At 36.2% G+C, this 57,671-nt stretch carries 57 protein-coding genes (2 of these 57 running past the window's edge); 45 read left to right on the top strand and 12 right to left on the bottom strand.

Going from position 1 to position 57,671, the window contains the following annotated elements; genetic code table 11:
* The 3 genes in view from SPD45_RS03705 to hisC are tightly spaced (at most 21 nt apart) and all read left to right on the top strand, a layout consistent with a single transcriptional unit that may run on beyond the window.
* Nucleotides 1-421 carry the 3' portion of a YjiH family protein gene (locus SPD45_RS03705; RefSeq protein ID WP_336266330.1) on the top strand. Its footprint begins 890 nt before the window's first position, so only the last 421 of its 1,311 coding nucleotides appear in the window; its start codon lies off the left edge, out of view; the stop codon is at nt 419-421.
* Nucleotides 422-442: 21 nt separating this feature from the next.
* Nucleotides 443-1,201, top strand: a complete 759-nt coding sequence (locus SPD45_RS03700) for a creatininase family protein (protein ID WP_336266329.1) — start codon at nt 443-445, stop codon at nt 1,199-1,201.
* A 19-nt stretch (nt 1,202-1,220) separates the two neighbouring features.
* Nucleotides 1,221-2,303: a histidinol-phosphate transaminase gene (hisC, locus tag SPD45_RS03695; protein WP_336266328.1), complete on the top strand. Its 1,083-nt coding sequence runs from the start codon at nt 1,221-1,223 to the stop codon at nt 2,301-2,303.
* Nucleotides 2,304-2,357: 54 nt separating this feature from the next.
* Here hisC and SPD45_RS03690 read toward each other — a convergent pair whose 3' ends face one another.
* Nucleotides 2,358-3,251, bottom strand: a complete 894-nt coding sequence (locus SPD45_RS03690) for a LysR family transcriptional regulator (protein WP_336266327.1) — start codon at nt 3,249-3,251, stop codon at nt 2,358-2,360.
* A gap of 102 nt (nt 3,252-3,353) precedes the next feature.
* On the opposite strand from SPD45_RS03690, the gene SPD45_RS03685 reads away from it, so the two are divergent.
* The 14 genes from SPD45_RS03685 to brnQ all read left to right on the top strand — a co-directional run bounded on the left by SPD45_RS03685 (nt 3,354) and on the right by brnQ (nt 20,199).
* A complete protein-coding gene (locus SPD45_RS03685) occupies nt 3,354-3,815 on the top strand; it encodes a RidA family protein (protein WP_336266326.1) in 462 nt (153 codons plus the stop codon).
* Nucleotides 3,816-4,320: 505 nt separating this feature from the next.
* Nucleotides 4,321-5,247, top strand: coding sequence for a formimidoylglutamase (hutG, locus tag SPD45_RS03680; protein WP_336266324.1), 927 nt, complete (start codon nt 4,321-4,323; stop codon nt 5,245-5,247).
* A 15-nt stretch (nt 5,248-5,262) separates the two neighbouring features.
* Nucleotides 5,263-6,747: a histidine ammonia-lyase gene (gene hutH, locus SPD45_RS03675; RefSeq protein WP_336266323.1), complete on the top strand. Its 1,485-nt coding sequence runs from the start codon at nt 5,263-5,265 to the stop codon at nt 6,745-6,747.
* A gap of 18 nt (nt 6,748-6,765) precedes the next feature.
* Nucleotides 6,766-8,037 carry an imidazolonepropionase gene (gene hutI, locus SPD45_RS03670; protein ID WP_336266322.1) on the top strand — a complete coding sequence of 424 codons (1,272 nt, stop codon included), beginning with the start codon at nt 6,766-6,768 and terminating at the stop codon, nt 8,035-8,037.
* A gap of 31 nt (nt 8,038-8,068) precedes the next feature.
* A complete protein-coding gene (hutU, locus tag SPD45_RS03665; RefSeq protein WP_336266320.1) occupies nt 8,069-9,703 on the top strand; it encodes a urocanate hydratase in 1,635 nt (544 codons plus the stop codon).
* A 4-nt stretch (nt 9,704-9,707) separates the two neighbouring features.
* A complete protein-coding gene (locus tag SPD45_RS03660; RefSeq protein WP_336266319.1) occupies nt 9,708-11,237 on the top strand; it encodes a helix-turn-helix domain-containing protein in 1,530 nt (509 codons plus the stop codon).
* Between the two features lie 182 nt (nt 11,238-11,419).
* Nucleotides 11,420-13,090, top strand: coding sequence for a urocanate hydratase (gene hutU, locus SPD45_RS03655; RefSeq protein ID WP_336266318.1), 1,671 nt, complete (start codon nt 11,420-11,422; stop codon nt 13,088-13,090).
* A 166-nt stretch (nt 13,091-13,256) separates the two neighbouring features.
* On the top strand, nt 13,257-14,585 hold the full coding sequence (locus SPD45_RS03650; RefSeq protein WP_336266317.1) for a Na+/H+ antiporter family protein: 1,329 nt from the start codon (nt 13,257-13,259) through the stop codon (nt 14,583-14,585).
* Between the two features lie 292 nt (nt 14,586-14,877).
* A complete protein-coding gene (locus SPD45_RS03645) occupies nt 14,878-16,011 on the top strand; it encodes a thiolase C-terminal domain-containing protein (protein ID WP_336266316.1) in 1,134 nt (377 codons plus the stop codon).
* A gap of 1 nt (nt 16,012) precedes the next feature.
* The gene (locus SPD45_RS03640) at nt 16,013-16,318 is read left to right on the top strand and encodes a Zn-ribbon domain-containing OB-fold protein (protein WP_336266315.1); all 306 of its coding nucleotides are present in this window, start codon (nt 16,013-16,015) and stop codon (nt 16,316-16,318) included.
* A 24-nt stretch (nt 16,319-16,342) separates the two neighbouring features.
* On the top strand, nt 16,343-17,299 hold the full coding sequence (locus SPD45_RS03635; protein WP_336266391.1) for a bile acid:sodium symporter family protein: 957 nt from the start codon (nt 16,343-16,345) through the stop codon (nt 17,297-17,299).
* 132 nt (nt 17,300-17,431) lie between these two features.
* Nucleotides 17,432-17,884: a DUF1307 domain-containing protein gene (locus SPD45_RS03630; protein WP_336266313.1), complete on the top strand. Its 453-nt coding sequence runs from the start codon at nt 17,432-17,434 to the stop codon at nt 17,882-17,884.
* Nucleotides 17,885-18,021: 137 nt separating this feature from the next.
* Nucleotides 18,022-18,504, top strand: a complete 483-nt coding sequence (locus tag SPD45_RS03625) for a DUF1307 domain-containing protein (protein WP_336266312.1) — start codon at nt 18,022-18,024, stop codon at nt 18,502-18,504.
* Between the two features lie 387 nt (nt 18,505-18,891).
* Nucleotides 18,892-20,199, top strand: a complete 1,308-nt coding sequence (gene brnQ / locus SPD45_RS03620; protein WP_336266310.1) for a branched-chain amino acid transport system II carrier protein — start codon at nt 18,892-18,894, stop codon at nt 20,197-20,199.
* Nucleotides 20,200-20,235: 36 nt separating this feature from the next.
* On the opposite strand, the gene serC is transcribed toward brnQ, so the two are convergent.
* Nucleotides 20,236-21,333, bottom strand: coding sequence for a 3-phosphoserine/phosphohydroxythreonine transaminase (gene serC / locus SPD45_RS03615; protein ID WP_336266309.1), 1,098 nt, complete (start codon nt 21,331-21,333; stop codon nt 20,236-20,238).
* A 153-nt stretch (nt 21,334-21,486) separates the two neighbouring features.
* Between serC and SPD45_RS03610 the strand changes: the two genes are divergently transcribed.
* The 8 genes from SPD45_RS03610 to SPD45_RS03575 all read left to right on the top strand — a co-directional run bounded on the left by SPD45_RS03610 (nt 21,487) and on the right by SPD45_RS03575 (nt 27,969).
* Nucleotides 21,487-22,143 (top strand): LiaF transmembrane domain-containing protein, encoded by a 657-nt coding sequence (locus SPD45_RS03610; protein ID WP_336266307.1) that lies wholly within the window; start codon nt 21,487-21,489, stop codon nt 22,141-22,143.
* A gap of 15 nt (nt 22,144-22,158) precedes the next feature.
* Entirely contained in the window at nt 22,159-22,605 is a 447-nt protein-coding gene (locus SPD45_RS03605) for an ASCH domain-containing protein (protein WP_336266305.1), read from the top strand.
* A gap of 19 nt (nt 22,606-22,624) precedes the next feature.
* Nucleotides 22,625-23,056 (top strand): YrvL family regulatory protein, encoded by a 432-nt coding sequence (locus SPD45_RS03600; RefSeq protein WP_336266304.1) that lies wholly within the window; start codon nt 22,625-22,627, stop codon nt 23,054-23,056.
* Nucleotides 23,057-23,122: 66 nt separating this feature from the next.
* On the top strand, nt 23,123-24,283 hold the full coding sequence (locus SPD45_RS03595; RefSeq protein WP_336266303.1) for an MFS transporter: 1,161 nt from the start codon (nt 23,123-23,125) through the stop codon (nt 24,281-24,283).
* Between the two features lie 105 nt (nt 24,284-24,388).
* Entirely contained in the window at nt 24,389-25,072 is a 684-nt protein-coding gene (locus tag SPD45_RS03590) for a PspA/IM30 family protein (RefSeq protein ID WP_336266301.1), read from the top strand.
* Between the two features lie 66 nt (nt 25,073-25,138).
* Nucleotides 25,139-26,170: a TFIIB-type zinc ribbon-containing protein gene (locus tag SPD45_RS03585; protein WP_336266300.1), complete on the top strand. Its 1,032-nt coding sequence runs from the start codon at nt 25,139-25,141 to the stop codon at nt 26,168-26,170.
* Nucleotides 26,170-26,949 carry a TPM domain-containing protein gene (locus tag SPD45_RS03580; protein ID WP_336266298.1) on the top strand — a complete coding sequence of 260 codons (780 nt, stop codon included), beginning with the start codon at nt 26,170-26,172 and terminating at the stop codon, nt 26,947-26,949. The genes SPD45_RS03585 and SPD45_RS03580 overlap by 1 nt, the downstream gene beginning before the upstream one ends.
* Nucleotides 26,950-26,967: 18 nt before the next feature.
* On the top strand, nt 26,968-27,969 hold the full coding sequence (locus SPD45_RS03575; protein ID WP_336266297.1) for an SPFH domain-containing protein: 1,002 nt from the start codon (nt 26,968-26,970) through the stop codon (nt 27,967-27,969).
* A gap of 653 nt (nt 27,970-28,622) precedes the next feature.
* Here SPD45_RS03575 and SPD45_RS03570 read toward each other — a convergent pair.
* The gene (locus tag SPD45_RS03570; protein ID WP_336266296.1) at nt 28,623-30,284 is read right to left on the bottom strand and encodes an ABC1 kinase family protein; all 1,662 of its coding nucleotides are present in this window, start codon (nt 30,282-30,284) and stop codon (nt 28,623-28,625) included.
* 132 nt (nt 30,285-30,416) lie between these two features.
* Here SPD45_RS03570 and SPD45_RS03565 point away from each other — a divergent pair, with 132 nt between their 5' ends.
* A complete protein-coding gene (locus tag SPD45_RS03565) occupies nt 30,417-30,845 on the top strand; it encodes a MaoC family dehydratase (protein ID WP_336266295.1) in 429 nt (142 codons plus the stop codon).
* 104 nt (nt 30,846-30,949) lie between these two features.
* On the opposite strand, the gene SPD45_RS03560 is transcribed toward SPD45_RS03565, so the two are convergent.
* From SPD45_RS03560 to pepF, 4 genes are all read right to left on the bottom strand, one after another.
* A complete protein-coding gene (locus SPD45_RS03560) occupies nt 30,950-32,215 on the bottom strand; it encodes an NAD(P)/FAD-dependent oxidoreductase (protein WP_336266389.1) in 1,266 nt (421 codons plus the stop codon).
* 17 nt (nt 32,216-32,232) lie between these two features.
* Nucleotides 32,233-32,985, bottom strand: coding sequence for an ABC transporter permease (locus SPD45_RS03555; RefSeq protein ID WP_336266294.1), 753 nt, complete (start codon nt 32,983-32,985; stop codon nt 32,233-32,235).
* On the bottom strand, nt 32,982-33,701 hold the full coding sequence (locus tag SPD45_RS03550; RefSeq protein WP_336266293.1) for an ABC transporter ATP-binding protein: 720 nt from the start codon (nt 33,699-33,701) through the stop codon (nt 32,982-32,984). Before SPD45_RS03550 ends, SPD45_RS03555 begins: the two co-directional genes overlap by 4 nt.
* A 175-nt stretch (nt 33,702-33,876) precedes the next feature.
* Nucleotides 33,877-35,682, bottom strand: coding sequence for an oligoendopeptidase F (gene pepF / locus SPD45_RS03545; RefSeq protein WP_336266292.1), 1,806 nt, complete (start codon nt 35,680-35,682; stop codon nt 33,877-33,879).
* A gap of 216 nt (nt 35,683-35,898) precedes the next feature.
* On the opposite strand from pepF, the gene SPD45_RS03540 reads away from it, so the two are divergent.
* From SPD45_RS03540 to nhaC, 8 genes are all read left to right on the top strand, one after another.
* On the top strand, nt 35,899-36,483 hold the full coding sequence (locus SPD45_RS03540; protein WP_336266291.1) for a nitroreductase family protein: 585 nt from the start codon (nt 35,899-35,901) through the stop codon (nt 36,481-36,483).
* Nucleotides 36,484-36,610: 127 nt separating this feature from the next.
* Nucleotides 36,611-37,252, top strand: a complete 642-nt coding sequence (locus SPD45_RS03535) for a GntR family transcriptional regulator (RefSeq protein WP_336266290.1) — start codon at nt 36,611-36,613, stop codon at nt 37,250-37,252.
* Nucleotides 37,253-37,471: 219 nt separating this feature from the next.
* Nucleotides 37,472-37,870 carry a thioesterase family protein gene (locus SPD45_RS03530; RefSeq protein WP_336266289.1) on the top strand — a complete coding sequence of 133 codons (399 nt, stop codon included), beginning with the start codon at nt 37,472-37,474 and terminating at the stop codon, nt 37,868-37,870.
* Between the two features lie 12 nt (nt 37,871-37,882).
* The gene (locus tag SPD45_RS03525) at nt 37,883-39,022 is read left to right on the top strand and encodes a Glu/Leu/Phe/Val family dehydrogenase (protein WP_442961981.1); all 1,140 of its coding nucleotides are present in this window, start codon (nt 37,883-37,885) and stop codon (nt 39,020-39,022) included.
* Nucleotides 39,023-39,042: 20 nt separating this feature from the next.
* Complete coding sequence (gene pdhA, locus SPD45_RS03520) at nt 39,043-40,101, top strand: pyruvate dehydrogenase (acetyl-transferring) E1 component subunit alpha (protein WP_336266287.1); 1,059 nt, start codon at nt 39,043-39,045, stop codon at nt 40,099-40,101.
* Nucleotides 40,101-41,117 carry an alpha-ketoacid dehydrogenase subunit beta gene (locus tag SPD45_RS03515; protein ID WP_336266286.1) on the top strand — a complete coding sequence of 339 codons (1,017 nt, stop codon included), beginning with the start codon at nt 40,101-40,103 and terminating at the stop codon, nt 41,115-41,117. Before pdhA ends, SPD45_RS03515 begins: the two co-directional genes overlap by 1 nt.
* Before the next feature lie 24 nt (nt 41,118-41,141).
* Nucleotides 41,142-42,359 (top strand): dihydrolipoamide acetyltransferase family protein, encoded by a 1,218-nt coding sequence (locus SPD45_RS03510; RefSeq protein ID WP_336266388.1) that lies wholly within the window; start codon nt 41,142-41,144, stop codon nt 42,357-42,359.
* 194 nt (nt 42,360-42,553) lie between these two features.
* Nucleotides 42,554-43,999 (top strand): Na+/H+ antiporter NhaC, encoded by a 1,446-nt coding sequence (nhaC, locus tag SPD45_RS03505; RefSeq protein ID WP_336266285.1) that lies wholly within the window; start codon nt 42,554-42,556, stop codon nt 43,997-43,999.
* Between the two features lie 299 nt (nt 44,000-44,298).
* On the opposite strand, the gene SPD45_RS03500 is transcribed toward nhaC, so the two are convergent.
* Complete coding sequence (locus tag SPD45_RS03500) at nt 44,299-44,565, bottom strand: phosphocarrier protein HPr (protein ID WP_336266284.1); 267 nt, start codon at nt 44,563-44,565, stop codon at nt 44,299-44,301.
* Nucleotides 44,566-44,678: 113 nt separating this feature from the next.
* On the opposite strand from SPD45_RS03500, the gene SPD45_RS03495 reads away from it, so the two are divergent.
* The 4 genes from SPD45_RS03495 (at nt 44,679) to SPD45_RS03480 (ending at nt 47,301) form a co-directional block, all read left to right on the top strand.
* The gene (locus SPD45_RS03495; protein ID WP_336266283.1) at nt 44,679-45,317 is read left to right on the top strand and encodes a phosphatase PAP2 family protein; all 639 of its coding nucleotides are present in this window, start codon (nt 44,679-44,681) and stop codon (nt 45,315-45,317) included.
* Between the two features lie 63 nt (nt 45,318-45,380).
* Nucleotides 45,381-46,739: an FAD-binding oxidoreductase gene (locus SPD45_RS03490; RefSeq protein WP_336266282.1), complete on the top strand. Its 1,359-nt coding sequence runs from the start codon at nt 45,381-45,383 to the stop codon at nt 46,737-46,739.
* 144 nt (nt 46,740-46,883) lie between these two features.
* A complete protein-coding gene (locus tag SPD45_RS03485) occupies nt 46,884-47,078 on the top strand; it encodes a hypothetical protein (RefSeq protein ID WP_336266281.1) in 195 nt (64 codons plus the stop codon).
* A gap of 22 nt (nt 47,079-47,100) precedes the next feature.
* The gene (locus SPD45_RS03480) at nt 47,101-47,301 is read left to right on the top strand and encodes a hypothetical protein (RefSeq protein WP_336266280.1); all 201 of its coding nucleotides are present in this window, start codon (nt 47,101-47,103) and stop codon (nt 47,299-47,301) included.
* Between the two features lie 22 nt (nt 47,302-47,323).
* Here the strand turns inward: SPD45_RS03480 and SPD45_RS03475 are convergent, their stop codons facing one another.
* From SPD45_RS03475 to uraA, 4 genes are all read right to left on the bottom strand, one after another.
* Nucleotides 47,324-47,950 (bottom strand): RraA family protein, encoded by a 627-nt coding sequence (locus SPD45_RS03475; protein ID WP_336266278.1) that lies wholly within the window; start codon nt 47,948-47,950, stop codon nt 47,324-47,326.
* A gap of 119 nt (nt 47,951-48,069) precedes the next feature.
* Nucleotides 48,070-49,221, bottom strand: a complete 1,152-nt coding sequence (gene trpB, locus SPD45_RS03470; RefSeq protein WP_336266277.1) for a tryptophan synthase subunit beta — start codon at nt 49,219-49,221, stop codon at nt 48,070-48,072.
* 326 nt (nt 49,222-49,547) lie between these two features.
* Nucleotides 49,548-49,778: a hypothetical protein gene (locus SPD45_RS03465; RefSeq protein ID WP_336266276.1), complete on the bottom strand. Its 231-nt coding sequence runs from the start codon at nt 49,776-49,778 to the stop codon at nt 49,548-49,550.
* 335 nt (nt 49,779-50,113) lie between these two features.
* Entirely contained in the window at nt 50,114-51,400 is a 1,287-nt protein-coding gene (gene uraA, locus SPD45_RS03460; RefSeq protein WP_336266275.1) for a uracil permease, read from the bottom strand.
* Nucleotides 51,401-51,659: 259 nt separating this feature from the next.
* Here uraA and SPD45_RS03455 point away from each other — a divergent pair, with 259 nt between their 5' ends.
* From SPD45_RS03455 to gpmI, 7 genes are all read left to right on the top strand, one after another.
* Nucleotides 51,660-52,307 carry an NUDIX hydrolase gene (locus SPD45_RS03455; protein WP_336266274.1) on the top strand — a complete coding sequence of 216 codons (648 nt, stop codon included), beginning with the start codon at nt 51,660-51,662 and terminating at the stop codon, nt 52,305-52,307.
* Nucleotides 52,304-52,552: a glutaredoxin family protein gene (locus SPD45_RS03450; RefSeq protein ID WP_336266273.1), complete on the top strand. Its 249-nt coding sequence runs from the start codon at nt 52,304-52,306 to the stop codon at nt 52,550-52,552. Before SPD45_RS03455 ends, SPD45_RS03450 begins: the two co-directional genes overlap by 4 nt.
* Before the next feature lie 143 nt (nt 52,553-52,695).
* Nucleotides 52,696-53,718: a sugar-binding transcriptional regulator gene (locus SPD45_RS03445; protein ID WP_336266272.1), complete on the top strand. Its 1,023-nt coding sequence runs from the start codon at nt 52,696-52,698 to the stop codon at nt 53,716-53,718.
* 24 nt (nt 53,719-53,742) lie between these two features.
* Entirely contained in the window at nt 53,743-54,750 is a 1,008-nt protein-coding gene (gene gap / locus SPD45_RS03440; protein WP_336266270.1) for a type I glyceraldehyde-3-phosphate dehydrogenase, read from the top strand.
* 262 nt (nt 54,751-55,012) lie between these two features.
* Nucleotides 55,013-56,194: a phosphoglycerate kinase gene (locus SPD45_RS03435; RefSeq protein WP_336266268.1), complete on the top strand. Its 1,182-nt coding sequence runs from the start codon at nt 55,013-55,015 to the stop codon at nt 56,192-56,194.
* 18 nt (nt 56,195-56,212) lie between these two features.
* Nucleotides 56,213-56,971 (top strand): triose-phosphate isomerase, encoded by a 759-nt coding sequence (gene tpiA / locus SPD45_RS03430; protein ID WP_336266267.1) that lies wholly within the window; start codon nt 56,213-56,215, stop codon nt 56,969-56,971.
* A protein-coding gene (gene gpmI / locus SPD45_RS03425) for a 2,3-bisphosphoglycerate-independent phosphoglycerate mutase (protein ID WP_336266266.1) crosses the window boundary here: on the top strand, nt 56,968-57,671 show its 5' end (the start). Its footprint extends 829 nt past the window's final position; only the first 704 of its 1,533 coding nucleotides appear in the window; its start codon is at nt 56,968-56,970; the stop codon falls past the right edge of the window. The genes tpiA and gpmI overlap by 4 nt, the downstream gene beginning before the upstream one ends.

Genomic DNA, 57,671 nt, shown 5'->3' with positions numbered 1-57,671 from the left:
TTGGATTAACTTTAAAGATGGGTTTGAAATGACGATGGCAATTTTACCATCGATTATGTCAATTGGATTATTAGGGCTTGTTTTATCTGAATATACACCATTATTTGATATTATTGGCTATATTTTCTATCCATTTACATGGTTAATGCAAGTACCTGAGCCATTGTTGGCAGCGAAAGCGTCAGCGATTGAAATTGCAGAAATGTTTTTACCATCATTACTTGTAGTGGATGCACCATTAATTACGAAATTCGTAACTGCGGTTGTATCTGTATCGGCAATTCTGTTTTTCTCTGCGCTCATTCCTTGTATTTTAGCGACAGAAATTCCTGTAAGTATTCCGAAGTTAATCGTGATTTGGATTGAGCGTACGATTTTAACCATTATTATCGTTACACCAATTGCATATTTATTACTCTAATTTGAAATTGAGGTGTCTATGTTGAAAAAGTGGGAAACGATGACACGAGAACAATTGAAGAGTGCAGCAGATGCGGGAAGTGTTGTAGTCGTCACGATAGGTGCGATGGAGCAACATGGCCCGCATCTTCCTGTACATACGGATAATGTCATTATGACGACGATAGGGGAAGCAAGTGTAACAAAAGCATCAGCCCACATACCAGTTGTGTTAGGGCCCCATATTCCGTTTGGTTATTCGCCGCATCACTTTTTATATGCTGGTGCAATTTCCTTGTCTGTGGAAACATTGCTACAATTATTAAAGGACGTTGTCGAAAGTGTCATAAAAAGTGGTTTTAAGAAGATTTTCTTATTAAATAGTCATGGTGGGAATGGAGAAATTATTCGAATAGCGATGAAAGATTTACATGAACAATATTCGACACATTATATTGGTGCTGCGTCATATTGGGAAGTAGCACAAGATACTTTAACAGTTTTTAAAGAAAAAAATGACGTGTTTGATGTTGGACACGCTGGACAATTTGAAACATCGATTATGATGGCAGTAGAGGAACAATATGTTGACTTATCGAAACTGCAAAAAGGTGATCCAAATCGTCAGGAGGTTGCACTTGAATTTCCAGCATATGTTTTGTTAACCCCTAATAATATATGGGAAACGATGGATGGTTTTTCTGATGACCCTACATTAGCAACGAAACAATTTGGGGAACGAATTATTCAAATTGTTTCTGATGAAGTAAGTAATATTTTACAATTATTTTATGAGCGTTAATATGAAAGAGGTGTTTTAAATGGAATGGAGAAAAGAAGTGGAACAAATTGCCGCATATGTTCCAGGTAAATCGATCGAAGAGGTAAAACAACAATATAACTTAGAGGAAGTGCATCGTCTTGCTTCGAATGAGAATCCTTTAGGACCTTCCGAAAAAGCACAACGTGCAATGCAAAAAGCAGTGCTTGAAACACATTTGTATCCTGATACGTCTGCAAGTGCATTAAGAGAAGTATTAGCAGAAACTTATCACGTAAATACGGATGAAATTATAACGGGAAATGGTGCGGATAATGTTATATCCATCGTTGTTAGTGCTTATGTTAATGAGGGGGATGAAGTGCTCTATTGCACACCGACTTTTCCGGCTTACCGTTCTTCGACATTATTGATGGGCGGTGTTCCAGTGGAAGTTCCATTACGTGATGATTTTACGTTTGATTTACATGAAATGAAAGAAAAGATTACTAAGAAAACGAAATTAATATTTATTTGTAATCCAAATAATCCAACAGGAACAATCGTTGATCATGAGGAAATTGAAGCATTTATTCGCGATGTGCCAAAAGATGTATTAGTAGTTTTAGATGAAGCGTATATCGAATATGTAGATGTAGAAGGATATAAGACTGGAATTGATTTATTCAAAGAAGGATATAATGTCTTAACGATTCGTACATTTTCTAAGTTTTATAGTTTAGCAGGTTTACGTGTTGGTTATGCAATAGGAACGAAAAAAGTATTAGAACCAATGCTTCGTTTACGTGAACCATTTGCATTAAATCGTGTAGCAATAGCCGGTGCAGTCGAAAGTATAAAAGATGTGGCATTTGGTGAAAAACATATGAAGATGAATCGTGAAGAAAAGTTATTTGTAACAGAGCAATTAGCAGCATTAGGGTGTAAGGTTTACCCATCACATACGAATTTTATCTTCGTTGATATGAAACAAGATGGTGTTGTACTTTTTGAAAAGCTTTTAGAAAAAGGATTCATTATTCGTCCATGTGCAGGTTGGGGATTACAAAATTATGTTCGTATTTCTATCGGTACACATGAACAAAACAAACAATTCATTGATTCATTAAAGGACATTTTATAAAAAAATACGAACGATCTGGCCTTTAGGTGAGTGGCCAATCGTTCGTGTTTTTCTTTAACCGTTATTTTCGTAAAAGAAGTTTTTCGTTATATCAATAAACTGCTCGATGACAGGTGGTAAATAACGCCCTTTTAAAAAGGCGATATAGACAGTGCGGGATAAACGGTCATTGTCAAAATGTTTAATTTGAGATGAGTCAATATGGAAGGAACGGATGTAATTTTCAGGTACGATTGTCACACCGATTCCTTCCTCTACTAATGAGTATGCTGTTTCAAAACGTTCGATTTCAAACTTAATATTCGGGGTAATACCGAGTTCGAGAAATTCGTTTAAAATATCGTCTCTCGTTTGAAATCCTTCTTTGCAAATAATAAATTGCTCATTTTTAATATCTTGGAAACAAATCGTTTCTTTTTGTTGTAACGAATGATTTTTCGGCAAGAGGGCGACGAGATTTTCTTTATATATTGGAATTGATTTTATTTCATCTGATTTGAATCGTTGGTTAGTAATGGCTAAATGGATTTTATAATTTTGTAATGCCTGCTCTACTTTTTTTAGTCCAAGTACTTCAAGTAATTTGATTCGTACGTCAGGTAATCTTTCGTTATATGTTGCAATTACTTTAGGTAGCCAAAATTTGACAGATTCAATGAGGCCGATTTGAATTTCCAATGGTCCATTATCTTTTAAACGAAGGATTTCATTTTCAACATAATGAAAATGTTGAATAAGTTTCTTAGATTCCTTATACACAATCTCTCCTTCTTTCGTCAGTTGAAAATTACGTGTACTTCGTTCAATTAATTTTAAGTTGACACTCGTTTCTAGTTTTTTAATAGCTGAACTTAAAGAAGGTTGGGATATATGTAAATGTTGTGCGGCTTTCGTAAATGTGCCTTGGTCGACTAAAGTTGTGAAATAATGTAATAATCGATAATCCATCATGTATCACCTTGTCTTTTTTGTTTGATTTGTAGCTTAATTATAGCATATATTTATAAATGGAAGAGAATATATAGTTTATACAGAAAGGAAAATGAAAATATGAATATATATGATCGTTTAGATGAATTGAATCTAACATTACCGAAAGCACCAGAACCTGCTGGGTTATATATTACGAGCCAAACGACTGGTAATTTATTGTATACGTCAGGACAAGATTGCCGAGCTGAAAATGGTGAGTTTCCTTTTACAGGGAAAGTGGGAGTAGATTTATCGGTTGAGGAAGGGTATGAAGCGGCACGGTTAACAGCGCTAAATTGTTTATCTGTCATTGAAAAGGAATTAGGAGATTTAAATCGTGTGAAAAAAATCGTTAAATTGTTATGTTTCGTAAACTCAAAAGATGATTTTATAGAACAACCTTCCGTGATGAACGGGGCATCTCAATTATTGATAGATGTGTTTGGAGATGTAGGTAAACATGCACGTACAGCAGTATCGGCACCATCATTACCATTTAATATTCCACTAGAAATTGAAATGATCGTTGAATTTGAATAAGTAATCCATAGTGTTTTATTGTAGTTCGAAGTATTAGACTTATGAGACGGCGAACTAGAGTGAATAAAGTGAAAAGGGAATTCCAGTAGAAATTAATTTACTGAAATTCCCTTTTGTCTTTCATTGTTTTTTCCTATCGTCTTCAGTTATTCTAATTTAGCTCTATAAGAGGATAAAGTGAATCTTTCCTTTACATTCATTATGGAGTCAAATCTAACTAATTATCTACTTATAATTTTGGTCATCAGTTGTGTATATACAGTGCTGCGGATGACGATACATCATTGTTTTAACATGTACTATATTATTCGACGGTGTAAGGCTACTTTAATTTTTCGTTATTTTATTACACTACAAAAAGAGAAAATATGTGCTTTTTGTACACAATTCAACTGAGGAAAATTATCATTTATAATGAAAAGCTATAAATATATAGAAAATACGTATTGGAGATTATAAATAACTTGAATTAATATATAAGTAACAGTATTGTAGATTGGGGATGATGTCCTTGGTTTTTGAATGGACTGGAAGGGAAGATTTAAATGCAAAAGGTAAGCGATTTCATCAAGTCGTTCAAAATATAAAAATAGAAGATTTAAAAAAAACGTCAGAACAATCATTTAGTTTTGTCGGTTTCGAATGCCAAGAAGGAGTGCGTAGAAATAAAGGAAGATTAGGTGCAAAAGAAGGACCAAATGCGATTCGCTCTATGCTTGCTAGTATTCCATACCACGTAGAAAAAGAAAATCTTTTTGATATTGGAAATGTTCGCTGTGACGATGAGAATTTAGAAGATGCACAAAAGAGATTGGGAGAAAGTGTTGCTGGAATTATTTCAAAACAGCATACCCCAATTATTTTAGGTGGGGGACATGAAACGTTTTACGGACATTATTTAGGTGTGCGAGAAGCGATTGGGCCAGATAAAAAAATTGGAATGATCAATTTAGATGCTCATTTCGATATGCGAATCGATGAAACACCTTCATCAGGTACAATGTTTCGTCAAATTTTAGAAAGTGATGCACATGCTGGTTATCTCGTCATTGGCATTCAGGAATTAGGAAATACAGAACAATTATTTGATACGGCTGCTCAACTTGGTGCACAACATGTGAAAGCGGGGGAAATTTATCCAATCGAATCTACATATGAAACGATTGATGCATTTGTTGCGGCACATGATGTAATTATTTATACGATTTGTACCGATGTGATTGATCAATCGATCGCACCAGGAGTAAGTGCTCCTGCACCATTTGGATTAGATGCACAAACGGTACGTAACATAACGAATTATGTCGTTCAGAAAGAGAAATTTGTAAGTATGGACGTTTCCGAAGTGAATCCAACATACGATGTAGATAATCGTACGAGTCGATTTATTGCGTACGTATTAGCAGAAGCGATTTCAAATAAAAATAAATAGTTAGAGGTGACTGAAATGGTTGAATTAAATGGGAATACATTAACATTAGAACAGTTGAAAGATATTTTATATGATGACAGACAAGTTTCTTTGTCAGAAGAAAGTATTGAAAAAGTAAAAGAGAGCCGTAAATCTGTGGAACAAATCGTACAAGGAGAAGAATCTGTGTACGGTATTAATACTGGATTTGGTCGTTTCAGTAATGTTGCGATTGCAGCTGAAAATGTCGAAGATTTACAATTAAACTTAATTCGTTCACACGCATGTGGAGTCGGTGAACCGTTTGAGCCACGTGTAGCAAAAGCGATGATGGTTTTACGATTAAATGCATTACTAAAAGGATTTTCTGGAATCCGTGTAGAAGTGGTACAATTATTACAAGCATTAATTAATAAAAATATCGTTCCAGTTATTCCACAGCAAGGTTCATTAGGTGCATCAGGAGATTTAGCTCCATTAGCGCATTTAGCATTAGTGTTAATCGGAGAAGGGCGTGTCTTTGCTGAAAATGGTCACATCGTTGACTGTTTACCAGTATTAGAAGCAAACGATCTAAAACCAATTACATTGCAAGCAAAAGAAGGACTTGCATTAATTAATGGTACACAGACGATGACTGCAATGGGAGTGATCAACTATTTAGAAGCGGAAAAGTTAGCACTTGATGCAGAGTGGATTGCAAGTATGACGTTTGAATCCTTAGAAGGTGTTGTTGATGCATTTGCACCAGAAACACATGAGGTTCGTGGTTACCCGCAACAATTAGCGGTAGCGGAAAGAATGCTACATTGGTTAGAAGGAAGTCAGTTAACGACGCGTCAAGGAGAAAAGCGTGTACAAGATGCTTATTCATTAAGATGTATTCCACAAGTACATGGTGCGTCATGGCAAGTGCTTGATTATGTAAAAGAAAAATTAACGATTGAAATAAATGCAGCAACAGATAATCCGTTAATTTTTGACGGTGGAAATACTGTTATTTCTGGCGGGAACTTCCACGGACAACCAATGGCATTTGCAATGGACTTTTTAAAATTAGCGATTGCAGAATTAGCGAATATTTCAGAGCGTCGTATTGAGCGTTTAGTAAATTCACAATTAAACGATGATCTACCACCATTTTTAAGTCCTGAACCAGGATTACAGTCAGGTGCGATGATTATGCAATATGCAGCAGCTGCATTAGTGTCTGAAAATAAAACATTAGCACATCCTGCAAGCGTTGATTCAATCCCATCTTCGGCAAACCAAGAAGATCATGTAAGTATGGGGACGATTGGATCGAGACACGCTTATAACATTTTATTAAATAGTCGTCGAGTGTTAGCGATTGAAGCGATTTGTGCGAAACAAGCATTGGAATATCGTGGAGTTACTAAAGCTTCTGAAAAAATTCAAGCGAAGTGGAATGCTTTACATGAATTTGTTCCAAGCATTACAGAAGATCGTATTTTCCATAAAGATATTGATCAAGTAAATGATTATTTAAAAACGTTATAATTTTTGGAGGGGATAATTATGTCGTATATTTATTTGAAAAACGCATCAGAATTAGTAACAGTTGCAGGTCATTCAGAAAAGCCAGCGAAAAAGGAAAAGATGAGTGATATCGGCATTATCGAAAATGGTTCGGTATTGGCAAAAGACGGTGTCATCATTGCAGTTGGAACAGACGCAACATTACAAGAACAATATGCAGAAGAAATTAAGCAAGCAGAAGTAGTGGATGCTACAGGGAAAATTGTGACGCCAGGTTTAGTGGATCCACATACACATATCGTATATGCAGGAACTCGTGAAAATGAGTATGCAATGCGTTTAGAAGGACAAACGTATATGGAAATTATGAATGCTGGTGGCGGGATTCATGCGACGACTCGTGCGACACAAGCTGCTAGTTTTGAGGAATTATACGAACAGTCGAAAGAACGTCTAGATAAAATGTTATTAAATGGGATTACGACAATCGAAGCAAAAAGTGGTTACGGTTTAACATTAGAACACGAATTAAAACAGTTAGAAGTAGCGAAGAAATTAAACGAAGACCATTATATGGACCTTGTTTCTACATTCATGGGAGCTCACGCAGTACCACTTGAGTATAAAGAAAAACCAGAAGAGTTTGTAGATCTCGTTATTAATGAAATGTTACCAGTTGTCGCGGAAAAGAAATTAGCTGTATTTAATGATGTTTTCTGTGAACGTGGAGTATTTACGCCTGAGCAATCTAAACGTGTACTAGAAGCTGGTAAGCAGTATGGTTTAATTCCTAAAATTCATGCAGATGAAATTGAGCCATATGGTGGTGCAGAAACTGCCGGGGAAGTAAAGGCGATTTCAGCAGAGCATTTATTACGTGCATCAGATGATGGGATTAAGGCGATGGCAGATAATGACGTAATCGGTGTAGTATTACCTGGAACAGCATTTTTCTTAATGGCTGATTATGCAGAGGCAAGAAAAATGATTGATAACGGTGTTGCATTAGCATTATCGACAGATGCGAACCCGGGATCTTCTCCAACATTATCATTACAATTCATTATGAATTTAGGATGTTTGGAAATGGGGATGACACCTGAAGAGGTTATTACAGCAACGACGATTAACGCTGCACATGCAATTAATGAAGCAGACAAAATTGGAAGTATTGAAGTAGGAAAACAAGCGGACTTTACGATGTTCGATGTGAAAAATCACTTAATGTTATCGTATCAGTATGGAATGAACCATGCACAAACAGTAGTGAAAAAAGGAAAAGTAGTTGTAAAAGACCGTCATATTATTTAATACGTAAATTATATATAGAGGGGTATGAACGATGCAACGTGCATTTACTTCACCGATTGGCAATGTGCTAACGTGTAAAAATTGGGAGATAGAAGGGTTGCTTAGACTATTTTTAAATAGTTTAGATCCTCGGGTTGCAGAAAATAGTAAAGACTTCGTCGTTTATGGTGGCGAGGGGAAAGCAGCACGAAATGAGGAAGCAGTCCATGCTATCATTCAATCATTGCAAACGTTAGGGGAAGATGAAACATTGCTTATTCAATCCGGGAAACCGGTTGGGAAGTTTCGGACTTTTAAGGAAGCACCACGTATCGTGAATGCTTCCTCTATTTTAGTTCCAGCATATTCGGATGATGAACATTTTCAAGTATTAGTCCAAAAAAATTTAATGATGTACGGACAATCTACGGCTGCTTCATGGGCGTACATTGGTGTGCAAGGCATTTTACAAGGGACATTCGAAACGATGGGAGAAATTGCCGATCAGCATTTTCATGGAACATTAGCAGGGAAAATTGTACTAACATCTGGTTTAGGTGGAATGAGTGCCGCACAACCATTGTCTGTAACGATGCATGGCGGTGTTTGTATTGTTGTGGAAGTATCAGAAGAGAAAATTGATAAACGACTTCGATCTAATTACTGTGATTTAAAAGTACAGACGATGGAAGAAGCAATTGTGTTAGCAAAAGAGGCGGCAGAAGCGAGGAAACCTTTGGCGATAGGGGTCGTAGGTAACGCTGCAACCAGTTATCAATATGCATTAGATGCTAATTTTATCCCGGATATTGTAACAGATCAAACGTCTGCACATGATTTAAAATACGGTTATGTACCGAGTGGTTTAACTGTCGAACAAACAAAGATCTTACGGACCAAAAATAAAAAACATTATGAGGCACTCGTGAAAGAAACGATCATGGAACATGTAGAAGTAATGCTACAATTTCAAGAAAACGGTGCAATTGTATTTGAATATGGCAATAATATTCGACAACAAGCTTATCAATTAGGCGTCCAAAATGCATTACAAATTCGTGGATTCACGGAAGCGTATTTACGTCCTTTATATTGTGAAGGACGTGGTCCATGTCGATGGATTGCGTTAAGTGGCAATCCAGATGATATTTATACGATTGATGATATGATTTTACGGAAATTTGCACATGATGAACGGGTGAAACGGTGGATAGAGTTTGTTCAAGAAAAAATATATTTTTACGGTTTACCTGCACGAACATGTTGGCTTAATTATGAAGAACGAAAAGAGATTGGTGTACTCGTCAATGAAATGGTTCAAACAGGAGAGTTAACTGGGCCAATTGCGTTTACGAGAGATCATTCAGAAGGGTCGACGATGGCAGCGCCTTTTAGAGAAACAGAAAAAATGCTAGATGGCAGTGATATAGTTGCGGATTGGCCAATTTTGAATGCGATGTTAAATACAAGTGCAGGTGCATCCATGGTAAGTATTCAAAACGGTGGTGGCATGGGAATTGGTAATTCTGTACATTCTGGGATGACAGTTATTGCAGATGGAACGATAGAGGCGACAGATAGATTGCGTCATGTGTTAGCGGTTGATCCAAAGATGAATATGATACGCCATGCGGATGCGGGATATAAAAAAGCAATCGATTTATTAGAGAAAATGGAAGGGGAGTAAACAGATGGAATTGAACTTATATCATTTACCCTCCTTATATACAAAAATGCTCCCGATATCGATGGAAAAAAATATTAGATTACGTGAGGTAGACTTACTCCCGCAAAAAGAAGGGATCCTCTTTATTCCTAATGATAAACAACTAGTTTCATCTATATCTGTTGCGAAAACAATTGTTGTCATGGATGAATACTGTGAGCAAGATGTTATTTGGTGGTTTCATCAAGGGGTAGAACGTTGTTATATGATGGACCATTGCTGGGAATTAGAAGTGACAAAACTACAATATGAGGAAGAAAAAAAGAAGAAAAATGCATATCGCATTGCATTGCAAGAAAAATTTTCTGTTCGGGCGATGAAAGAAAGTTTGGCATATGATCTAATTCATGGTCGAGCAAAAAACATCCGTGAAATTTGGGAAAGAAGTAAATTAGCTCAATTGACCGCACTTCCAAATACAGTTTTACTCGTTAGTATCGATCATTTTAATCGCCTTGCGAAAAATAAAGGCATTTACTGGAAAAATAATCTACGGAAAGAAGTATTGTACGTCATTCGTGCACAATTACCTTTTCATGCATCTTTAATCGTTTTAGCACATGAACATCAATTTGCAATTTTATTACCATTACCGATGGAAGAGGAAGAAAATAGTCGGGAATATGCAATGAAACAGGCGGTTATATTACAAAAAGCAATTGCGAAGGAGACACCTTATACCGTAACGATTGGAATTGGCAATCGTTATGATGATCCGAGAAATATCCATGAATCATTTAAAGAAAGTGAATATGCACATTCATATAGCCTATTTACAGACGAAAATATGGTCATTCATATTCAAGATGTCGAGTACTATGAAACAGTGTCCTATGATGCATTGAAAACGAAGGTACATGATATTATTTCTGTATTTGTTCATGGTGATATGGATGGAGCTAAACAGGCGTGTACAGCATTGTTTTTATATGTAAAGGAGAGTAAAGTAGAACCGCTTATTTTCAGATTACAAATGATCGAAATGTTATCGACAATTTCAGAAGCAGCAATACAACATGGTGCAAATCCGAAACAAATAATGCCATTGCAAATAAAGTATGCTAAAAAAATGTATGAAATGGAAACATTGCGTGAATTAGAAGAAATGATGATTAAAATGATGACACAATATATTGCATCCATTCGAGAAACAAATAATGAAATGACATTACGTTCTGTCCAAGTTGTATTGCAATACATGGAGGAACATTATGCTTCCGATATCAGTTTAGATATGCTTGCAAATATGGTTGAATTAAGTCCCAACTATTTAAGTCATTTATTTAAACAGACGACAGGAAGTTCTTTTGTAGATTATTTAACAGAATTACGGTTGAAAAAATCAAAAGAGCTGTTACGGGAACTTCATTTTACGATTTATGAGATTGCAGAAAAAGTAGGGTTTAGTTCGTCGCAATATTTTAGCCGAGTTTTTAAACAAGTGGAAGGGATGACACCTACAATATACCGTAACAATGTATTACGTGGGAGATGAGAAAATAGGAAACTTTATCGTTTTAAAGTTCAAAATTCAACTGTAGAAAAGTACACAAACCTGTATAAATTTCTACTATGCAAAAATGCACAATGTGCTAAACTTAAATTATAGCAACGTTGAAAGCGTTTCATGTAAGCGATTCAATTTTAGTGATATACAAAGTGAAGGAGAGATTATAGATGGAAAACAATAGTTTAAAGGTAACAAACATTCGCGCACCAAGAGGAAATGAATTGACATGTAAAGGATGGGTTCAAGAGGCAGCAATGCGAATGTTAATGAACAACCTTGATCCTGAAGTGGCAGAAAATCCAGACGACTTAGTTGTATATGGTGGAATTGGAAAGGCTGCAAGAAACTGGGAATCATACCATGCAATTATTCATGAATTAAAAGAATTAGAAAATGATGAAACATTATTAATTCAATCTGGTAAACCAGTTGGGAAATTCCGTACACATGAGCATGCTCCACGTGTTTTAATTGCAAACTCGAATATTGTACCTGCATTTGCAAACTGGGATTATTTCAATAAGCTCGATAAAGAAGGCTTAATGATGTACGGTCAAATGACGGCAGGAAGCTGGATTTATATTGGAGCACAAGGTATTTTACAAGGGACATACTTAAGCTTTGTAGAAGCTGGAAAGAAATTATATGGTACACCTGATTTAACTGGTAAGTTTATTTTAACTGGTGGTATGGGTGGTATGAGTGGGGCTCAACCATTAGCAGGTAAAATGGCGAAAGCAGTAATTTTAGTTGTTGAGGTAGATCGTGCACGTATTGAAAGAAAAATTAAAGAAGGATACTGTGATTACATTGAGGAAGATCTTGATGCTGCTCTAGCGAAAGTAAAAGAATTAACAGAAAAAGGGGAGCCTGCTTCGATTGGATTAGTAGGAAACTGTGCGGACGTATTCCAAGCGATTCATGATAAAGGATTCATTCCTGATATTGTAACAGATCAAACGAGTGCACATGACCCTGTAAATGGATATGTTCCGAATGGGATGACATATGAAGAAGCATTACAATTACGTGAAGAAGATCCGAAAAAATACGAAGAATTATCTTTAGCTACGATGGCTGCACATGTTCGTGCAATGTTAGACTTACAAAAAGCTGGAGCAGAAACGTTCGACTACGGAAATAATATCCGTCAGTTTGCAAAGGAACAAGGAGTAGAAAATGCATTTGACTTCCCTGGTTTCGTACCAGCATACTTACGTCCATTATTCTGTGAAGGTTCTGGTCCTTTCCGTTGGGCGGCATTATCAGGAGATCCAGAAGATATTTATAAGACAGATGCGCTAGCAAAAGAAATGTTTGCACATGATGAAGCATTAGTGAACTGGATTGACATGGCTCAGAAAATGGTTAAATGGCAAGGGTTACCGGCAAGAATTTGTTGGTTAGGATATGGAGATCGCCATCGTTTCGCCTTAAAAGTGAACGAAATGGTTGCAAGTGGCGAATTAAGTGCACCAATCGTATTCGGTCGTGACCACTTAGATAGTGGTTCTGTTGCATCACCAAACCGTGAAACAGAAGCAATGAAAGATGGATCCGATGCAGTGGCAGACTGGCCATTATTAAATGCACTAGTAAACACGAGTGGTGGAGCGAGCTGGGTTAGCTTACACCATGGTGGAGGAGTAGGAATGGGTTACTCTATGCATGCTGGTCAAGTATTAGTTGCAGATGGAACAGAAGCAGCAGCTGAAAGAATTAATCGAGTCTTAGTATCTGATCCTGGAATGGGTGTAATTCGTCATGCAGATGCAGGATATAGTCGTGCTTTAGAAGTAGCGGAAGAACGTGGCGTTCACATTCCAATGAAAAAATAATTAGGTTTTTCACTATTATGTAGTATAATAGATTCAGAGAAAAAGTATGCATATATTTTGGTGCTACACTGAATAATATAGAGATATCAGTGTAGTGCCAAATTTATATGTGTGCAATATTTTAACATAATATTTGTAAGCGTTTTAATGAAGGGAGAGGGAAAGTATGTTCACAAATGCTGTTGTTATTAGTGTCATTGTGATGGTTGTGTTAAGTTTAGTTAGAATCAACGTTTTATTTGCACTAATCATTGCTGCGCTAACAGCCGGTGTTGTATCTGGAATGGGGATTGTAGAATCAGCATCTATTATGATTGGTGGTATGGGAGGTCAATCAGAAACAGCGCTAAGTTATATTTTACTAGGGATTTTTGCTGTTATGATTGGAATGTCAGGAATTACACATATTTTAGTTAATAAAATGTTAGCTGTTTTCTCAGGAAGAAAATTAGTATTAGCGTTTTCTATTGCAATTATTGCATGTTTTTCACAAAATATTGTACCAGTACATATTGCATTTATTCCAATTTTAATTCCGCCATTATTAGTATTATTTGATAAAATTAAATTGGATCGTCGTGCTGTTGCATCTGCATTAACATTTGGATTGAAATTTCCATATATTACGATTCCAGTAGGATTCGGACTCATTTTCCAAGGGATTGTCGTAGATGAGATGAATGATAATGGAATTGATATAGCATTAGGGCAAGTGACAAAAGCGATGATGCTTCCAGGAGCAGCAATGATTGTCGGGTTACTTTTTGCATTACTTATTACGTATCGAAAAGATCGTGCACCAAAAGAAGTAGAAGGCGATCAGAAGTTAACAGATATCGATATGGCTGAAAGTATTACGGACGTGAAAAAAGTATCATTTAATTTAGGGCATGTATTTACAATTTTGGCAATCATTGCAGCACTTATTATTCAATTAGTGACAGAATCATTAGTATTAGGTGCTTTAGCAGGGATTATTGTTATGTTTGCGACACGTGTCGTTGAGTTTTATAAAGGGGATAAAGTTGTGAACGAAGGGGTCGGCATGATGGGAATGATTGCTTTCGTTATGCTTATCGCTTCAGGTTATGCTTCTGTTTTAAAGGAAACAGGACATATCGACGAATTAGTAGAAGCAACAATCGGAATTGTAGGAGATTCTCACTTTTTAATCGGTTTATTCTTACTATTAGTTGGATTATTAATTACGATGGGAATAGGAACATCTTTCGGTACGATTCCTATTTTAGCAGCATTATACGTACCAATATTTATTGCAACAGGAATTTCACCAGTAGCAGGGGCAGCATTAATTGGAACAGCTGCAGCACTAGGAGATGCAGGTTCTCCGGCAAGTGACTCTACGCTTGGACCAACTTCCGGTCTAAATGCTGATGGGAAACATCACCATATTTGGGATACTTGTGTACCAACATTTTTACATTACAACATTCCGCTATTCCTGTTCGGATTGTTAGCAGTAATTATTTTTTAGTAGTATGAACATTATAGTTTCTAAAAAGATATTAAACTAATGTGAACCCCAAAAGGTTGGCCTAGGATCCAACTTTTGGGGTTTAGTGCATTGTACAAAATCTCTGTATATTTGTATAAGTTTAATAGCAGAAATTTCTGAAAAATGTTAATGTAATAAGAAGATGAATATGATGGTATATAGCGATTTATTAGCATTTTAGGAAAAGTTAATCGTATGTGTATATGCAAGTAGTAGTGGGAAATATTGTAAAATATACTATATAATATTTGAGAATAAGGCGGTGAATTAAATGGATATTTATGTGAATGGCATTGGGATGACTTCATTTGGAAAGTTTCCAGATAAAACATTAAAAGGAATGTTACTTGAGGCGGCAGAAGAGGCTATTCAAGATGCAGGACACCCAAAGATTGATGCGGTTTTTGTCGGTAATTTTATGAGTGGTTCTGTCTATAACCAAGAAATATTAGGGGCAATTATGGCCAATGATTTAGGGTTAGGGACCATTCCAACGATGAAAGTAGAAGGTGCATGTGCATCAGGCGGTATAGCTTTAAGGCAGGCTTATATAGGTGTTTTAAGTGGCGAATATGATACAGTTCTAGTTGCCGGAGCGGAAAAAATGAAACATATTTCAACTAGAGAGGTGACAAAAGCAATCAACGCTGCTATGGACAATGAATCAAATGAAAAACATGCAGGACTAACGTTCCCGGGATTTTTTGCGACTATTGCTAATCGTTATTTTTATGAAACGGGTGCATCGAAGGAACATTTAGCAAAAGTAGCGTTAAAAAATAGAAACCATGCGATCCGCAATCCACTGGCACAGTTTCGAGTAGAAACGTCGATGGAAGAAATTATGGCATCTCGAATGATTACAGATCCACTTGGTTTATTTGATTGTTCTCCAACGACAGATGGAGCGAGCGCCATTATTATTTCACGAACACCTTCAAACGTGAAATTCCGCGCAAGTGCGCAGAGCTCAGGCCCGACACAAATGCAAAATATTGATGATTTACTTACATTGGAAGCGGTGAAAACATCTGGACAATTAGCTTATGAAAAAGCAGGGGTAGGTCCTGAAGATATTGATGTCATTGAAATACATGATTGTTTTTCTATGACGGAAATCGTATCATCGGAATCACTTGGATTTTTTAAACGGGGAGAAGGTTTTATTGCATTAGAGGAAGGTAGAACGGCTTTTACTGGAGATGTGCCAATTAATACGAGTGGAGGACTATTGTCAAAAGGACATCCGATTGGGGCTACTGGAGTGGCGCAAATTCATCAGCTTGTACTTCAATTAAGAGGGAAGGCACCGAATCAGGTCGAACAACCAAAATTAGCTTTAGCACAAAATTTAGGTGGGACAGGTGCGTATTCAACCGTTCATATTTTAGAAAGGGTGAACTAAGATGCAAGGTTATCGATGTAAAAATTGTCACGCTGAAAGTATAACAAAAACGAGTTTTTGTCCAATATGTCAATCACAAACTTTTGAATTATTTACATTACCGACAAATGGTACCGTCTACAGTTTTACAATTATTCGGGTTGCACCTCCGGAATACGTAGATTTTGCTCCATATACAGTTGCGTTAATACAGTTAACAGAGAATTTACGGATTACAGCATTTATTCAAGAAGCTGTTTCGATTGGAGAGAAGGTCCGGTGGAAAGAAACGAAAAATCAAACATTTATTTTTGAAAAGGCTGTCTAGAAGTGAGGGATTCGTTTGGAACGTATGATACACATCATAACGACAGCTATATCTAGGTTTATGCCGATATGGCTCGTCGTTTTTTCTATCCTTGCATATGCTATACCGCATACATTCATCCTAATTCAAGGATGGACTGAGTTTTGTTTAGGTTTAATCTTTTTTTTAATGGGTATGTCATTATCAACAGAACAAATAATAAAAGTGATAAAAAGTCCGAAGTATGCTTTTTATGGTTTTTTATTAAAGTGGACTGTTACAGTAGGGATATCACTATTAATCGCTCTATTATTTATGAAAAAAATGCCTGAGATTGCTTCGGGAATCGTATTAGCTGGCACAGTACCGAGTGGAACTTCTGCTAATTTATATACATTTATTGCCGGTGGAGAAGTTGCATTAAGTATTACGATGGCGACATTAGATACGATTGTATCCCCAATTTTAACTCCATCCCTCATGCAAGCGACGGTCGGTCAAATAATACCAATCGATTTTTGGGCTTTATTTTTAAATATAATCGTTGTCGTTTTTATTCCACTATTTTTAGGATTGTTTGCACAGTGGAAATGTTCAAACGTTGTAAAACGAGTCCGTCCACATACTTCCATTTTTTCGCAGTTGGCTTTATTTGTTATCGTATTAGCTGTCGTTTCAAAAGCGCAACCGACATTGGAAGAAAACCTTATTCATTTGCCAGTTATTTTTATTGCTGTAGCTCTTCAAGTAATGATACCAATGTATTTAGGATATGTTTTGGCGCGGAAGTGGCTGAAAGTACCGAAAGAATATGCGATTTCTATTTGCTTTCATACAGGTATATGTAATACAGCACTATCAGCGACATTAGCGACGGAACATTTAACGACACTTGCTGCAGTACCTTCCGTACTTAATATGATAATTAATTTAACAATAGGTGCTTTTGTTGCGAATTATTTTGAACGAACATTTTTACATAAAAAACATATTGTATCTTAGGGGAACATATAAATTTTATAGAATTAATTGACTTTTATTTCATAGAAATATAGAGTGTATTTATGTGATTAAAATATTATAATTATACATATTCATATTGATGAATGTTGTAATTGGAAAGAAGGGGACAGAATGAAGAAATTATCAGTAATGTTTATGGCGCTTGCATTAATGGTGCTAGCGGCGTGTGGAGCAGCTACAGATGTTACATACGAAATGGAAGAAATGGGCATTAAAGCAACAGTTGAAATGTCTGCTAAAGGAGACAAAGTTCAAAATCAAAAAGTTACGATGACATTCCCATATGATGCAATGGGAGTTGAATCGAAAGAAATGGCTGAAGAAATGTTAAAAGATGACATCGAAAGTGAATCAGAAGAATTAGAGGGACTAAAAGGTGTGAAAGTCTCAAATGAATTCCAAGATGATCAATTTGAACAAGTAATGGAAGTAAATTATAAAGAAGCAGATTTAAAAGAATTAGAAGACGCTGGTTTTGACTTTGGAGAAGAAGAAAGTGACTACATTAGCTTAGAGAAAACGGTAGAGAACCTAGAAGAAGAAGGTTTCGAAAAAGTAGAATAATAGAAAAGTCGATGCATATGTTTATGCATCGATTTTTTTATGGGAATTTGTAATAAAAATGTCTTAATCTCCCCATCCTTCTATTATGATTCCATGATAAAATAATTGTATGATTAGTGGAGAATGGAGTAATGAAAATGAAACGATTATGGATAGGATGTTTAGTTGCTACCATTGCGATAATATTGATTGCTTGTAGTGACAAAGATGAAAATCTAGGATTTGATTTTGATGAAAATGGCAAAAATATCGTAACGATGAAGTTGCCATCAGACGAACTAACGAACACGATTACGTTAGAAGCGGATGGAGATAAGGTACACACACAAACAACTGAAAACGAAGCATCTTATGATCATTATGGTGTATCAAGTAAAGCATCAGCCGAAGTAGCCTTTAATGATGTGATCGCACAATATCGAAAAGTAGAAGGGTTAACGTACGATGTGGAATTTTTAGAAGAAGGTGTCTATGAAACATTGTCGGTTGATTTTGATGAAGTAGATATCGATGCCTTAAAGGAAGTTCCAGGAATTCAATTTGATGGGAATATTAAAAAAGGAATTAGCTTAAAAGCTACTGTGAATCAGTTAGAGGAAGCGGGCTATGTGATTAACTAAAATTACCTTTAGAGTTAGATGATTATCTAATTCTAGAGGTGTTTTTGTTATTATATGAAAGGAAGAAAAGGGAGCGTGATTGATATGAAAAATAGGCAGACGCAAAGCTACCTTTCTTTATAAAACTTTGTTTAAACGATGATATATCGTAGGCGTTCATTCTTTTTACACAATAATTGGTATTATTCAACAATTTTTATAACTTCTTCATTCACGTTGTTTGACTATTAAATTAATAAGTGGTAAATTTATTTTTGTCGGCTTTTTTTAAACCATAAAAAAAGCTCTATCATTCGCTATTTTTCAACCTAAACTGTTTAAATTTTCAGAAAAGGAAATCAATTTAATAGAAGGCAGAAACGTAGCAAGGTTTTTAGGAGGATTTCAGTGAATAAAAAGAATATCGTCGTATTAGGTTTTATGTTATTTTCCTTGTTCTTTGGAGCTGGGAACTTAATATTCCCACCTTTAGTTGGGATGCAGGCGGGAGATTATTTTACACCTGCGATTATCGGGTTTTTATTGACGGCTGTATGTATTCCTTTTTTAGCAGTATTATCTGTGTCATTTTCAAATGATGGATTACTAGAAATTGGGCGTCGTGTAAGTCCGCTTTTCGGTGTCATTTTTGCCATGTTAGTATATTTATCTATCGGGGCACTATATGGCATTCCAAGAGCTGCGAGTGTTGCATACGAACTAGGTTTTACCCAAATTTTTGTCGTTGAAAACAAAATGGCCTTGTTCATTTTTACATTAATATTTTTTACAATCACTTACTTTTTAAGTGTTGATGCGAAAAAGATGATTGACAATATTGGGAAAATCTTAACACCAGCATTATTAATCGTGTTAACTATTTTATTCGTACAAGCCTTTATGAAATTGAATTATGAAGGTCGTGTACCAGATGCAAAATTTGAATCTTCACCATTTTTAACCGGTTTTCTAGAAGGATATTTTACGATGGATGCCATCGCTGCATTGGCGTTTGGAATTGTCGTAATTAATGGGTTAAAGTTAATGGGCGTAAATGAAAAGAAAGATATTATTAAAGGTACAGCATTTGCAGGGATTATTTCTTCGATTGGGCTTATTTTAGTTTACTTATCTTTAAGCTGGATTGGCCGTGTACTTACATATGATGTGGAAATGACGAATGGTGCAGATATTTTAGTATATGCATCGAAAGTGTTATTTGGAGGCACAGGAAGTGTGTTATTTGGTGTCATAGTATTACTTGCTTGTTTAACAACCTCTGTTGGATTAACGAATGCATGTGCAAGTTTTTTCCATGAAATATATCCGAAATTAAAATTCAAACAATTTGTTTTCTTGTTTGTAGTTGTTGGAATGCTAATTACAAACTTAGGTTTAAATACAATTTTAGCAATTGCTACACCTATTTTAGTATTTATTTATCCATTTGCAATTGTTTTAATTATACTTGCGTGTATTCAACCGATGATTGGTGAGAGTAGAAAGATGTATGTCGGTTCAATGATTGTTACTTCTATATTTGCAATTTTAAGTGTATTAGATTTCTTTGAAATACATATTAATATAATCGAAAATATATTTGGTTACTTACCTTTATATGCGGATGGGCTCGGTTGGGTCGTTCCAGCATTTGTAATTGCTATTATTGGATATATTATTGATCAATCACAAGGAAAAGTGAAAAGAGCAATATAAAAATAAAACTCCCCACGATTGTGAGGAGTTTTTTTACTATGCATGTTTCGCTTGGAATTCTTTCATAAATTCGCTTAATGCAAGACAAGCTTCTGTTGGAACTGCATTGTATGTAGATGCACGACAACCACCGACAGAACGGTGACCATTTAAACCGACAAATCCTTTTTCAGCAGCTTCTTCTAAAAATTGCTTTTCTAATGTTTCATCTTTTAAGCGGAATGTAATGTTCATGAGTGAACGACTTGCTTTGTCTGCATGTCCAATATAAAAACCATTGCTTTCATCAATTACATCATAAATATAAGTAGCTTTTTCTTCATTGACTTTTTGAACAGCTTTAAGTCCACCTTGCATTTCAATCCATTTTAATACTTCGCCTAACATATAAATACCGAATGTTGGTGGCGTATTGTAGAGAGAGTTGCTATCGACATGTGTTTGGTATTTTAAAATGGTCGGAACTTGTTCGTTCGCTTTTTCTAGTAAAGATTTTTTAATAATAACGACTGTTACACCGGAAGGACCAAGGTTTTTCTGTGCACCAGCATAAATCATATCGAATTTGCTTACATCGATTGGTTTGGACATAATATCACTCGACATATCTGCTATGACAGGTACATTTCCGAAATTAGGAAATACTTGCCATTGTGTTCCGTAAATCGTGTTGTTAGTCGTGAGATGCACATATGCGTCGTCCTCATTTACATCTTTAGCAGAAACAGTTGGAATATGACGATATGCATCGTCTTTGGATGATGCTATTTCATATCCTGTACCGAATAATGCTGTTTCTTTGAAAGCTTTTTCTGACCAAGAACCTGTCATTACATAGCCTGCTTTCGTATCTTTCGTTAAGAAGTTCATTGGGATCATAGAGAACTGTAAACTTGCTCCCCCTTGTACGAAAATAACTTCATAATCATTTGGGATGTCATATAATTTCTTTAAACGATCAATTGCTTCATTATGTACTGTTTCATATGTTTTGCTACGGTGACTTAACTCCATAACTGACATGCCACTTTGATTGAAGTTAGTTAATTCTTGCTGGGCCTTTTCTAAAACAGCTGTTGGTAGTGCTGATGGGCCAGCGTTAAAATTGTATACGTTTCGACTTGGATGATTCACTTTTATTCACTTCCTATATTATAATAACTCATATTATACTCTTGTTTTACTCGTTTGTTAAGTTGGAATAGATAGACTTTGCAAAAATGTATTGTGCTTCTTTCTTCCATCGTTCATAATAAGGGGTAGAAAATATCTTAGGAGGGGATCCATTTGTCAGGTCAAAGATTTGTCGGTATTCTAATCGTGATTTTTGGAATTGGTTTGTTGTTGCAACAATTTGACCTTTTTGATTTTACGACCATTTTAGCAAATTGGTGGCCAATCTTTTTTATTTTAGTAGGAATTATTCAAATTTGGACAAATGGCATGCAGGCAATTATCCCCGCACTTATTTTTCTCATCGTTGGAATAATGTTGTTAATAAATATATGGATAGAATTCAATCTATGGCAAATTTTATGGCCGTTCCTGCTTATTATGTTCGGGTTATCGATCATTTTTTCTAGACGGGAATGGAAGCAAGCATTAGATGAAGCAGACGAAATCCATTTAACAACATTTCTCTCTGGCATTGAGTCGATAAATGGATCGAAAAATTTGAGTGGTGGTTCTGTTTTATCTGTTTTAGGTGGTATTCAACTAGATTTACGTCACGCACAACTTACAGAAAACGGTGCTGTTTTGAATGTAACAACGATACTTGGTGGGGTGGAATTAATCGTACCTGAAGATGTACATGTAGAAATTAAGGGAACGCCAATTTTAGGCGGTTGGGAAAACAAAACAAATACATATGGTATGGAGAAAAACAAAACATTGTACATAAATGGTGTTGCTTTGTTAGGTGGCATTGAAATTAAACATTAACTAGGTGATAAGAAAATGAATGAGAAAGCTAAAAAATATTGGTTAGATTATTGGAATGAAAAAGGGGAAGTAGCACCAACAAATGTTACAGCATGGCAATTTGGTGTAGATGCTGATTATTTGGCAAAATTAGTCGTTGATGGAATAAAAACAGCTACATGTTCTGGTCATATATTTTATGAATTGGAGAAAGAACCGTTGCCAAAAGTAGGGGATTACAGTATTATATTAAACGGTGTAAATGAACCGGAAGCTATTATTCGTTTAACGGAAGTGACTGTTACTCCAATGAATGAGGTAACAGCACAATTCGCATATGATGAAGGAGAAGGTGACCGTTCCTATGCTTATTGGTGGAAGGAACATGAGGCCTTTTTTACAAAGGATTTAAAAGCATATGGGTTACCGTTTCAAGAGGATATGCTCGTCGTGTGCGAAAGTTTTGAATTGATTGCGAAATAAAAGTTAGGATGTACATTTCATGAATTTTACTGAAAAATTAATCACAATCCTTCTTCTAATACTTTTAATCGGTGTAGCAATTGCTTTTGTTGGAGGATTATTTTTCTTTGGGTTTGCAGGACTATTTTATTTAATCGGCATTGAATATGAATCATATACCTCATTAATTTTGTTTGTCGTTGCATTTTTATGTATTGGTTTTGTAGTAGATATATTTTTTGAAGGTCTTGCAAAATGTTCAAACGGGTATATCGAGAAAAAATGGCAACAAATAGTGATGTTTTTACTTTCATCATTCGCCGGGAATTTTCTAGTCTTGGTCATCGTTGACTCTGTGATGACTTCGATTTCATTATCTCTTCAAGCAAAGTTAGTATTAGCTATTTGTTTGGCATTAATCGATCAAGCATTTAGTTCTGAGGGAGACAAAAAGGAAGATCGAAAAGCATGAAGTTATGAAAAAAATAACTTTCATGCTTTTTTACATCTATCGTTATTTTTAGTGAGGAGAACGCATATGGTACAAGAACGTGGTAGATTCATCATTTTAATTTCAATTGTATTAATATCAGGATTTTCACAAGGGATGTTACTTCCATTAATTGCAATTATTTTCGAACAAGATGGGGTATCATCGTCCATCAATGGATTACATGCAACATCATTATATATCGGTATTTTAATTGCATCCCCATTTATGGAAAAGCCAATTCAAAAATATGGATTTAAACCATTAATTTTCGTTGGTGGAATTCTCGTTTTTACATCTTTCTTTTTATTTCCACTTTGGCATTCGTTAACATTTTGGTTCATTTTAAGAATGATTATTGGAATTGGCGATAATATGCTACATTTTGGGTCACAAACGTGGATTACAACGACTGTGTCCGAACAAACACGGGGACGGAGTATCGCTTTATATGGATTAAGTTTTGCGTTAGGTTTTTCAATTGGTCCATTAATGACACGACTTCTCGTTATTCATGAAGCCTTACCATTTATCATTTCAGGAGTATTAAGTTTATTCGTTTGGAGTTTAATGTTTTTTGTGAAAAATGAATGGCCACATGAAACAGAAGGAGAGTTTCAAACGGTCAATTCGACAACGAGTAGATTTATGAAGACATTTGCGATTGCCTGGGTTGCCTTTTTACCGGCATTCGGTTATGGATTTTTAGAGTCAACATTGAACGGCGTCTTCCCAGTATATGGTTTACGTCTAGGTCATGATGTAGAAATGCTGTCACTCATCATTCCTTGTTTTGCCATTGGAAGTATTGTGATGCAATTTCCTTTAGGTGTATGGAGTGATGTACTTGGAAGAAGGAAAGTTTTACTTATTTCCATCGCGCTAGGGATTATTAGTTTTATTTGTGCAAGTATTTATGAAGATTCTTTACTCGGACTATTTATTACTTTTTCCGTAGCTGGGATGTTTGTCGGGTCCTTATTTTCATTAGGAATTAGTTATATGGCAGACCTCCTTCCGGTATCTTTAATTCCGGCTGGAAATATTTTTATCGGAATTATTTTTAGTGTCGGAAGTATATTAGGACCAATTATGGGTGGATGGTTTATTGATGCATTTCCACAACTTTCATTCTTCTATTTAATTGTTGTCGTGCTTGTTAGTATCATGATTGCATTATTGTTGCACCGAGATCGTCTTAAAAATTAGTAAAGAAAAATTTATATGAATTTTTCATAAAAACGCTTTCCTATTAATGTGATTTACTGTAAAATATGGTGTAATAATGAGTGAATATACATAGGAGGCAGAAAGATGAGTATTTTGAAGAGATTTAAAGATATTATGTCTAGTAATATAAATGCATTATTAGATAAAGCAGAAGACCCGGAGAAAATGATCGATCAATATTTACGTAATCTAGATAAAGATTTGCGTGAAGTGAAGTCAGAAACGGCGACAATAATGGCAGAAGAAAAACGTGCAAAACGTGAATTACAAGAATGCCAAAGTGAAGTAAATAAAATGGAATCTTACGCAATGAAGGCGTTAGAAGCAGAGAATGAAGATGATGCGCGTAAGTTTTTAGAAAGAAAACAACAATTAGAAACGAAGCTTGCTGAATTACAGAAAACAGCAGAGATTGCTCAGGCGAACACAACGCAAATGCGCCAAATGCATGATAAATTAGTAAATGATGTACAAGAGTTAGAGTCTAGAAGAGCGATGTTAAAAGGGAAAGCAGCTGTGGCAAAAACTCAGGCGAGAATGAATGAGATTGGGGCATCAGCGAAGGGTGCCAATGCCTCGATTTCAGATTTTGATCGTTTAGAACAAAAGATTAACCAATCTTTAGATGAGGCAAATGCAATGGCTGAATTGAATCAAGGTGATTCGAATGAGGTAGAAAATTTAACAGCTAAATATGACCAAACTAATAATGACGTAGAGAATGAACTCGCTGCATTAAAAGCTAGAATGGCAGAAAAAGACGAATAATCGAGTATACAAGGAAAAGATCGTAGCGGATTCGTTACGATTTTTTTATATAAAGGGGGGATTTTCTTGTTATTACATTATAAATGCCCGAACTGTGGCGATGATATGACATATGACACCGAATCTGGTAGTTTGTCATGTAGTAGTTGTGGACATCAGGAAAATATTGAAACATATGATGACGCTTATATTGAGCAGGCATTTGCAGATGATGAGGAAGTGAAAGAATATCACTGCGAAAACTGTGGTGCGATTGTTATAACCGATGCAGATACGACAGCTACTTCATGTAGTTTTTGTGAAGCGGCTGTCGTTCTAGGAGACCGATTAACAGGGAAATTGGCACCAAAAAAAGTCATACCTTTTAAAATAAACAAACAACAAGCACAGGAAGCATTTGTGAAATGGTGTAGAAAAGGTATTTTAACACCACGAGGATTTATGACAGCAAATCGTATTGAAAATATTACGGGCATGTATGTACCGTTTTGGATTTACGATATAAATAGTAAAGTAGAATTTCGTGGAACCGGAACGAAAGTGCGAACATATTCTAGAGGCGATTATATTTATACGGAAACGAAATATTACGATATTTACCGAAAGCTTGATTTATATTATAGTCGAGTACCAGCGGATGCATCTGAAAAAATGGCGGATGACATTATGGATAAGTTAGAACCTTATCATTATAATGATCTAGAAACATTTAAGACACCGTATTTAGTAGGTTATTTAGCGGAAAAATATAATTACGATGATAAGGATTTATTTCCGCGTGTAAAAGGACGAGTAAGGAAGTTTGCTCAAACATATACGAAATCAACGATGCCAGGATATGCGACAATTACGACGAAAAATGAAGATATTAATACGAAGAATTTACGTGCACAATATGCTTTATTTCCTGTTTGGATGGTTTATTATAATTTGGATAAACAACAACATACATTTGCGATGAACGGTCAAACAGGAAAGGTTGTCGGAAAACCACCAATATCTAAACGAAAAGTTGCCTATTGGTTTAGCGGTATTTCGGTAGGGGCATTTGCCGTCATTAAATCGGTCGCATTTGCAGTTAGTGGGGTGTTTTGGTAATGAAAAAACTTGTATGGTCCTTGACTATTCTGTTTCTAGTTGCATTACTACCACTACCAGTTGCTGCCGAAAATCCCGCAACGACACATGTATATGATGAAGCAAATTTATTATCTGATTTGCATATTGAAGAGTTAGAAACAATTGCAGCGGAATATGGGGAAAAATTACATATTGATTTTATTTTCTTTACTCGTGAGGATGAATCTACTTTTATCGGTAATTATATGGACGATTTTTATGATGAAAAAGCTCCTGGATATGATAAGGCACATGGGAGAGCGGTTTTAGTAGGAGTTGATATGATCGGACGTCGGGTTGTCATCGATGCTCATAGTGATGTGAAAGAGCATTTGGATCCAGATCGACTGACGATGATTCGCGATAAAATAACGAGTGATTTAACGAATGGGAACTATATAGAGGCATTTACGAATGTTATCTATCTTACTGACAAATATATGAAATTTAAACCTGGGGTAAATCCGAATAATCCAATATACAAAACGTCTGTTCAGTTTGTTATAGCACTGATTTTAGGTGGCGTTGTTGTAGGGGCAATGTTATTTAGAATGAACCCACGCATGACAACAAATGCAGGGACATATCTTGATTCAAATAATTCGGAAATTTTAGGAAAACGTGACCGATATATACGTACGACCGTCACAAAACGTCGCAAGCCAAAGCAAAATAAAGGTGGCGGTGGTAGTTCTGGTGGAAGCATAGGGCGTACTAGTGGAGGTTTTTCTAGAAGTAGAAGTAGTGGGAAATTTTAGTTGAGAGGGGAAGTTCAAATGGGATTTTTTAGAGGACAATTAGCGAATGTTGTAGAGTGGGATGAATTTCGGGAAGATATGATTTTTTGGAAATGGCAAAATAATGAAATTAAAAAAGGATCAAAATTAATTATTCGTCCTGGACAGGATGCCATTTTCTTCCATCAAGGAAAAATCGAAGGTGTGTTTGAAGAAGAAGGAGATTATAATATTGATTCTGATATTATTCCATTTTTATCGACATTAAAGGGATTTAAATTTGGTTTCAATTCTGGTATGCGTGTGGAAGTGTTATTTGTTAATACGAAAGAATTTACTGTGAAATGGGGAACGAAAAGTCCGATTATGATTCCTGCTGAAGGTTTACCAGGGGGCTTGCCAATTCGTGCGAATGGAACATTTCATTTTAAAGTAAATGATTATGTTGCTTTAATTGATAAAATTGCTGGAGTCCGCAGTAATTATGTCGTGGAAGATGTTCGTTTACGAATTAATTCTGCTTTATCCCCATTATTAATGAAGTGGATTAGCCGTGAAGGAAAGGATATGTTTAATTTACAAGTAAATGCCGAGGAAATTGGTCGCGGGATTCAACAAGATTTAGATATGCAATTAATGGAAGACGGTTTAACGGTTACTCGTTTTCATATTATGGACTTTAATTATCCGAAAGAAATTGCAGATAAAATTAAAAAATCAGCCTCCCATAGTATGGTTGGAGATGTTGGCAAATATCAACAGATAGAAATGGTTGATGGAATGACATCAGGCAACATGCAAGGCGGTGGTACGGCGTCTGATATGGCTAGTATGATGATGGGAATGAATATTGCGAAAGATATGATTGATCATACTAATGCTGGTAGTTCTAAAGGAGAGAGTGAGCAACAGCAGGCTGGCAGTGGCCAACAACAGGGGCAATCATCCGGAGATAGTGCCGCACCGAATTTCTGTCCGAACTGTGGAACGAAAACAGGTGGCGCAAATTTCTGTGGTAATTGTGGACAAAAATTAGTGTAATAAAATGAGTTTAAGCTTGTATGAAGTAAAAGTTTGCTGGAGTGGTGATTTAATTTATGAAAGTACATTATAATTTCAGAAGAGTTAGTGGAAATCGTTGTTCACTTGCGAATATCCGAGATAATTCCGCAAGTGTTTGCAGAAATCACGCTCAACTTGCGGAAATACGTAATAATTCCGTAAGAGTTAGAGGAAATCGCGCATAACTTGCGGAAATACGTAATAATTCCGCAAGAGTTGGTGGAAATCGCGCATAACTTGCGGATATACGAGATAATTCCGCAAGAGTTAGAGGAAATCGCGCATAACTTGCGGAAATACGTAATAATTCCGCAAGAGTTGGTGGAAATCGCGCATAACTTGCGAATATCCGAGATAATTCCGCAAGTGTTCGCAGAAATCACGCTCAACTTGCGGAAATACGTAATAATTTCGCAAGAGTTTGAGAAAATCACGCACAACTTGCGGATATACGTCATAATTTCGCAAGTGTTCCTAGAAATCGCGCACAACTTGCGAATATAATAATCAACTCGATCAACTTGACAAGAGCCCGACTAAACACACATAAAGATTTAATATGTAGGAGTACCTCCATATTAAATCTTTGTTCTTTTCACTGGCGTATGCCCAAACGATAGCGAATCAAGAGGCTACATTCGACCAGAGCGGAAGATAGAAAACAATATGAGTAAAAACAGTAAAAAGGCGATGACAGAACCGATTTCAATGACTGGCAAACGCCATAATAATGTTGTTTGACCTGAAATAGCTGCACCAACGATTAGGCCGACCATTAAAATACAGAATGACAATAAAATAATACTAAATGAGAGACGATTACTAATTTTATCAAGTCGTCGCATAAAAAAAGGTAAGTCAGATACATTGATATCAAAACGGAGTTTGCCTTTTTTCAGTGTCGTTGCAACATCTTTCACATCTTGTGGTAACTCAGATAAAATTTCCGCATTATCCATTACTTGTTCCCACGTTTTTTTCGCAATGAAAGACGGTTGCATTCTTTCCTGAATAAGTCGTTTACCAAAAGGCTCCACGGCTGACATGATACTGAAAGTGGGATCCAATCCAGAAATGATTTTTTCAATAGTGATGATTGTTTTTCCTAAAATAGAAATTTCATTCGGTAATTGCAATTCATGTTCATATGCGATATCGAACACCTCTTTAATTACCGCGCCAAGCTTAATTTGCTTCATCGGTATGTCATAATATTTTGCGATTAAATATTCTACATCGCGTAATAGGGAACTCCGATCTGTTTCGCTCGTCATCATCCCTAATTTACCAAAGGTCTTCACGATTCCTTTAGCATTTCCTAACTGTAAATTTATGACGAGTGATGTAAAGTGATAGCGCATTTCTTCTGTTAGTTGACCGACCATACCAAAATCTAAAAAGACGACACGATTCATCGGTAAAATATAAATATTTCCTGGATGTGGATCTCCATGAAAAAAACCATCAATAAAAATTTGTTCAAACATTGCATCTGTAATCGTTTTAGCAATTTTTCGTTTATCATAATCATGTGCTTCTAATTTGTCATAGTTGTTCACTTTTATTCCATGGATCATTTCCATCGTGAGTACTTTCTTCGTTGTATATTGCCAATAAATGATTGGAACATGTACAGCTTCATTGTCTGCCAGTTGTTTAGCAATTTTTTCTGCATTACGTCCTTCATTCATGTAATCTAATTCATTTTTTAATGAAAACGCAAATTCATCGACCATATCACGTAATTGGTAGGCACGAGCCCATGCAAAATGATCTTCTAAAAACTTCGCGAAATCGTGTAAAATTTCTAAATCGGTTTGCATCGTTGTTTCAATGCTTGGGCGTTGAATTTTTACAGCAACTTCTTCTCCTGTATGTAAGGTAGCAATATGTACTTGTCCGATGGAGGCTGTCGCTATCGGTTCTATATTAAAATGTGCAAACAGTACGTGGATAGGAGCATGTAATTCCTCTTCCAACGTCGCTTCAATTTTTTCATATGGAATTGGAAACACATCGTCTTGTAATTTTTCTAATTCGTCTGTAATTTCCTTTGGGATTAAGTCATTTCTAGAACTAGCGATTTGCCCTAACTTTATAAAAGTTGGACCTAGTTGTTGTAGTGTATCACGTAACTTACTACCAATATCTTGTAAGTTCATATCTGATGTTTCGGAATATTTTTTTCGATCGGTTAAACCAATTCGAAATAAAAAGTGGCTAAAACCATTTTTTAGAAATGTATTTAATACTTCTTGAAATCGTTGTGTATGCTTCATTCGTCTACGAAACATGCCATCGCTCCTTTGTGCCGATACGTTACATTCATTATAAGAGATAGAAGTTGGAATGAAAAGGAGAAGATGATTATTCCCTATATCTGTAGTACGATATGTGTATGTTTATAGGAAAAAGGAGTAATGAAAATGAAGTTTTCTGAGTTTGAAATTGGAAAGAGCTATGAAACAGCTTCATATCGAATGACGTTAGAGGAAATTCAAGCCTTCTCACGTAAATTTGATCCACAGTATATGCACATAGATGAGGCACGTGCGAATGAAACAGAATTTGGTGGGATTATCGCTTCAGGGATCCATACATTAAATATTTCATTTAAATTATGGATAGAAGTAGGAATATATGGTGATGAAATCATTGCTGGGCGTCAAATGGATAAAGTGACTTTCCGAAAACCTGTATATCCTGACGATCTGCTACGTGTTATCGTGAAAATAACAGATAAAAAAGCAATAAAAGGTGGTCGTGGGCTTGTTACGTGTAAAATGACGACGTACAATCAGAACGATGAAAAAGTGTTAACAGCGAACTTAACAGCTTTAATAAAAGATATATAATCGTAATTATCCACAAAAATGTGGATAATTACATTGAATTTGTTAATAATTCTGACAATTTAACCTAAAAATTACCAAACCAGGAGAGGAATGGTAATGAATGTCTAAGCTAATCCTTCATATGCAGCGTTTGTACCGGCAAGTCTCCCCGTCACGAGGGCAGAAGTAATATTGTATCCACCTGTATAACCGTGAATATCTAATATTTCTCCACAGAAAAATAATCGTTCCATCAATTTTGATCCCATAGTACTCGGGACGATTTCCTTTGTAGATATACCGCCACCCGTTACAAATGCTTTTTCAATCGATAAGGAACCATGTACATCAAAAGTGAAATTTTTAAGCAATTGAATCATGTGAAGCAATGTATCTTTTTGGATATTCCCACATTTTGTCGTTTCCTCGACTTCTACTCGTTCCAATAAGAAACTCACCATTCGTTCTGGTAACTCGGTTACTTCTCGAAGAATATTTTTAAATGATTTTTTCGCATTTATTTGTACGGCTGATGTGAACGTTTCTGTTAATACATGTTCGTAAATATGTGGGAGTAAATCGATTTGTAATGTAACTTTTTTTGCGCCTTTCATCAATTCTTTTACGACGAATTGAGAGCAACGTAAAATGGCAGGCCCAGATACACCGAAATGTGTGAACACCATATCCATTTCATGTGTGACAATCACTTTTCCTTTTTTATTTAAAACGGAAACAGCTACATCACGAAGTGACAACCCTTGTAATGTGCGGTCACGAATAAATTTTTCCTTTGAAGTTAAAGCGACTTCAGTCGGGTATAGTTCTGTAATCGTATGGCCAGCTTTTTTTGCCCAAGCATAACCATCCCCAGTTGATCCTGTATGTGGGACAGATTTTCCACCAACCGCTATGACGATCGCTTTTGTCGTTATTTTTTTCTCGTTTTGCAAAATAACAGTATGGGCCTCCTCATCATAATGGATTGCCTCGACAGGATGGTTTAATTTTACAGTCACACCTAATGTATGAAGGCGATCAATTAACGTTTGGACGACAGATTGAGCGGAATTGGATATTGGGAACATACGCCCATGATCCTCTTCCTTTAAACCGACACCTAAATTTTCAAAGAAATCGATAATATCATAATTGTTAAAAATAGAAAAAGCACTGTAAAGGAATTTTCCGTTCCCTGGAATGTGTCGAATGACCTCATCTTCTGGGAGGCGATTTGTGACATTACAACGTCCTCCACCTGAGATTGCCAGTTTTGTTCCGAGTTTTTGTCCTTTTTCAATTAATAATGTTTTTGCACCAGTTTCTGCAGCAGAAATGGCTGCCATTAAACCAGATGGACCGCCACCAATTACTGTGACATCATATTGCACTATGTCCAAATCCTTTCCTACATAAATTTTAAAAATTGCATTTGTTTATTAAAAAGTGTTGGATACACTAAAAATCCTAATATAACGCTGGTCATTGCGGCTGTCGTTAATAATAAAAACAAGATAAGCAATTGGAATTGCACCGCTTGTAATGGATCGGCACCGGCGATAATTTGACCACTCATCATACCCGGTAATTGTACGAGTCCCATCGTTTTTTGGCTTTCAATTGTCGGGATCATACTTGCTTTAATGGCATCGATAAGTTGGCGATGGATTGCTTGTTTTGGCGTCGCACCAAGGGATAAAAATAATTGCACTTGATCTTGTGAATTGTCTAATTCTGCTTTGAAGCGGTTTAGAAATAAAATAGATAAAACCATCGAATTTCCAATAATCATCCCACTAATAGAAATAATGTATTGGGCAGTAGGTGGGACAATGCCAAAGCCGAGTAAAATACTTTGTGTAACTATTTCTACACTGATTAATGTTAATGCGACCTTCCAAATAATTCCTTTAATGTTATTTCCTTTTTTTCGAGCATTATTTGTGGCAGCTACAACCATCAATAATACCATTAATCCTATGTAAAGAAAACTTTCTGAATCAAAAACGAATTTTAATATGTACCCAACTGCCAAAAGTTGAATAATCGAGCGAATGGTAGCAATCGTTACATCTTTTTCCAGTTCTAATTTTAATGTTTTGGATAACAGAAGTGGAATAAGGACGAATATAAGTGTTATAGCTAATGTTGTATACGTCATTTTACCCCTCCATGCAAAAATTGTTCGACACGTTCATTCGCTGAATGAGATAAAATAGCGCTCGACCCAATTTCTTCTAATTTACCATCCATGAGTACCCATATATTGTCTGCACAGCGTTTCGCTTGTTCCATTTGATGGGTAATCCATATAATAGTTAAGTTTTTTTCATTTTTTAAGTGTATGATTAATTGCTCAATGTCAAGCATCGATTGTTCATCTAATGCAGATGTAATTTCATCGAGCAGTAAAATGTCACTTTGTGGAACGAGCGTACGTGCAAGAGATACACGTTGGCGTTCTCCACCAGATAAGTCATCAATAGATGTATGTAAAAAGGATTCGTGTAGTCCAACGAGTTCTAAAAAATCTATCGCTTCCTGTTCACTTATTGTTTTATCGTTTAAAGCATACGGTAAGTTGATGTTATCGTATACAGTTTCCCGAATCATCGGTGCATTTTGGAGGGCGAATCCTACTTTTCTTCGTAATAATGTCGGTTCATAGGACGTAATGGGGTCTCCATCGATAAAAATATGTCCAGAAGTAGGGGAAAGTAGCCCATTACACATTTTTAATAATGTAGATTTTCCAGCACCAGATGGGCCGACAAGGGCAGTAATTTTTCCTTTTTCAATATTGCCAGTAATATTGTTTAAAATATGGCGGTCTTTGACAGTGAAATAAATATTTTCAAATGAAATGGCATATGTCATATTGTGTGCCTCCTTGCTATGCTTAATCTTGGTATGTGTGCAAACAGTGTCAAAAATTCAGTTCATTATTATTGCATGCCGAAAAAGTAATCTGAAATATTTACGATTTTAAGCTAAAAATCGTACGTCATGTAAAAAGTCGTCCACAAAACTACCATTGTGGACGACCTATTCATTATGGTGCAAAACTCTTTTCGAGTTCATCAATCAATTTACCAACATAGGCGACTGCTTCTTTAATTGGCACCGTCGTTGTCATATCGATTTCTAACATATTAATTAAATCAACCGGTTTTTTCGTACCACCTGCACGTAATACTTCTAACCAACGATGGATTGCATCATCTTCATTACGTTTCATTTTTTGTAATTGAGCGGTTGCTACAGTTAATCCCGCAGAATAGGTGTATGGATATAAGCCCATATAATAGTGCGGTTGTCTCATCCAAGTTAGGCCAACCCCTTTATCTAGTTCTACAGTATCACCCCAGAAATTGCGGATTACAGCCTCTTTTTCTTCGCATAATACATCTGCTGTTAAAGGGACACCCTCTTCAGCTAAAGTATACACTCTTTGTTGGAAAGCACCTTCTAATAAATGAGTGACGAAATTATGGTAATACGTATCAAGTAAAGCACTAATAATCCAACGTTTCATACGCGGGTCATCTGTTTGTTTCATTAGATGTTCCGCTAATAACAGTTCATTCATCGTGGATGGTGCTTCAACGAAATAGGTGGACGGTTCTGTATTGAACAATGTTTGATGTTCATTCGCTAAATAAAAATGTCCGGCATGTCCAAGTTCATGTGCTAACGTAAACATACCACGTGCATTTCCTGTCCATGTTAATAAAATGTATGGATGTGCTCCATATGGACTTGCACAAAATGCACCAGATTGTTTCCCGACATTTGATGCATAATCAATCCAACGGTCAGAGAAAGCTTTTTTCATTATTGCACTGTATTCTATACCTAAAGGTTCTAAAGCAGCAACAATATTTTTTTCGGCTTCTTCAAATGAAATCGTCGGTTCGAAATCAGGATCAATGGGAGCTTTTAAATCACAAAAGCGAATTTTATCTAATTGATAAATTTTTTCTTTTAGTTTTGCTAAACGACGCATATGTGGTGCAAGCTCTTCTTGAATAATATTTAATTGATTTTCATACATTGTTTTCGTTACTTGTTGCCCGTGTAAAAGCATATCAATGACAGAGTCATATCCCCGTACCTTTGCTAATGTTACTTGTTTTTGTACTTCCGTTGCATATGTTGCTGCATATGTATTTTTATAACGATCAAATGTTTCAACGAAGCGATCGTAAGCTAGTTTTCGAACATTAGAGCGTGTTGCCATTTCATATTCGTCTTCATACAGAGCTTCTGACATTGGACGTGTATTTCCTAAAACGTCTACAAAAGATTTAAATGTCATATCAGATGATTTACTTCGCTCATAAATCATATATGGTGCATCAAGCACATCGCTTAATGAAGCAAGTACTTCCTCCACCTCTGGTAAAAGTGTGTACGGTTTTTTTGCTAAAATGTCTTCTAACATTTTTTTATATGGTTGTAATTGTTGTTCTTCTTCCAAATATTGATGAATAGTTGTTTCATCGATTGCTAAAATTTCTGGTTCGAAAAATGCTAGTTTTCCCGCGATATCAGCAAAGCTAGCAGATACTTTTGCTGCATTTGCTTGGTGTATCGGATTCGTTCCATCAGCACTTATTTGTAGCATTGCATATGTAGAAAGCCGGACAAGTCGTTCTTGCAATGTTTCTAATGTTTTAATCGCACCGAATAAATGCTCCGCATCCTCATGTAATTTCCCTTTATATTGAAGTACAGTTTCGACATCGTCTACGACAGAAACAAGTTCTGCTTCAAATAATGTTTCATCTTTAAATAAGGATGTAACATCCCATGTTGTCACTTCGTCTACTTCGTGTCGTTTTAATATTTTTGACATTTCCTTCATCCCTTCTAAAAACAACGCTCTTACTAATAGTGTAAACGAAAACGAGAAAAAATTATACGAATATACTGAAATTAAGCTGAATTATTGATCGAAAATTTATTTAGAAGGCAAGGAATTCATCCATCCTTATAAAAATAATGCAAACGAACTGATCCGATAAATCGTGCTATAATATAACATAATGATAGCTATGTAGAGGGGGATTCCGTGACGATTTTACAGACGATTAAAGAGAGAAGATCTATTCATTCATTTAAAAAAGAAAATGTTCCGCCTCATATACTGAAAGAAATTTTCACATATGGAACTTGGGCACCGACCCATTATATGAAAGAACCATGGAATGTAATTGTATATGAAAATGAAGGAAAACAACGAATCATTCAGGCGACGATTGATAGTTATGTTCGTTTAGGCGTGTTAAAAAAAGATGGGACAGAAAAGGCACGAAAAACAATCCATTCCATTCGTCAGTTTTTATTCGATATTCCACATCATGTACTTATTTATTTTCCGATTGAAGAAGATCCCGTTCGATATGAAGAAGAATATGCAGCTGTTTGCGCATTTATACAAAATGTACAGCTTGCAGCGTGGGAGTATGGTGTTGGTGTGTTATGGACGATTACTCCGTCGATGCATGAGGAAGGTTTTGCAAAAGATTTAGGGTTGTCTCCGCAAGAAGTGAAAATTGCGGCCGTTTTACAAATGGGATACCCAGAAAAAGTGCCAGTGTCCAAAGGGAGAACGAATATTGAACAGAAATTACAATTTTGTCGTACGAGGGAATAATGTATCTATTTCATGGATCAGCTAAAACAATCGGTATAATTTTACTATAATATTGGAATTAATGTCACTTTTACGATAATTATAGTACACTATATTATAAAATGACATACATAGAGGGGGTGCATCATTGGGAGAGATTGTAAAGCCTGAATTACTTCATTTGCAAGTATATCAGATTTTAAAAAAATCAATTATGGATGGTGAACGTAAACCGTCTGAACGAATTGTTGAGTCACAAATTGCAAAACAGCTTGGAATTAGTCGTGCACCAGTGAGGGAAGCAATCCGTTTATTAGTCCATGATGGCCTGCTCGAACATAAAGGGAATTTTATTGTCGTTTATGAACCGTCTGTACAAGATATTATTGAAATTTTTCAATGTCGACAAAGTTTAGAAGCTTTAGCCGTTCAACTTGCGATAGAACATGGTACAGAAGAAACCTTCATAAAGTTAAAAAATAATATGGAAGAGACAGAACGCTATTTAAATAATGGGATGCAATTGAAACAACTAGACCAACAGTTTCATACAATTATTACAAATGCATCTGGAAATAGTCATTTAATCCAATTATTAGAAACGATTAAAACAAAAATTCATTATATGCGTAATTCCATGGTAAAAACGACGTTTTATCCGACTTTGATTGATGAGCATGAAAAAATATTATTATATATGGAACAAAAAGATGTTGTACGAGCAACTGAAACGATGAAGCAACATGTACAAAGAGGGTTGGACGGTATTTTACAACAGTTAAAAAATTAATATGGTGCCTTTGCGAGATACAAATCATCGCGAAGGCATTTTTCGTGCTGATGAAAGAGTTTCCTTTACTACTTATATATAAATTGCATCATTTACCGAATATTATATATGAAATACATATATAATAATATATGATTTATCGTTGACGGTCGACGGTCAACGGTATATACTTTTGGTAGAAGTTGAAAGCGTATACATGAATTTAATGGAGGGAGAAGCGTGAAAGATAGTTTACAGGAAGGCATTCAAGAACAGATGAGCTTTACCGTAACGGAAGAAATGTTTGCAAAATTTGGGGAAAAGCTCATCCATCCGACATATTCAACCGTTTCAATGGTCTACCATATGGAGTGGGTTGCATATAAACTACTATTGCCTCACTTAGAAGAAGATGAGGTAGGTATGGGAGCGGAAGTGGTTGTGAAACATTTAGCACCATCATTAGAAGGTTCGAAAGTAACTTTAACTGCGACTGTTACAAATATTAAACCGAATAGGTTAACGACAGATATTACGATTCATAATGACGAAGGTTTAATTGGGGAAGGAAAAGTAGTGCAAGCAATCGTAGCAAAAGAAAAAGCGAAAGAACTGTTTTATGAAAAGACAAATAAATAAAAAGGGGAATGGATGATGCAACAATTAGAAAAACAAAAACTGACTCCGTCTATTTTTGAAAAAATGTCCGAACATGAACAAGTAGTGTTCTGTAATGATCCGGTGACGGGTTTACAAGCAATTATCGCGATTCACGATACAACGCTCGGACCAGCATTGGGTGGTACGCGTATGTACCCGTATGAAACGGTGGACGATGCATTAGAAGATGTGTTGCGTTTGTCAGAAGGTATGACGAAAAAATGTGCTGCAGCAGATTTGGATTTTGGTGGAGGGAAGGCTGTTATTATAGGGGACCCAAAAACAGATAAATCACCAGCATTATTTCGTGCATTCGCTCAATATGTTGATGCTTTAAATGGGCGTTTTTATACAGGAACAGATATGGGAACGACGATGGATGATTTTGTTCACGCCCTAAAAGAAACGAATTTTATTAACGGTGTCCCTAAAGCATATGGTGGTAGTGGCGATTCATCTATCCCAACTGCAAAAGGTGTCGTGTATGCATTAGAAGCGACGAATGATTATTTATACGGGAGTAACACATTAGGCGATAAATCCTATGCGATTCAAGGATTAGGAAAAGTGGGTTATAAAGTTGCTGAACATTTAATGGAACAAGGTGCAACATTATATGTGACAGATATTTTTGATGAGGCGATCGAACGAATTGTTGAAAAAGGAAAAATGCACGGAACAAAAGTACATGTCGTAAGAAGTGAAGAAATTTATGAAGTCGATGCACATATTTTTGTACCGTGTGCAATGGGGTCAATTTTAAACGAAACGACCATTGCATCTTTAAAAGTTGATGCTGTTGTTGGTTCAGCGAATAACCAATTAACAACACCGGATATGGCAATGAAATTACGTGAAAAGGGGATTTTGTATGCTCCAGATTATATTGTAAATGCAGGTGGGTTAATCCAAGTATCAGATGAGTTATATGAACCTAATGCGGAAAGAGTGTTATGGAAGACGAAAGCGATTTATGATACGTTGTTAGACGTTTATAAAGTCGCGACAAATAATGGAATAACGACAGAAGAAGCTGCAAATATAAAATGTGAAAAAACATTGTTAGAACAAAGGCATCGCAACAATTTTTATAGCCGTGATCGTAGACCGAAGTGGCAAGTACGTGAATAAAAAGAGAAGGGGTGGCCCAAATGAAGGAACAGTTTCCATTACGTGTGATAATAGATGAAGCGGGAAAATTAGTCGATGAGAAATATAAAGAATATGTCACAGAGGAACAAGTGAAACATTTTTATTACCATATGATGCGTTTGCGAACGTACGATAAAAAAGGTGTCGCCTTACAACGTCAAGGTAGGATTGGGACATATGTGCCGTTTTATGGGCAGGAGGCATCACAAGTAGGAAGTGCTTTAGCGTTAGGGGAAGATGATTTTATGTTTCCAACATATCGGGATCATGGGGCAACATTAACGTTTGGTGCAGATATGGATCGGTTATTACTACATTGGAATGGGCGAGTGGAAGGATGTGTACCTTCATTAACGAAGAAAATATTCCCAGCGGCAATTCCGATTGCCACACAGTTACCACATGCTACTGGTGCGGCGATGGCAGAGCAGTATAAAGGGACGAAAAATGCAACGATTGCGTATTTTGGTGATGGTGCAACATCTGAAGGAGATTTTCATGAGGGGATCAATATTGCGAGTGTATTTAAAGCACCTGTCGTCTTTTTTAACCAAAATAATGGATACGCGATATCAGTTCCGATTGAAAAACAGATGAATTCTGAGACAGTTGCTCAAAAAGCTGTAGCATATGGAATTCCGGGGGTTCGGGTCGATGGAATGGACGTTTTCTCTGTATATATAGCAGTACAAGAAGCACTCGAACGTGCTCGTAACGGAGGGGGACCGACGTTAATTGAGGCAGTAACGATTCGATTTGGTCCACATACGACTGCAGATGATCCGACGAAATATCGTAATCAAGAGAGTATTAATGATGTAAAAGAAGAAAAAGATCCAATTTTACGCTTAGAACGTTTTATGAAAAACAACGGTCTGTGGGATGAAACATGGGTTGAAAAGATAGAAGCGGAAATTGAAGAAGAATTAAATGATGCAATTGATCGTATGGAAGCTTATGAAAAGGCAGATCCCGCACATATGTTTGATTATGTCTTTGAGGAGATGCCTTGGACGATTGAAGAACAAAAAAAGATGCTATTAGGGGGTGGCGCATAATGGTATTAATGAGTAATGAGAAGAAACAGGCGAAAGAAATAAAAGAAATGACCCTTATTCAAGGAGTTACAGATGGTTTACGGGAAAAATTAGCGGATGACTCGAATGTACTTTTGCTCGGAGAAGATATTGGTGTAAATGGTGGTGTATTCCGTGCAACAGATGGATTACAAGAAGAATTTGGAGCTAATCGTGTCATTGATACACCATTAAGTGAAGCGGGTTTTGTTGGAACAGCAGTCGGTATGGCGTTAAATGGTTTACGTCCAGTTGTAGAAATTCAATTTCTAGGGTTTATTTATCCGGCTTTTGAACAAATTGCAACACATGTAACGAGGACTCGTGCACGGACGATGGGCCATTATTCTGTTCCAATGGTTATACGTGCACCATATGGGGCAGGCGTTCGCTCACCAGAAATTCATTCTGATAGTGTGGAAGCATTTTTTACACATATGCCTGGAATTAAAGTTGTCGTTCCATCAAATGCGTATGATGCAAAGGGCCTGCTCATTAGTGCGATCGAGGATCCAGATCCAGTATTATTTTTAGAACCGATGCGCTTATATCGTGGAGAAAGAAAGGAAGTACCACAAGAAAAATATACGGTAGATATAGGAAAAGGTGCTTTATTACAGGAAGGGGAAGAAGTATCCATTTTTACTTGGGGAGCTATGGTACCAATTGCAGAAAAGGCTGCAGATGAAATGCGCGAAAATGGAATTACGTGTGATGTCATCGATTTACGTACATTGTATCCATTAGATAAAGAGATCATTGCAACATCCGTCCAAAAAACAGGTCGAGCGATTATCGTCCATGAAGGGCATGGAACAGGTGGAGTAGGTAGTGACATAACATCTGTTATTAATGATACATCGTTTCTATATTTAAAATCGCCGATTGAAAGAGTGACAGGATTTGATGTTCCAGTGCCACTTTTTTCTATTGAAAATGAATATTTACCAACTGTTCATCGTGTGAAAGATGCTATACAAAAAGTAGTCGATTTTTAATCAAGGGGGGTGACATGATTGGAAGTGAAATTTCATGACATTGGAGAAGGTATGACAGAGGGAGAAATCGTTCATTACTTTATTGAAGAAGGAGATACTGTAAAGGTCGATCAGCCTCTAGTGGAAGTTCAAACAGATAAAATGGTTGCCGAAATTCCCTCACCTGTCGCAGGAGTAATAGAAAAAATTCATTGTGCTGTTGGAGAAGTTGTGACAGTCGGTTCCACAATTATTGACATTGATAGTGTAGAGAAAAAACGAGTAGTGAATGAAACAGTTACTATTGATAAAGAAAAAAATGACGTGACACAAAAGCGGCAAGAAAAAGTTGTCACATTATTTCAAGGTGAAAAGCGAATTAATCATGTAAAAGCTGCACCATATACGCGAAAAATTGCCCGTGAGTTAGAAGTAGACATTGAACAGGTGACTGGAACTGGAAAGGACGGGCGGGTTACGGAAGAAGATGTTCGAAATTTTGCAAATGGTGAAGTGAAAGAGAGTACACCGATAAGTGATGTACAACAAGTACAAGTGGATGTAGAAGCATTAGAGGAAACAATCCCATTTAACGGAATTCGAAAACAAATTGCTAAAAACTTAACACATTCTGTTCAAACTATTCCACATGTAACACATTATGAGGAGGTGGATGTTACTAACTTATTAAAAGTGCGTCAACAATTAAAAGCACGTGGAGAGAATGTGTCTATCGTGGCATTTTTCTTGAAGGCATTAGCAATTGCATTAAAAGAATATCCAGTTTTCAATGCACAATTGGACGAAGAAAATGATGTAATCCGTCTTCGAAAATATGCGAATATCGGATTAGCAACAGATACAGAACAAGGATTACTCGTTCCAGTTTTACAACATATTGAAAGAAAATCGATGAAGGTGATTCATGAAGAAATGAAGATGCTAACAGAAAAGGCACAACAAGGGAAATTACAATCATCTGACATGCAATATGGAACCTTTACCATTAGTAATGTTGGGCCATTAGGTGGTATAGCAGCAACACCGATTATTAATCATCCACAGACAGCAATCATGGCATTTCATAAAACGAAAAAGGTCCCTGTCGTGTTAGAAAATGAGGAAATTGCTATTCGTTCGATGATGAATATTTCGTTATCATTTGATCACCGTGTAGCAGACGGGGCAGACTCTGTTCGTTTTACGAATCGTTTCGTCGAACTTTTAGAGGAACCGACAACATTATTAATTGAATTAACATAAGGACATTTGCCAAAAGAGACAGCGAGAAAAAAACAGCAAAAATATGAGTGAATATATGCGATTTTAACGTCTGTCTCTTTTTGCTTGCCAATTTTAAGGATTATGACTTTAATGTAAGCGTTCACAAGTGATATGATATTAAAAATATTGCTTAAAATAGTGTGACAATATAAATAAAGTGAGGGGTTCGTTATATGTTCCGAATTAAAGCTGTTCAAATGCCATCAACAATTGAAGCGATATTTGTTTCGGCAGTAATTATTTTCATTATGAGTTTTAGTATCATTTTCTTAGAAACAGTACCACATATTCCAATTATTTTTGCTGTACTATTTTTAATTGTGTACGGTTTTATAAAGAAAGTCGCATATAAAGATATGGAAGAAGGAATTACGGAAGGAGCAAAAGTAGGAATTGCAGCAACATTAATTTTCTTCTTTATCGGGATTTTAATTAGTGCTTGGATGATTGGTGGAACAATTCCGACATTAGTATATTTCGGCTTTAATTTAGTAACACCGAAATTTTTCCTAGCGATTGTATTTGTCGTTGCGTCCATTATCGGGATTAGTATCGGTAGTTCATTGACAACGGTTGGTACAGTTGGAGTGGCGTTTATCGGTATTGCAAGTACATTAGATATATCACTTGCTATGACAGCTGGTGCGGTTGTTTCAGGGGCGTTTTTTGGAGATAAAATGTCCCCATTATCAGATACGACGAACATGGCTTCGTCTGTACTAAAAGTTGATTTATTTGATCACATTCGAAATATGGGATGGACAACTATTCCAGCGTTTATTATTTCACTTATTTTATTTGCAGTTTTATCGCCGAATATTACGGGAGCAGATTTTGATGCAATGTATACATTTCAAGCAGGGTTGCTTGATACAGGACTTGTAAGTTGGTATGCAGGTGTCATTCCAATTGCTGTATTGATCATTTGTTCTATCCGAAAAATGCCGGCCATTTTATCGTTAGCTCTAGGCTCTTTAGCGGCAATCATTATTTCATTTTTTAATGAAGTACGTTCATTAGGAGATATCATTGGTATATTATATGGCGGATATGTTTCTGAAACAGGTATAGAAGAAGTAGATGCATTGCTTACACGTAGTGGAATGGAATCGATGTTCTTTACAATTGGGATTGTGTTATTAGCTTTAAGTTTAGGTGGTTTATTATTTACATTAGGGATTGTGCCACAACTATTGTCAGCCATTGAAGCGAAATTACAAAAAGTTCGCTCGGTTATTTTATCATCTGCATTAACGGCAATTGGGATTAACGTATTAATTGGAGAACAATATTTATCTGTTTTGCTTACAGGGGAATCTTACGCGCCACAATATAAAAAGGTTGGCCTTCATAATATTAATTTAGCTCGGGTTTCAGAAGATGCTGGAACAGTTGTCAATCCACTCGTTCCTTGGAGTGTATGTGGGGTGTTTATAACGACTGTATTAGGTGTATCAACATTGGCTTACTTACCATTTGCATTCTTCTGTTTATTAAGTCCGATTTTAACAGTATTTTATGGATTTACAGGCAAAACACTAACTTACTTAACGGAAGAGGAAAAATTAGAAGCGGAACAAGAAGCGTTGCAAGCGACAAATGAAGATGCATTAGCATAAAAAGAATACCTACACAATATCCTTGTTATAAAGGAGGTTGTGTGGGTGTTTTTTGTGACATTTTATAAAAAATAGTTTCGTACGTCTTTATTGTGGATTATATTAATTTTCATATGTAGTTTTATAGGTAACTTACTAAAATATGGAGGCAAACAAAAAAGAGGTCCAGAAACATAAAAAGTTAAGACGAAACACGAAAGAATCTTGGAAAAGTGTTGTACATTTTTGAAGTGATTCATATGACTTGTTCGTGTTCAAACTTGTATGTCCCAAACCCCTCTTTAGGATTGGTGCCAAAATTATTTTGCAATACCTTCTTTATTTAATAAGTTTTCTAAGCCTTGTATTGCCTCTTCTTCATCTGGTCCGTCTACAATTAATTCGAACTCTGCGCCGTTTGCAAGACCAAGTGACATGACGCCCATAATCGACTTAACATTCACTTTCTTTTCTTTATATTTTAATTCTACTTCTGAAGAGTATCTACTCGCTTGTTGTACGAGTTGTGTTGCAGGTCGAGCATGTAGTCCAACATCTGCTGTAATTGTAAATTGTTTTGTAATCATCGCACATATTCCTTTCTACCATTATTTTATATTGTGTTCGACATCGTTGAAACATCTATAGTATTATAAGATTACCATAAAACTACAATTAATTATACTATTTGGAGGGTAAAATGAATAAAAGTCATAAAATAAAATTCCTCTCTGTCCTTATTCTTTCCATCTTTATTTTAACTTGGACATTTCAAATTGCAGTTTTGCATATGGAACCGCTATTAGATCAACTTACACAACCATTCGTTCCATTATTCGAACATACCATTGTTTATACTTTTTTTGCGAACATAACAGTATTAGGTTCTAAGAGCTGGCTCATCCCTTTTGTTATTATTATGAGTGTATGTTTCATCTTTTTATTCCGCTCCATCATCCCGACAGCTGTTTTGGTTAGTGCGATTATATCGAGTCATTTATTGAATAGAGGAATAAAACTTATCATTCAGAGAGAACGACCGAGCATTGAACCAACATTAGATGCGGTTGGGTTTAGTTTTCCATCTGGTCATGCAATGGTGCCGATTGTCTGCTATTTGTTAGTTGCATATTTTTTAACGAAAAAATGGCAACTAGATGGGGTGCGTCATTTCATTTATATTGTTGCGATAACATTCATAACGCTTATTGGAATTAGTCGATATATCATCCATGTCCACTTTTTAACAGATGTGATGGTTGGATATGGTTTAGGATATATGATATATATTGCCTTCGTTCGATTGTATGAAAAATCCGCGGAAGTTTTCAGAAAATAAACGCATTTTTTCATCGCCTATGATAAAATAAATATATGTAAAAAGGTAAAGGGGAGAAGCACGGTGGGAATAAAAGATATATTAGAGAAAGTGTTGCGTAAAGATCAAATTTCTACATCAGAATCAGAATTATATCGACATAGTCGTGACGAGTCATCACACGACCCTGTTTTACCAGATGTCGTCTGTTTTCCAGAATCGACAGAAGATATTCAACAAATTTTACATATTGCGAACGAACAGGTTGTAGCAGTTACGGCTTATGGCTTTGGTTCAGGATTAGAAGGGCAAGTAATTCCAATGGAAAAAGGGATATCTTTAAATTTAGAAAGAATGAATCAAGTGATCGAATTTTCGCCAGAAGATATGACGGTGACAGTTGAACCGGGAATTACGAGGACGATGTTAAATGAAAAAATAAATAAATATGGTTTACAATTTCCAATCGATCCAGGGGCAGATGCAACAATTGGCGGAATGGCAGCAACAAATGCGAGCGGTACGACAGCTGTTCGTTACGGTTCAATGCGAGATTGTATTCTTGATTTAGAAGTAGTTTTAGCGGACGGACGTGTCATTCATACTGGAACAAAAGCGAAGAAAACTTCTTCGGGATATAGTTTAACTGGACTTTTTACCGGTTCAGAGGGAACACTTGGGATTATTACGAAAATTACATTAAAATTATTCGGTATTCCAGAATATCTTATAGCGGCACGGTGCACATTCCCTACAGTGGAAGAATGTGCGGAAGGGGCATACGCGGTATTGGCGAATGACATTTCGATTACGAGAATGGAATTGGTCGATGATACGAGTATCAAAACTGTAAATGCTTATGGTGATTATACGTTTCCGGAACAACATTCCTTGTTCTTTGAGTTTGCAGGAACGAAAGATACGGTTGATGCACAAGTAGCAGTCGTGAAAGAATTAATGGAGGATATTGGCTGTGATAATTGGGCTGTTGCTACGACAACAAAAGAGCGGAATGAATTATGGCGTGCCCGACATGAAATGGCATATGCCTACCAACATCAGCAAGGGATTAGCTATTTCATTACAGACGTTTGTGTACCAATATCAAAATTACCGGTCATTATTCATTACACACGTGAATTAATGGATGGATACCATATTCATGGAGGAATTTTAGGCCATGTTGGAGACGGGAACTTCCATACATTTTTAACGTTTGAAAAAGAAAATGAAGAAGAAAAATCAAAAGTATTAGAAGTGACAGAAAAAATTGCTAGAAAAGCAATTGAACTAGGAGGAACTTGTACTGGCGAACATGGAGTAGGAATAGGAAAGAAAGCATTCCAACGCCAAGAACATGGAGATGCCGTGGATGTCATGAAGAGCATGAAACAAGTACTTGATCCAAGTAATATTTTAAACCCAGGTAAAATTTTTATGTAATCAAAAAGCGTCTATACATATAGGCGCTTTTTTGTAATGGTTTCATTCCAAATTTATTTATGGTAAAATTTCCTTTCAAATGATGTAGGAAATATCTATGTTTATATGTGTATGTAGAGGGTAAAAATTAGTGAGGTGGATTCATTGCGTAAATTAATTATAGAAAGCTTTATATATGGCGCTTTATTTTTTGGTATTGCTTATGTCGGGCGTTTGCCGTTACGTGATGTAACATTTTTAACACCTCTTCGCATCGCTATTGTGTTTGCGGTACTCTATTTCTTTTACGGATGGATTCGGTTAAAAACGCGAAAAGAAAGAAAAACACATAAGTTCTAATTCGAGTTTTGGAGGGTTTCTTTTGCAGAAAATTGTAAAGCAATCCATCTTGTTTGCTGTATTTTTTATTATTATATTAGCTGGGATGAAGTTGTTTTTAGGAAAACCATTAAAAATGGACATTATTTGGCAAGGTATTTTAACTGCATTTTTTTATTGGTTGTTTTTAACATTAGATAGACGGCATGATGAAAGGAAGAAAAACCGAAATGAAAAGCGATGATGCTTTCATTTCGGTTGTTTATTTATTTTTTACTTTTAGCAATCATGCCATTAACGTATTCAATAACTGCTTCTTTGTTACCTAAAATTTTTGCTTCACGTTCTTCATCATTTGCTACTTTTTGTTTTGCGCCTGTCAATACTTCTTCTGCTCTATCTTTTGGAATCACAACAACTCCATCTACATCCCCAACAATGATATCACCTGGGTTTACATGCATACCGCCACAAGAAATCGGAATATTCGTTGCACCAGGACCGTTTTTACTTCCAGAAGCAGTCGTCGTGTTGCGGACAAATACAGGGAAATTTAATCGTTTAATATCGATCACATCTCTCACTGCACCATCAACGACAAGTCCACCGAGTTCCATTGTTTGCATCATTGCAACGACAAAATCGCCGGCAACAGCACGGTAAGTATCTCCTTTTACATCAACGACTAAAATGTCTCCTTGTTTTGCTTCTTTTAAAGCGGTTAACAATGCTAAATTATCACCGACAGCGGTTTGCACAGTGAATGCTTCACCAGCAATCTTATATGTATCTTTCAAAGGTTTTATGTTGGGATCGATATTATTCAAACCTTTTAGTACGTCGGAAATGGCAGTTGTCGGTAATTCCTTTAATTGTTCTACAACAGATGGCATATAGAATTCTCCTTTATTTTCATAGTTTATTTTATTATAAACGAGAAATATTTGAAAAATCAATTAATTTGTTATAGAACAGAATGTCTTTTTTCGAAAAATGTACTTTGGAAAGAAGTTTATTTTCCTTTTTCCATTTCAAATACTTGGTCCACATCCTTGTCGCCACGCCCAGATAAGTTTACGATAATAATATCATCCGAGTCTAAATCTTTCGCTAATTTTGTAGCATAGGCAATAGCATGGGAGCTTTCTAATGCAGGAATAATTCCTTCAATACGAGAGAGTAATTTGAATGCTTCTAATGCTTCATCACCTGTTACCGCAACATATTCGGCACGCCCCGTTTGCTTTAGATAACTATGCTCTGGCCCAATTCCTGGGTAATCTAAACCAGCAGCAATCGAATAAGTTGGAGCTGGATTTCCATCCTCATCAAGCAATGTGAAACATTTGAATCCGTGTAGGACAGCTGGTACCCCTTCTGTCAATGTTGGGGCTTCTTTCGGCTCGACACCAATGAGGCGTACATTTTCATCGTCGATAAAGTGTGCAAATGCGCCGATCGCATTACTTCCACCACCAGCACAAGCGACGACAGCTGTTGGTAATTTTCCTTCTACCTCTAATATTTGTGCTTTTGCTTCCTCACTAATGATCGATTGGAAATGTTTGACCATCGATGGGAACGGATGTGGTCCAACGACAGAACCGATTAAATAAAATGTATGTGCATAGTTTTCGATTAAATCGTTTAATGCTGCATCAACAGCATCTTTTAAACGACCTTGTCCTGCAGTTACAGGGACAACCTCTGCACCGAGTAATTCCATGCGAAACACATTTAATGCTTGACGTTCCATATCTGTTTTTCCCATGTAGATGATACAAGGGATATTAAACATTGCACAAGCGGTAGCAGTTGCTACACCATGTTGTCCAGCGCCAGTTTCAGCAATAATTCTTGTTGCTCCCATTCTTTTTGCAAGTAAAATTTGCCCGATTACATTGTTGATTTTATGTGCACCAGTATGATTCAAATCTTCACGTTTTAAATAAATTTTGGCGCCACCAATTTTTTCTGTTAAATTTTTCGCAAATGTTAATGGATTATCGCGTCCGATAAAGTTTTTTGCATAATAATTAAATTCACTCTGGAATTCAGGGTCATCTTTATATGTTTCAAATGCTTCTGTTAATTGGTTCAATACTACTTGTAAATCTTCTGGAACATAACTTCCACCAAATTCACCAAATAAACCATTTGTCATTTTCACCACTCCTTTTTATGTACAAATTTTATTATAATGTAAAAGTAGGAAAATACCAATAATTCTGAAAGTTTTATGGAGACTTATGTATTGAGAAGTAAATTGATTTGTCACATTTTTTAGACTTATAGAAGGATAGAATTACAAAATATCATCGTTGTCCTGTAAATGGATTGTACTCTCCAAATCACGTTAGTTAATTGCTTATATCATCATCTTTTAGTTTTTGCTGGTTTTTTATATGTTCCTGGATTTGATTTTTGATTCTTCCTATTCTTCTACCTCACAACTTCCTGTTTCTATTTTGCGGGGGAGCTGATTGGGGTTTATGGTTGCGTTCTTGCTGGTTTGGGGTTGTATTCTTGCAACTTCGGGCCGTAATCTTGCAACTTTGGGTTGTATTCTTGCAACTTCATGCCGTAATCTTGCAACCTTGGGCTGTAATCTTGCAAGTTCGTGTTGTATTCTTGCAACTTTGGGTTGTATTCTTGCAACTTCATGCCGTAATCTTGCGACTTTGGGCTGCATTCTTGCAACTTCGTGTCGTAATCTTGCAACTTCGGGCTTTATTCTTGCAAGTTCGTGTTGTATTCTTGCAACTTCGTGCCGTAATCTTGCAACCTTGGGCTGTATTCTTGCAACTTCGGACCAGATTTTTGCAATTACCTAGTTTTCATATTTGTGCTTTTAATTTGTCCGGCGATCAAAAATCATTAAGCTACTTAGAACCTTCGGTAGTGCAGAGAAGTTTTCAAATGCTTAAAAAAAGCATCCTCCTTTCTTGCTGAAAATACAAGGAAGGAAGATGCTAATAAGACGATTGTAACTCTAGCTAGCAAAGCGCCAAAACGATGATGACGAATCTAGAATTATCTTTTCTATTTCCATGCCATTAAGATTCATTCGATAGTTTCAATAAATCTAGTACTTTAAAAAATAATCCTAATGCGATCGCAACGACTGTAGCTAGTCCCATTCCTGTTAAAGATGCTTCTCCAATTTGAAGGGATGCACCACTAATACCGATAACTAAGACGACACATGTTAAGATTAAGTTTTGTGATTTAGAATAATCAATTTTTGCTTCTACAAGCATACGAATCCCACTCGCAGCAATGATTCCGAATAACAATAATGAAATCCCACCCATGACAGGTGTTGGAATCGACTGAATTAAAGCTGCTAATTTTCCGATAAAGGATAGAAGGATCGCCATAATAGCTGCTATTCCAATGACATATGTGGAGTACACGCGAGTAATTGCTAGTACACCGATATTTTCACCATATGTTGTGTTAGGTGTAGAACCGAAGAAACTAGAAATCATCGTTGATACACCATTTCCAATGAAGGAACGATCAAGTCCAGGATCTTTTGTTAAATCTTTTCCGACGATGTTACTCGTGACGAATAAATGTCCGATATGTTCTGGTATTAAAACGAGTGCCGCTGGTAAAATGATCAGTGCCGCTGTCCAGTCAAATTTCATCGTATAAAACTCTGGTGTAGTAAGCCAAGTTGCTTTATCTACTGCTGATACATCAAGAATACCGAAGAAATAGGCGATAATATATCCTGCAGTAATTCCGAGCAAAATCGGAATAATTTTTAAAAAGCCACGCATCGTCACCCAAAACACTATCGTAAGTAATAAAGTTAACAATGCTACAAGGGCATCTGTCTTATCCATTACCCAATCTGCTGGTGCGTCTGCGGCTGGAATCCATCCCGCCATTTCTGCTGCAACCGGTACAAGTTCTAATCCAATTACTGCAACGATTGCTCCCATTGCTGCTGGTGGGAAAACAATGTCAATCCAGCTTGTCCCGATGAATTTAATTAATATACCGACAATCGTTAAAACGATACCGACGATTAAAAATCCACCGAGCGCATAACCGAATCCTTCTTCTCCATTATATTTCCCTAATACGACGAGGACAGGGGAGATAAATGCAAAACTTGAACCTAAATATGCAGGAATTTTCCCTTTCGTAATGAATAAATAAATTAATGTTCCGACCCCATTCATTAATAAAACAATTGCAGGGTTAATGCCGAATAAAATAGGAACTAAAACAGTGGAACCAAACATTGCGAATAAATGTTGGATACCTAATGGAACGCTCTGTTGTAATGGTGGGCGTTCATGTACTTGAATTTCTCCGTTCTTTGCCATCTTACTTCACTCCAATTATTATTTTTGAGTGAACGATTTTTTGCAAAAAAATACACCTCTCTCAAGGTGTATACATGTTGACGTTACAAAATATGTATCATTTCGTTCACCTTGTTAGCCTCACAGGACCAAATTAAAGGATAATTTCTATCCATTACTAATTGTACACATTCTATTGAAAATAACAACAAAGAATTGCTAGTTTAAAAATGTAAGGGATACATATATAATGAAACATAAGAGAATGGGAGGGAGTCTGTTGGATATAAAGAGAATTTTAGACAGCTTTACTAAAAGAGAACCGAGAATGATGGGAGAAAAACAATATCGACAGTCAGCTATTTTAATTCCATTAGTGGAACAAGCAGATGGAATCCATCTATTGTTTGAAGTTCGCTCCTATGACATGCGTAGTCAACCTGGGGATGTTTGTTTTCCAGGTGGGAAAATAGATGAAACAGATCGATCAGCAAAACATTGTGCGATACGTGAAACGACCGAAGAGTTAGGAATTTCGGCTTCAGAAGTAGAAGACGTCATTCCATTCGATTATATAATTTCAGATATTGGTACTTGTATTTATCCGTTCATCGGAAAAATTCGCTCACTTTCTAATATGAAAATGAATAAAGAGGAAGTAGCGGAAGTGTTTACAGTTCCGTTAACATATTTCTTGGAACACGCACCGGCAGTATATGACATCACCTTTCAACCAGTACCATCAGAAGATTTCCCGTATGAACTTATTCATGGTGGGAAAGATTATGATTGGCGACCGAGAGCGAAAAAAGAATACTTTTATCAATATGAAGATAAAGTTATCTGGGGATTGACAGCAAGAATTGTCAGGCATTTTGTAGAAATGATTCATGATGTAATGGTAGATGAAGAGGAAGCGATGAAATGAAAAAAGTACAATTTTTTACGAAAGAAAATTGTTTACTTTGTGATGAGGCGGAAGTGTTATTAGAAGCAATGCAAGCAGTATACCCATTTTTAATTGAAAAAATTGATATATATGAAGACGATGTATTGTTGGAAAAATATCAAATTGAAATTCCCGTTGTGAAGCTTGGGGACGTAGAGCTTAACAGTACACAGTTGACGTTTGAAAATTTGGAAGCAATGCTCCTTAAAAATGAAATGGAATAAAAGGATTGATTTAATTGTAAAAAATATGGTAATATAAAGATAATTATTTTTTACACTAAGTGGGTCGTAATTGTTCTCTGTAGGACAAAAATGTCCCGTAAGTATTTTAAAATTCAAAAGACTTTTAGTTAAAGGGTGTTTCCATGGAACAATTAATGCAATGGAAAAAAGCCGTATTCCCAGACCTATTAGAAAAAATGGCTCAACGTTACAATGTGCTCTACACAATTTCCTTACATGAACCTGTAGGGAGGAGAGCAATTGTAGATAGGTTGCGTTTGCCAGAAAGACTTATTCGCAATGAACTTGACACATTGCAACAATTAGGGTTCGTTACAAGTTCGACTAAAGGCATGCTCATGACAGCTGAAGGGAAAGATGCCATCATACAGCTCCATGATTATGTACGACAATTAAGTGGATTGACTATGTTAGAACAACATTTACAAGAAAAATTATCCTTGAAAAAAGTAATCGTCGTAGCTGGCAATAGTGATGAAGATATGTTTGTCAAACAAGAAATTGGGCGGGCAGCAGTTCATTATTTACAAACAATTATTCATAAAGATGTGTCCATTGCAGTGACAGGCGGGACGACAATGGCTGCTATTGCAGAAGCGATGGTTCCGTTTGACACATACCGCTGTTTATTTCTTCCGGCTCGTGGCGGAGTTGGCGAGAAGGTTGAAAACCAAGCGAATATGATTGCAGCAAAAATGGCAGAAAAAGAAAAAGGGACATACCGTTTATTACATGTACCAGACCCAATGAGTGAAACATTGTACCAGTCATTTGTAAATGAACTATCTGTTCAAGAGACCGTACAATTGATTCAAAAGGCAAATATCGTTATTCATGGTATAGGGCAAGCATTAACGATGGCAAAGCGGCGTCAAACGGAAGATACAGTGATTAATATGTTAGAAGAAAAAGATGCCTTAAGCGAAGCATTTGGTTATTATTTCGATAAAAAAGGGAATGTTGTACATAAGGTACGTACGATTGGATTGCAACTGGAAGATTTAACAGACGATAAACATGTTATTTCTGTTGCGGGTGGATGTGAAAAAGCAGATGCAATTGTATCTTACGTACAAAAGAAAAAAACAGATGTATTGATTACGGATGAAGCGGCAGCAAAAGAAATATTAAATATAAATAAATAGTGAAATTTTAAGGAGGAAATAAATATGACAGTAAAAGTAGGTATTAACGGATTTGGGAGAATTGGGCGTAATATTTTTAGACAGGCATTAAATGATGATGGATTTGATATTGTCGCAATTAACGATTTAACAGATGCCGAAATGTTAGCACATTTATTAAAATATGACTCTGTACATGGAAAATTAGATGCAACAGTTGAAGTAGACGGAAGCGATTTAGTTGTGAACGGAAAGAAAATTCATGTGTATTCAGAGTTTGATCCAGCAAATATCGGTTGGAAAAATCACGATGTTGAAGTGGTGATTGAATCAACAGGGCGTTTTACAAACCGTAAAGATGCAGCAAAGCATTTAGAAGCAGGGGCAAAGAAAGTAATCGTTTCTGCACCAGCTAGTGATGATGATTTTACTGTTGTGATGGGTGTGAACGAAGAAGAATATGATGCAGCAAACCATCATATTATTTCGAATGCATCTTGTACGACGAATTGTTTAGCACCATTTGCAAAAGTATTAGATGAAGCGTTTGGACTAAAACGTGGATTAATGACGACTATTCATGCTTATACGAACGATCAACAAATCTTAGATTTACCACATAAAGATTATCGTCGTGCACGTGCGGCTGCTGAAAACATTATTCCAACATCGACAGGGGCAGCGAAAGCAGTTGGAAAAGTGTTACCGAACTTAAATGGAAAATTAAACGGTATGGCAGTACGTGTCCCAGTATCTGATGGTTCTGTTGTAGATTTAGTTGCTGAATTAGATAAAAATGTAACAGCTGAAGACGTAAATGAGGCATTCAAAAATGCTGCAGAAGGAAACTTAAAAGGCATTTTAGCTTATACAGATGAACCAATCGTTTCAACAGATATCGTTGGAGATGCACATTCTTCTATTATTGATGGATTATCTACGATGGTATTAGAAGATAATATGGTGAAAGTCGTTTCTTGGTATGATAATGAAATGGGTTATTCTACACGCTGTGTCGACTTAGCGAAGTTTTTAAAAGAAAAGGGATTATAATTTCTAAAAAAGGCCATGCTACATCTTTCGGTTGCATGGCCTTTTTGTAATGAACTTTTTAGAAAATGAGGATTGAGAAGGAAAGAAAGTGTGGGACGTTTTTAGCCAGCGTGTTTCAATGGTGGTGCTTTATGGGTAAATGACTGAAAATTAATACTATTGTACTTTATCATTTTCACTATATTATATCGTTAGAATCTTGTATAATGAAAATGGAATAAAAAAACATATACGCAAATGAGCAAAGGAGCATTTTTTCTCAATGAATAAAAAATCATTAAAAGATATTCAACTTAAAGGAAAAAAAGTTTTTTGTCGTGTCGACTTAAACGTCCCGATGGAAGATGGGGCTGTCACAGATGACACGCGTGTTCGTGCTGTTTTACCGACAGTAAATTATTTAGTGGAGCAAGGTGCAAAGGTTATTTTAGCATCTCATTTCGGACGTCCAAAAGGAGAAGTAGTGGAAGGGCTTCGACTAGATCCAGTTGCGAAAAAACTTTCGGAACTTTTACATAAAGATGTTGTAAAAGCAAATACTGTTTACGGACCAGAAGTAGACGAAAAAATTCGTGCATTACAAGAAGGCGATATTTTATTATTAGAAAATGTTCGTTTCGAAAAAGGGGAAGAAACAAATGATCCTGAATTAATCGAAGCATTTGCGAACATGGCGGACATATATGTGAATGATGCATTTGGTACAGCACATCGTGCACATGCATCTACTGCAGGAGTTGCAGAAAAATTACCAGCAGTTGCAGGATTTTTAATGGAAAAAGAAATCGAAGTATTAGGAAATGCATTAGCAAGTCCGAAACGTCCATTTACAGCAATTATTGGTGGATCAAAAGTAAAAGACAAAATTAATGTCATTGACAATTTATTAGATAAAGTGGACAACTTAATTATTGGCGGGGGATTAGCTTGTACGTTTTTAAAAGCGAAAGGCTATGAAATCGGCAACTCATTATTAGAAGAAGATAAAATAGATTTAGCGAAAAGTTTCATGAAAAAAGCAGAAGAAAAAGGCGTTCATTTTTATATGCAAACAGATGCTGTCATTGCGGATGCATTTAGTAAAGATGCAAATGTAAAAAATGTACAAGCAGATGAAATTGAACAAGGTTGGATGTGTTTAGATATTGGACCTGAAACAGCTAACACATACCGTGAAGTGATTGCTAACTCTGCTTTAATCGTTTGGAATGGACCAATGGGTGTATTTGAAATGGAACCTTTTGCAAATGGAACGAAAGCAGTTGCAGAAGCATTAGCGGATACAGATGGGTATTCCGTTATCGGTGGCGGAGATTCTGCTGCTGCGGTTGAAAAGTTTGGTGTAGCTGACAAAATGAATCACGTATCAACTGGTGGAGGGGCTTCTTTAGAATTTATGGAAGGAAAAGCACTCCCAGGTGTTGTAGCATTAGACGATAAATAATAATTAGGAGTGTTCAAAATGCGAAACGTAGTAATTGCAGGAAACTGGAAAATGAACAAAACGACAAAAGAAGTGGAAGCATTTGTGGAAGCAGTGAAAACTGTCCACACGAATGAACAAACAGAAGCGATTGTTTGTGCACCATTTCCATACTTATCACTTTTAGTGTCTCAATTAGAAGGGACAAATGTAAAGGTAGCTGCACAAACGATGCATGAAGCAGAAAACGGTGCATTTACAGGTGAAGTAAGTCCAGTTATGTTACAAGATATCGGTGTGACACATGTTGTAATTGGACACTCAGAACGTCGTGAATATTATAATGAAACAGACGAATCTGTAAATAAAAAAACTCATGCGGCATTTGCTCACGATTTAACTCCCATCGTATGTGTCGGTGAAACATTAGAACAACGTGAAGCGAATGAAACGTTACAACATATTGAAGCACAAGTAACGAAAGCATTAGAAGGTTTAACAGAAGAACAAGTAACAGAAACAATTATCGCTTATGAGCCCATTTGGGCGATTGGAACAGGAAAAACAGCTTCGAGTGAAGATGCGAATGAAGTATGTCGTCATGTACGCAATGTTATTCAGAAAAACTTCTCTGAAGCAACAGCAGAAAAAACAGTCATTCAATATGGTGGAAGTGTAAAACCTGCGAACATCGTAGAATTATTACAACAATCTGATATAGACGGTGCATTAGTTGGTGGAGCGAGTTTAGAAGCAGATTCATTCATACAACTAGTGGAGGCAGGGAATAAGGAATGAGAGAGAAACTTGCAGCATTAATTATATTAGATGGATTTGGTTTACGAGGAAATAAACATGGGAATGCAGTAGCACAAGCGAATAAACCTAATTTTGATCGCTACTGGAATACTTATGCACATAATGAATTACACGTAAGTGGTGAATCAGTAGGCTTACCTGATGGCCAAATGGGAAACTCTGAAGTTGGGCATTTAAACATTGGGGCTGGCCGTATCGTATATCAAAGTTTAACGCGAATTAATAAAGCAATTGTGGAAGGTGATTTTTTTCAAAAAGAAGCATTTCTACAAGCGATCGAACAAGTGAAAGCGAACAATAGTGCATTACATTTATTCGGACTTTTATCTGATGGTGGCGTACATAGTCATATGAATCACTTATTTGCACTTTTACAATTAGCGAAAGAAAAAGGTGTAGAAAAAGTGTATGTACACGGATTTTTAGATGGTCGTGATGTTGGTCCAACGACGGCTCTACCATATATTGAACAGACCGAAGAAAAAATGAAAGAAATTGGTGTTGGTCAATTTGCAACGATTTCCGGTCGTTATTACGCAATGGACCGTGATAAACGTTGGGAACGTGTGAAATTAGCATATGATGCCATTCGTTATGGAAAAGGACCGACTTATAATGATGCAAAAGCAATTGTGGAAGCTTCCTATGAACAAGATATTCACGATGAGTTCGTTATTCC

Source organism: Pseudogracilibacillus sp. SO10305 (genome assembly GCF_037072005.1).
Taxonomy (GTDB): Bacteria; Bacillota; Bacilli; order Bacillales; family Amphibacillaceae; genus Pseudogracilibacillus; species Pseudogracilibacillus intestinigallinarum.
Note: the sequence above shows the minus strand (reverse complement) of the source record. Positions and strands in the feature narration are given on the sequence as shown.

Bases quoted from the DNA above. Each gene is read 5' to 3' on its own strand.
- hisC (WP_336266328.1), top strand. From the start codon at position 1,221: ATGGAATGGAGAAAAGAAGTGGAACAAATTGCCGCATATGTTCCAGGT.
- SPD45_RS03690 (WP_336266327.1), bottom strand. From the start codon at position 3,251: ATGGATTATCGATTATTACATTATTTCACAACTTTAGTCGACCAAGGC.
- SPD45_RS03685 (WP_336266326.1), top strand. From the start codon at position 3,354: ATGAATATATATGATCGTTTAGATGAATTGAATCTAACATTACCGAAA.
- hutG (WP_336266324.1), top strand. From the start codon at position 4,321: ATGTCCTTGGTTTTTGAATGGACTGGAAGGGAAGATTTAAATGCAAAA.
- hutH (WP_336266323.1), top strand. From the start codon at position 5,263: ATGGTTGAATTAAATGGGAATACATTAACATTAGAACAGTTGAAAGAT.
- hutI (WP_336266322.1), top strand. From the start codon at position 6,766: ATGTCGTATATTTATTTGAAAAACGCATCAGAATTAGTAACAGTTGCA.
- hutU (WP_336266320.1), top strand. From the start codon at position 8,069: ATGCAACGTGCATTTACTTCACCGATTGGCAATGTGCTAACGTGTAAA.
- SPD45_RS03660 (WP_336266319.1), top strand. From the start codon at position 9,708: ATGGAATTGAACTTATATCATTTACCCTCCTTATATACAAAAATGCTC.
- hutU (WP_336266318.1), top strand. From the start codon at position 11,420: ATGGAAAACAATAGTTTAAAGGTAACAAACATTCGCGCACCAAGAGGA.
- SPD45_RS03650 (WP_336266317.1), top strand. From the start codon at position 13,257: ATGTTCACAAATGCTGTTGTTATTAGTGTCATTGTGATGGTTGTGTTA.
- SPD45_RS03645 (WP_336266316.1), top strand. From the start codon at position 14,878: ATGGATATTTATGTGAATGGCATTGGGATGACTTCATTTGGAAAGTTT.
- SPD45_RS03640 (WP_336266315.1), top strand. From the start codon at position 16,013: ATGCAAGGTTATCGATGTAAAAATTGTCACGCTGAAAGTATAACAAAA.
- SPD45_RS03635 (WP_336266391.1), top strand. From the start codon at position 16,343: ATGATACACATCATAACGACAGCTATATCTAGGTTTATGCCGATATGG.
- SPD45_RS03630 (WP_336266313.1), top strand. From the start codon at position 17,432: ATGAAGAAATTATCAGTAATGTTTATGGCGCTTGCATTAATGGTGCTA.
- SPD45_RS03625 (WP_336266312.1), top strand. From the start codon at position 18,022: ATGAAACGATTATGGATAGGATGTTTAGTTGCTACCATTGCGATAATA.
- SPD45_RS03605 (WP_336266305.1), top strand. From the start codon at position 22,159: ATGAATGAGAAAGCTAAAAAATATTGGTTAGATTATTGGAATGAAAAA.
- SPD45_RS03600 (WP_336266304.1), top strand. From the start codon at position 22,625: ATGAATTTTACTGAAAAATTAATCACAATCCTTCTTCTAATACTTTTA.
- SPD45_RS03595 (WP_336266303.1), top strand. From the start codon at position 23,123: ATGGTACAAGAACGTGGTAGATTCATCATTTTAATTTCAATTGTATTA.
- SPD45_RS03590 (WP_336266301.1), top strand. From the start codon at position 24,389: ATGAGTATTTTGAAGAGATTTAAAGATATTATGTCTAGTAATATAAAT.
- SPD45_RS03580 (WP_336266298.1), top strand. From the start codon at position 26,170: ATGAAAAAACTTGTATGGTCCTTGACTATTCTGTTTCTAGTTGCATTA.
- SPD45_RS03575 (WP_336266297.1), top strand. From the start codon at position 26,968: ATGGGATTTTTTAGAGGACAATTAGCGAATGTTGTAGAGTGGGATGAA.
- SPD45_RS03570 (WP_336266296.1), bottom strand. From the start codon at position 30,284: ATGTTTCGTAGACGAATGAAGCATACACAACGATTTCAAGAAGTATTA.
- SPD45_RS03565 (WP_336266295.1), top strand. From the start codon at position 30,417: ATGAAGTTTTCTGAGTTTGAAATTGGAAAGAGCTATGAAACAGCTTCA.
- SPD45_RS03555 (WP_336266294.1), bottom strand. From the start codon at position 32,985: ATGACGTATACAACATTAGCTATAACACTTATATTCGTCCTTATTCCA.
- SPD45_RS03550 (WP_336266293.1), bottom strand. From the start codon at position 33,701: ATGACATATGCCATTTCATTTGAAAATATTTATTTCACTGTCAAAGAC.
- pepF (WP_336266292.1), bottom strand. From the start codon at position 35,682: ATGTCAAAAATATTAAAACGACACGAAGTAGACGAAGTGACAACATGG.
- SPD45_RS03525 (WP_442961981.1), top strand. From the start codon at position 37,883: ATGATGCAACAATTAGAAAAACAAAAACTGACTCCGTCTATTTTTGAA.
- pdhA (WP_336266287.1), top strand. From the start codon at position 39,043: ATGAAGGAACAGTTTCCATTACGTGTGATAATAGATGAAGCGGGAAAA.
- SPD45_RS03515 (WP_336266286.1), top strand. From the start codon at position 40,101: ATGGTATTAATGAGTAATGAGAAGAAACAGGCGAAAGAAATAAAAGAA.
- nhaC (WP_336266285.1), top strand. From the start codon at position 42,554: ATGTTCCGAATTAAAGCTGTTCAAATGCCATCAACAATTGAAGCGATA.
- SPD45_RS03500 (WP_336266284.1), bottom strand. From the start codon at position 44,565: ATGATTACAAAACAATTTACAATTACAGCAGATGTTGGACTACATGCT.
- SPD45_RS03495 (WP_336266283.1), top strand. From the start codon at position 44,679: ATGAATAAAAGTCATAAAATAAAATTCCTCTCTGTCCTTATTCTTTCC.
- SPD45_RS03475 (WP_336266278.1), bottom strand. From the start codon at position 47,950: ATGCCATCTGTTGTAGAACAATTAAAGGAATTACCGACAACTGCCATT.
- trpB (WP_336266277.1), bottom strand. From the start codon at position 49,221: ATGACAAATGGTTTATTTGGTGAATTTGGTGGAAGTTATGTTCCAGAA.
- uraA (WP_336266275.1), bottom strand. From the start codon at position 51,400: ATGGCAAAGAACGGAGAAATTCAAGTACATGAACGCCCACCATTACAA.
- SPD45_RS03450 (WP_336266273.1), top strand. From the start codon at position 52,304: ATGAAAAAAGTACAATTTTTTACGAAAGAAAATTGTTTACTTTGTGAT.
- SPD45_RS03445 (WP_336266272.1), top strand. From the start codon at position 52,696: ATGGAACAATTAATGCAATGGAAAAAAGCCGTATTCCCAGACCTATTA.
- gap (WP_336266270.1), top strand. From the start codon at position 53,743: ATGACAGTAAAAGTAGGTATTAACGGATTTGGGAGAATTGGGCGTAAT.
- SPD45_RS03435 (WP_336266268.1), top strand. From the start codon at position 55,013: ATGAATAAAAAATCATTAAAAGATATTCAACTTAAAGGAAAAAAAGTT.
- tpiA (WP_336266267.1), top strand. From the start codon at position 56,213: ATGCGAAACGTAGTAATTGCAGGAAACTGGAAAATGAACAAAACGACA.